This is a genomic window from Thermostichus sp. MS-CIW-40 (assembly GCF_054058315.1).
Genome location: NZ_JBSSAC010000005.1, coordinates 1 through 54,180 on the forward strand (window position 1 = coordinate 1; position 54,180 = coordinate 54,180).

Consider the following 54,180-nt stretch of genomic DNA (forward strand, 5'->3'; position numbering starts at 1 on the left):
CTTGGCTCATAAGTTCATTGTACTTCATCAAAGCGCATTCCTCCCGGCACTGACCCTACGGGTACAGTGCGGGGCTCCTGCGATTTCTAGCTGACAGTCAGCTCCAGATCCGTTCCCTTACCGACAAAGACTGCCAAGACCTGGACTTTGTGGTGCGGCATGCCGACTTGGTGGGCTATTCCTTCGTCCAGCAGCCCGCGGACTTGCAGTTGCTGGTTTCTGAGCTGGAGCGGCGGCAGGCTCGCCCCGATTTGGGCTTGATCCTCAAGATGGAAACGCAGCGGGCGGTAAAAAATCTGCCGGCCTTGATCGCGACCGTTGCCGGCTGCCGGCCCCTGGGGGTGATGATTGCCCGTGGCGACCTGGCTGTGGAAATGGGTTGGCTGCGCTTAGGCGAGATCCAAGAGGAACTCCTGTGGATTTGTGAGGCAGCCCGCGTGCCGGTGGTTTGGGCTACCCAGGTGCTGGATCAACTGACCAAGGAGGGTTTGCCCTCACGAGCCGAGCTTTCTGATGCAGTGATGTCCGCCTGCGCCGAATGCGTGATGCTCAACAAGGGCCAGTATTTGCTGGAGGCGGTCGCCCTCCTCGATGAGCTGCTGGCCCGTATGCAGACCCACCAACACAAGAAAAGCCAACGTCTGCGGGCTCTGTACTCTTGGCGCTAGAGGCGGAACTTCTCTCCTAGGTAATACTTGCGCACCAAGGGATCCGCTGCCAGCTCCGCCGCCGTGCCCTTGGCCAAAATGGCCCCGTCGTTGAGGATATAGGCCCGGTCGGTGATCTCCAGCGTCTCCCGCACGTTGTGGTCAGTAATCAAAACACCGATGCCCCGTTGCTTGAGCTTGGCCACCACCTCCTGAATATCCGCCACCGCGATGGGATCCACCCCCGCAAAGGGCTCATCCAGCAGCAGAAATTTCGGCCCGTGGATCCCAGCGGCCAAGGCACGGGCGATCTCCGCTCGGCGACGCTCCCCCCCCGATACCTGCAGGCCCAGGCTGTGGGCCACGTGGGCGATGCGAAACTCCTCCAGCAGTTGGTTGAGCCGCTGCTGCCAGAGGCGGCGAGGCACCCCCGTTTGCTCCATGATCAGCAGCAGGTTGTCTTGGATGCTGAGGCGACGAAAAATACTCGGCTCCTGGGCCAGGTAGCCGATCCCCAATTGGGCCCGGCGATGCATGGGCAGGTGGGTGATGTCTTGGTCATCCAACCAGACATGGCCGCGGTTGGGCTGGATCAGGCCAGTCATGATGTAGAACGTGGTGGTTTTCCCCGCCCCATTGGGGCCCAGGAGCCCCACGATTTCCCCCTGCTGAATGTTCAGGCTAACGTCGCTCACCACCTCACGGCGGCCATAGCGCTTACAGATGTTTTCTAAGTAGATCTGCATAGGGCCGGCACAGGGCTGCTGATCAATGCTTACTGATTCTGTAGGGCTGATTCTCTCCAACCGACAGGGATCCCGGCTGCCGCAGCGCACAGGCTACTTCCTCAAAGATGCCCCAAACCCCGCCCACAATCCAGGGGAGTGTAGGCAAAGTGGATCCCTCTCAAGCCAACTGGAGGGATCCTTAATGGGGTTCTCATAATAGCTCACGGCAACTGCTCGCCCCCCTCAAAATGGGATCATTTCACTAGGGGATCCCTGGCCTTCCCATGCTTCGCTGCCCAGCTTGCTACTGGCTCAACTCCAACTCCGATTATCGCTGTCGTCGCTGTGGGCACTTTTTGCGCCATCGCCCGCTTCCTGTTGCCGAGAAACTCAACCCAAGAAGGCCAACAACCAGCCCTGCCGGCTGGCGGGAAATCCGCTGGGATCGCGTCCTGACTTCCTCGGCAATACTCGGGGTTTTGGTGGGGTTGGGGCAACTGTCTTGGCATTGGGTGCAGCCGCTGCTCAAAGATCCACCCCTTCCCAGTGTTGGCAAAGGCCCGGCAGCTTCGGGACGATAGGACTCCAAACGTCATCCCGCCCTGAGAGAGCTTGCTATCAGGTGGGCCAGACAGACCTGCGGAGTGGCCGAAGCCAGAAGATGCCACTATCATGTGACCAGCGCAGAACCATCCCCCTCTGCTGTGTCCCTTCACGTAAACCTTCAAAATTGTGAGGCTTGGTAACCATGAACCTCAATCTCAAAGTTCCCGCCATTTGGGCACTACTGGCCACGGCAGCCTTGGCTTCCTCTGCCGCAGCCACAACCTACAACTCTTGTTTTATGCGCTACCTCATGGCTTCCCGCACCTGTCCCAACTGCCGCCTGGGATCCATTGAGCTGAGCAACTTGGATCTGGCGGAAGCCAATTTCAGCGGCTCCGATCTGATTGAGGCCAATTTGGAGCGCACCATCTTGACGGGCGCCGATCTCAGCCAGTCTTACCTGGTGGGGGCCAATTTGCGACGGGCTCAATTGAGCGGAGCCAACCTGAGTGGCGCTTACCTGGAGGGAGCAGACTTGCGGGGTGCCAACCTGCGGGGGGCCGATCTCTCTTCTGCATCCCTGTACGGCGCCGACTTGCGGGGGGCCGATCTACGCGACGCCAACCTGGTTGGGGCTGACCTGCGCTTTGCTCGCACCTGGGGCGCACGCCTGCAGGGTGCCGTTCGGGAATAGTGGCAAAGGCCGAAGCCAGCTTCCCCTCTCCCTCTCTGGGAGAGGGACTAATGAATAACGCGTACTAATTGCGTAATGCGGATGGCGAGACTCGAACTCGCAAGGCAAAGCCACACGCCCCTCAAACGTGCGCGTATACCAATTCCGCCACATCCGCTTCCGAGCCTAACCATCATAGCGACAGAGGGGTGGAGTTGTTAAGGGCATTGGCCATTTTGCAGCTATGGCTTGTCCTGCCTCGGCAAAGTTAAGGCAACTCCACCGACGTGGGCTTGGAAGCGTGGGGCAGTCCCCACCCCAACTTCTCTCGCATAACCCGGAAAAATTCCGGTCGGCGCAGGCGCATCAAATCTGTCCAATAGGGGGCACGTACCACCCGAATCTGGTCTTCCGGCATGATGTAGCAGCCGGCATTTCCATCTACCACCAAAACCAGTGGCTGAGGGGTAACGGGGCTAATCCATACCTCCTCCGAATCGGGGAAGACCAAGGCCCGCGACGCCATGGAATGGGGGCAGATGGGAATCAGCTGCAAAACCGGCACCCCCGGTGTGATCACCGGCCCACCCGCCGAGAGGGCATAGGCCGTCGAGCCGGTGGGAGTAGCCAAGATGACTCCGTCGGCAGCCACATCCAGAGGTGAGTGATCCCCGATGGTGATCTCGAAGTGGCACATGCTGGTCAAAGGCTCGCGGTGCAACACCATCTCGTTTAAGCTCAAGACCTCCCAGCGCAATTCTTGCCCTCGGTAGGCTTGCACCAGCAACATGCTGCGGCGATCCAGGGTGTATTCCCCGGCAATGGCGGCACTGGCTGCCTCTTCTAGGTGAGGAAGGTAGGTCTCCGTCAGAAAGCCCAGATGGCCCGTGTTCACCGCCAACAAGGGGATCCCTTTGGGGGCCAGTTGCCGCGCTGCTGCCAAGACGGTGCCATCTCCCCCCAACACCACTGCAAACTTCATGGTTTGATCAAATCCAGCCGGGGCCAGGCTATCTACTCTGGTCAGGCAGATGGGGCTGTCGGGCTTGGCATAACCGAGGATACCGCCCCAGTTGGGGGCCACACAGACTTCCCAGCCCTGCTCCTGAAACCAGCGGGCTAGGGTTTCGCTGCTGCGTTTGGCGGCGGGTTTGGCGTCGTTGTAGAGGATCCCGGCTTTGGGCTTGGTCATGGGCAATGGGAAGGCAGAGGTGCCAAAACTCTATCAGTTCTGCAGGCCCCTCTGCTGGCCAGGTGATCCATTCCACAATTTCTGCCAGCAGACTTCGCTGATACATTGACGCTGAACAAGACGGGTAGCTTGCATGGCGAAGCCATACACTGCTGCCCGAGGCTGCAGCGATTGCATCCTGCTCGTTGCCAATCGGCAGCTCAACCCTGGCAGGGCAAGAAGCTACGAGAAGCTACGAGGAAAAACGAGTGACGGCAGGTTGGAACGAGTACCTCAATCGACAGGGCGACCCCGGTACATCAGTCGGTACTTCACCTGCGGGGTCAAGTCTTTTTGCCCTGGATCCCCTTCCGCGGTGATGGGTTGTGGAGGGGCGGTGGGAGAGTGGGCGCTCGGCTGCGGGGGAGGGGTGGAAGAAGATGTACGGCTGACCTCCGCCGGCCATAAGCCCGCTTGCTTCAGAGCCCTGTGGAGCGCCTCCGTGTCAATAGGCAAAAACCACCTGGCAGCCTCGTAAATCCGTTCGAGGGAGTGGAGAAGGTCGCCGGCCTCTGCCAAGCCGGGGATCACATCTGCTGCCCCCTGATAAATTGCCCAGCGCCGCTCTGCAGGCTCGATGTGGCGACGGGGGTGATGAGTCAGGATAACAGGGATGTTGGGCAGCTTGCTTTGACACTCTCGACAAAAGGCATAGGGGTTAAACAGCCCCGTCGTCATGTCCACCACCATCAGATCCAAATCCAGAGGCTGACTTGCTGCCACCTCCAGCAGATCTTCACGCGGGGAAACCAGCACCACAGAGTGCCCCTGAGACTCCAGCCCCAACTGCCAGAGATGAGATTGCAAGGGCTGGCCCTGAGCTAGCAGTATGGTTTTTCTCACAGTGGATGGAGATATACGAGTAGAAGGAAAGGCAAAGGCTTGCACCACTTAATAATCCGTCGTACGCCAGAATCTTGCGCGGGGCGTAATGTAGCATTCTTAGGGGAAGCAAATGGTAACCGGATATACAGATATACAAGTGTTGCGGTTTAAGCCCGGCGCTCCATACCCTTAAACCTGGATCCCCAGCAGCCGACAGCCCATTTCTGGGTGCGGCCTGTCCAATGGCCTCAATGTTTCTCCTGCTCAACCCAATCCGGGATCCCTTCTTTCTCACTTTCCAATTCAGCTTGCAGGGCCTGCAACTCTTCCGGAGACAGCGAGTGGAGTTTCTCTTGAAGTTGCTGGGTCTCAAAGCTGGCCCACTGAGCCTTCAGGGTCATTTCCCCCCGCAGCACCCGCTTCAGGTAGCCAAAAGTCCACCCCAAGCAGGCCAATAGAAGCACCACGCTCGATATCTGCTGCGCGGCCCCCGTATCCAAGCCCGCCCAAAGCAGCAGGCCGTAGAGGATCCCTCCCCCCAACAGCAGGGCTAAGCCTATAGCAAGAACATCCAATCTGCGCATGGCTCAGTGAACCGACAAACGGCTGACCTTACAGCGACCGAGGCTTGGGCCGAAACGTCATGAAGGGAGCCAAGAGCACCATGCCGGGAAAGAAAAACAAGACCAAGAAAAACATCAACACCTTTTCCCAAGCACTGCCTGAAGTCCAGCGTTTGTCCACATACAGCAGAGACAACAGAGGCAGCACCAGCAAATAGAGAACAGCCAAACCGGCATAAGTTAACCCGATCAACGATGGAGTAGAAGCCATGTCGAGTGCGTCCTGCAGCTATTTGACCTGTGTCCAACAAGTCTAACAGCATTGTTAACGGCATTGTGAAGAGATTTGTCGGCTGAAGGAAGTCGGTAACTCGGCCAACTGACTACAAACTGGTGCTGATCGCCCCAACGGGGCAGGTGAGTACGCACTGTTCGCACATGACGCAGCGGTTGCGGGAGAACTCCAGCTTCCAGCTGGGAGCAGAAATCTTCAGGGCCTCGGTTGGGCAAACTCCCGTACACAATCCGCAATCCACACACAAGTCTGGGTCAATCTGAATTTCCTTGGCCCGTTCAGTCACCTCAATGCCCAAAGACTGTACCCATTCCAATCCTGCTTCCACCTGGTCGATATCCCCCGACAGCTCCACCACCAAAGTACCCACTTCGTTGGGGGCTACCCTGGCGCGCACGATATTGGCAGCCACATCGAAGTCTTTGGCCAACCGATAGGTGAGAGGCACATTCACCAAATGGCGGGGGAAAATGAGGGTGACTCGTTTGCGCACGGATCTTGAGTGTTTTGAGTGCAGCAACTTCCTTCAGTATGGCAGGCTTGTGAGGTTCAGTTTGGCCGTGAATGCAGCTCACTTCCACCCTCCACAGGACACCCAAGGCGAACCGGGCAGCGGTAGGGCGGGGCTTTGAACCCAGTTTTTCTGGTAAAGATCACCAGAGCCAGCGCGTGAGGCAACGGCACCGTCATCGGCACGCCCCTCCCACCAAAAGCCATCTGTGGAAGCCGACCCAGAGCCTGCCACAATAAGATATAGAGAGCATCCCCGATCCCTATGAACCCATCTTTTGCTCAGCCCCGTCTCAACTCAGAGCAGTACCGCCAGATGCTGGTGCGGGATGGCGAGCGTCGCTTCCGCGAGTGGCACACGGCCTTCCTCAAGTATCAACAGCAGTTTTTGCAAGAGATGAAGCAACTGCGTCTCCAGGCTTCCTTGCATCACTGAATGGTTAATGCCCACCGTCCCCACCTTGCACCCGCTGCCAGTCTTCTCCAAGCCCGATCCCTCCCCAAGGCCTACGGCCTGCCAAGGCGAACGGCAAGAAACCTTGGAATTGCTGGAGTGGCCCCGCCTTTGTCAGCACTTGGCCACCTTTGCGGCCACACCCTTGGGCCGCCGCGCCTGCTTGGAGCTGGATCCCTGGCAGAGCCGCGCCGACAGCGAAGCCTACCTTGAGCAGACGGAAGAGGCGATCCGCCTCGATCGCACACAGGCCGGGGGACTTTCTATGGCAGGGATCCACAACCTGCTGCCGGCTTTGGAACGGGCTGAACGGGGGGGGATCCTGAGCGGGGAAGAGCTGGTGCAGATCGCTACAACTCTGGGGGCAGCCCGCCGCATTCGTCGTCTGATCGATGATCATGACCATCTGCCCCACCTGCAGGCCTGGGTGAGCAACCTGCGCACCTACCCGGAGCTGGAGCAGGAGATCTTCCGCTGCCTGGAGGAGCATGGCGAGGTGCGGGACAGCGCCAGCCCTACCCTTGCCAATCTGCGCCAGCAGCAACGGCAACAGCGCAGCCAGATCCAGGAGCAGCTGCAACAATTGATGAGCCAGTACCCCCAGGCGCTGCAGGACAACCTGATCGGCCAGCGGCAGGGACGGTTTGTCCTGATGGTGAAGGCCACCCATCGGGATCTCATCCGCGGCCTTGTGCACGACAACTCTGCCAGTGGAGCCACCCTCTATGTGGAGCCCTACGCTGTGGTGGAACTGGGCAACCGCTGGCGAGAAACCCAAGCTCAGATTCAGGCGGAGGAAGAGCGGATCTTGGCCGCGCTCTCGGCTCAGGTGGCAGCTGTGGCCACCGATCTGGAGCATCTGCAGGGGGTGATGGTGGGGTTGGATGTGGCTCTGGCTCGGGGTCGCTACAGCCTCTGGCTGGAGGGCAATCGTCCCCAGTTTGTCTCGGCAGGATTGCGCCTGCGTCAGGCCAAGCACCCTCTGCTGCTCTGGCAGTCCCGCGCCGCCGCCCCTTCGGAGGGTCAAGGTTCTGCCGTTGTCCCCATCGACTTCACCCTCGCGGACTCCATTCGTGTCGTGGTTATCACCGGCCCCAACACCGGCGGCAAAACCGTTGCCCTGAAAACCCTGGGCCTGCTGGTGCTCATGGCCAAGGCGGGGATCTTCCTGCCGGCTCAAGATCCGCCCCAACTGCCTTGGTTCGACGGGGTTTACGCCGACATTGGGGACGAACAATCGCTGCAACAAAATCTCTCCACCTTTTCAGGGCACATCCGCCGCATCAGCCGCATGGTACAGGCCCTGCAGTCTGCTCCGGAGCCGGCCCTTGTCCTGTTGGATGAGGTGGGGGCGGGCACGGATCCCACCGAAGGAGCTGCCCTGGCGGCTGGGCTATTGGAGTACCTCTCGGAAAGGGCACTGCTCACCCTGGCCACCACCCACTACGGCGAGCTAAAGGCCCTGAAATACCAACATCCCGGCTTTGAAAATGCCTCAGTGGAGTTCGACGAGGTCACCCTGGCCCCCACCTATCGCCTTTTGTGGGGGATCCCAGGCCGCTCCAACGCCTTGGCCATTGCCCAACGGCTGCAGTTGGATCCAGAGATTCTGCGGCGGGCCCAGCGGCACCTGCAAGGGGAAAGCCAGGTGGATAGGGTCATTGCCGGCCTGGAAGCGCAGCGGGCTCAATTGGAAGAGCGGGCGGCCCAGGTGGGATCCCTGCATCGAGAGCTGGAGAGCCTACATCAACAAATGCAGCAGCGCAGCCGCCAAATTGCCGAGCGAGAAGCTCAACTGGAGCACAAGCAAAACCAAGAACTGCAAGCCCTGTTGGCTGCTGCCCGTCAGGAAGTGGCTGCCGCCATCCGCAGATTGCAGCAGGGAGAGGATCCCCAACGCATTACTGCCGAGCTGGCGCAAATCCAGCAGCGCTACTCTCCCCCACCGCCGCCCGTGGATATGGAGTTTGTGCCAGAGGTGGGAGATCGGGTGCGGCTGAGAGGCTTGGGGCAGACGGGGGAAGTGATCGCCATCGAAGGAGATGTATATGTAGTGCGCAGCGGCATCCTCAAATTCACAGTGCCACGGGGGCAGTTGGATCCCATTGATGAACACCAGGCTAAGCAACGCCAACGCCCCAAAGCCCCACCTCCCTCCCCTGCAGCCACCGCTCCCCTGAACCTGCGCACCAGCCAGAACACCCTCGATCTGAGGGGGAAAACCGTTGCTGATGCTGAGGCCATTCTGGAACAGCACTTTGCCCAAGCTCCTCCCGGCCCGGTTTGGATCATCCACGGCCACGGCACAGGGCGCCTGAAAGCCGGCGTCCAGGCTTATCTCCAAAATCACCCGCGCGTTCAGCGTTTTTCAGCCGCTGATCCCGAAGACGGCGGTACTGGAGTGACCGTGGCTCATTTACAGTAAGGCTTGTACAGTGAGGCTTGCCAGTGCCAGAAGGGAGTAGGGGTGGTCGCGTTGGCATTCTCGAGTCGGAGACCGGACAAGTGCCGGGCAATGTCTCAAGCTTGACTGTGGAGCACTGCCGCTGCTGAGCTGACGGGCTGGGATCCCTTCTGTTGCCGCTGGCTTTGCCAGAGCCAGTAGCCCCGCACCAGTTGGCTATCCCCAATGAGCTTCAACATCACCGCCACCGTTGCACCTGTCCAACTGAGAGGCCCAAAGGCGGCGCCTGCTGCTGCCAACAGCGCCAACCCAGAAAGATTTAGCCCCAAGCCTTGCACCCACATCCACAAGACAGTCTCGCGCTCTGACATCTGTCAGCTCCTAGAGGAGAAATAGGATAGCCCTACTGTCCTGAATCTGAGCAGAGACGGGGATGGGGTTGAGCCTTGACACCGCTGCCCAAAGCTGCACACTTGAGGGGGGCATATTCCCCCTACGGATGGGCTGCTTCACCCAGCCACTCCTGCAATCGGGCCAGAGCCAGCCGCTTCTGGGCAGCAGAGCGTACCGTACCCTCCGTGAGCCGATTGAAGCCATGCACCAACCCCTTGCCCCCCAAAGCCACCAGCGTCACCCGATGGGTTTGGCCTGGCTCAAAACGCACCGCATTGCCGGAAGGAATGTTGAGGCGCATGCCAAAGCTGGCGGCGCGATCGAAAACCAGGGCTCGGTTCACCTCAAAAAAGTGAAAATGGGATCCCACCTGAATGGGCCGATCCCCTCGGTTGGTAACCTCCAGGGTCACGGTGGCCCGTCCGACGTTGGCTTGGATGGGATCCTCTGCCAGCAACAGTTCCCCTGGGATCAGGGTCGGCTCTGCGTTGGCAGCAGGGTTGGTTCTGGATTGGCGAGCCATGGGGACGACCTCCTGAAGTCTCTGGGTCTTTGGAGCATCTGGGGGATCCCTAGCGAATGGGGTGGTGTAGGGTAACCAGCTTGGTTCCGTCGGGGAAAGTAGCCTCCACTTGAATTTCCGGGATCATCTCTGGGATCCCGGGCATTACGTCCTCGCGGGTCAGCCACGTCAGCCCCTCGCTCATCAATTGGGCGACTGTTTTCCCCTCCCGCGCCCCTTCCAAGACTGCTGCGCTCAAGTAGGCCACCGCCTCAGGGTAATTGAGTTTGAGGCCCCGCTGCCGCCGATCCCGAGCCAACTGGGCAGCCAGGTAGATCAACAACTTGTCTTTCTCCTGGGGGGATAAGTACATGGGGCAACCTCAAAGATAAAAAAGGATACAAAGAGGACAGCAGCAGGCCCAGTTGGCCTAGAGTTGACCGAACTCATGCGCAGAAATCCCCAGTCTTGGCGCAGCGGACTGTTGCTACGCAACAAGGTGGCTAGCCGTAGTTCATCTTCTACCACCTCTGGGCAAAAAAGGGGAGCCCAGGCTACAAGAGATTTCACTCTCTCCTGCACAAGCAGCAGTCTCAACCTCTTCCGACATTGGGTTTTGCAACTTCCTTCCTAGGCAACCCGCTATATAAAGAGTAACAATAGATGCATATAGATTAGAAGATGTAAAAGTCTGTCTGGATTCCTATCTCAGCTCTGAGTTGGTTTATCCTGGAGCAATTTACCGGCTCTGTATTAACAGTTTCCTTTGATAGGCGTTGACTGGGTTCTTTTGATCGGCTATGAAACTCGAACTGACTCCCCGCCAGCGGAAGATTCTCTGGGCGACGGTGCGCAGCTACATTGCGACGGCTGAACCTGTCGGTTCCAAAACCTTGGCCCAGTCCTATAACTTTGGGGTGAGCACGGCCACCATTCGTAACGACCTGGCCACCCTTGAGCAAGTGGGATTGCTGTTTCAACCCCACACCTCTGCGGGTCGGGTTCCCTCCGACTTTGGCTATCGGGTTTATGTCAACGATTTGTTGACCTCTGCCAACAGCGGTGGGATCCCTCACGATGCTCCTCAGCCGGATCCCCATCCCGCTCTGCAACAGTTGATGGATCAGCTTGGCCGTGAGCTGGGAGACGACCTAGACAGCCTCCTGCAAAGGGTAGCTCAGCTTTTGGCCCATCTGAGCGGTTGCATTGCTCTCATCACTCCTCCTCAGGGGCCGGTGGTAGCCATTCATCATGTGCAGTTGGTGTCGGTAGCGCCAGGGCGGGTGATGGTGTTGGTGGTAACCGACTCTTATCAAACCCATTCGGCTCTGGTCAGCCCCCCCGACTGGCCCAGCGACTCCCGCGAGGATTTGGAAGATGAACTGCAATTGCTCAGCAACTTTCTCACCCTGAAGCTGCGGGGCAAAACCTTTGCCGAGTTGCAGGATCTGAGCTGGCTGAAACTGGATGAAGAATTTCGTACCTACGGCCATTGGCTCCAGCAACTGCTGCGCTCGGTGGTGCAACGCTGTCTACAGCCCTCTCTGGGGCAGGTGTTCAGTGCCGGTATGGCCGAGTTGATGCGTCAGCCGGAGTTTTCCCAGGCCCGGCAGGTGCAGGCAGTGATGCAGTTGATCGAGGAGGGAGCCAAGCAACTTCAGGGGATGATTGGGCTCCATTTTGCCGATGGGGGTGATCCGCAGTTGGCGTATCTGCCTCCTCTGCCGAGCTCAACGGAGATGGATCAAGAGTCAGGACAGTCTGCCCGCAAGACCCCGGTGATCATCTACATTGGCAGCGAGAATCCACTGGAGTCTCTGCACCACTGCACGGTTATCGCCTCCACTTACCACCGTCGCTCGGCTCCTCTGGGTACGGTCACCTTGCTGGGGCCGACCCGAATGGCCTACGAGCGCAGCATTGCTGCTGTGCAGGCGGTGGCCTCTCATCTGACCCGAGCTCTTGCCTAAGGGATCCCATGAAGGCAGGCAGGGTCTGGGTTGCACCTGAGCAATAGCAAGCTGTGGCCAGGCTCTCTCCTCTCCACCTGCGGGTACAGTGCGCCATTCGGCAGCAGCAACTTCTTCACCCTGGCCAGCGGCTGCTGGTGGCTTTTTCGGGCGGGCAAGATTCTTTTTGCCTGCTCCAGATCTTGCGGGATTTGCAGCCTCGCTGGGGCTGGCAGCTCTTCGTTTTGCATTGCGATCACCGCTGGTCGGCAGATGAAACGGAGTGTGCTCGCTTTTTGCAGGGGTGGCTGCAGCAGCAGGGACTACCTCATGCTGTTGAGACTGCGGATCCCATCCGCCGAGACGAAGCAGGGGCCAGGGCTTGGCGCTACCAACAACTGGAGAAATGGGCCCGCATCTGGGATTGCAGCGCCGTGGTGATGGGGCATACGGCCAGCGACCGGGCCGAGACATTTTTATGGAACTTGCTGCGAGGGACAGGAGCCGCCGGGCTGAGCAGCCTAGATTGGCAGCGTCGCCTGGACGACCGGGATCCCACCTCTGCCCAGGTGGTGCGACCCCTGCTGGGTCTATACCGTTGGGAAACCGAACAATTTTGCCAGCAGCACCAATTGCCGGTCTGGCCGGATCGCAGCAACCAAGATCTGGCCCATGGCCGCAACCGTCTCCGCCTGGAGGTGATGCCCTACTTGAAGCAGCACTTTAATCCGCAACTGGAAGCGGCCCTGAATCGGGCTGCCACGCTGCTCCAAGCAGAACATGAGCTGGTGGTAGCCCAAGCAGCTCAGCTATGGCAGCAGGTGTATGAGCCCGCTTTGCCAGGGCTGCGACGGGATCCCTTGCGGGCTGCCCCCTTGGCTCTGCAGCGGCAGGTAATGTTCCAGTTTTTGTCCCTGGTGTTGTCCCACCACCCCACCTTTGACCAGGTAGAAGCCGGGATCCAGCTCTTAAAAGCAGACCGAGGCAGCCGTAGCCCCGATTATCCAGGTGGGCACTGGCTGGAAGTGAAAGGGGATCACTTGGTTTGTTTCCATTAATTTTTCCATTAATTCCACTTCCCCGAAGGGAAGCAACGCGACGCTGCCCAACGCCGATCTGTCAGCCTGTCTGTTTCAATTAATTCCACTTCCCCGAAGGGAAGCGACCACCCGAAAAGCCGTATTCGTAGCTTTGGATTCTCAGGTTTCCATTAATTCCACTTCCCCGAAGGGAAGCGACTGATTCATTAATAGTAAGTATCACCACCGATTGTGGCAATACTTGGATACGATTAGCATCTTATGGTAATAATACAGGCCCGAGTCCATTGGCTACAGCACCTGATATGACCACTGCATTTGTACCTACCCCATCACAATGGGCAACCAAGACAATAGGATTTAAGCCCGTATGCTTCTCAAACCGCCGCCAGAATCAGATTCCAATTGCGAAGTGGATGGGGAAATGTTACTTATCTGGATTTATTTAATTTATTTAATACCTCCAACTGTTAGCGATGGCTACCAACGATAACATGATGGGTACTTCTATGAGTACACCAACCACCGTGGCTAACGACGCACCTGAATTAAGACCAAAAAGTGATATGGCCACGGCAACTGCGAGTTCAAAAAAATTACTGGCACCAATCATCGCAGCCGGTGCACAAACCGGATGTGATAAACGGAGCAATTTTCCACCCAGCCAGGTTATAAAAAATATGAAGTAGGTTTGAACGGTCAGTGGTATGGCTATCAACAAAATGGTGTATGGATGATCCAGTATGTGTTCGCCCTGAAAGGCAAAGAGTAAAACCAGGGTTGAAAGCAATGCTAGTATGGAAACAGGACGAAGTGCCGGAAGAAATTTTTGTTCAAACCAATCCTTTCCTTTTCGTTGAAGCAATATCCGATTGGTCAGATAGCCCGTAGTTAGCGGTATAACAACAAAAACAACCACCGAAGTAATCAGTACTTCATACGGTATCTGTATGTTGGTTACTCCCAGCAGCCATTTTACAATGGGTACAAATGCAACCGGCAGAATAAGATCGTTGACTGAAACTTGTATTAACGTATAATTGGCATCGCCTTTTACCAAATAACTCCACACAAACACCATGGCTGTGCAGGGTGCGGCACCCAGCAGAATGGCGCCTGCCAGGTACTGGTCTGCATCTTCCGGAGTGATCCAGGTAGCATACAGATTTTTAAAGAAAATCCATCCAAACAATGCCATGGTGAAAGGTTTGATCAGCCAGTTTACAGTAACTGTCAGCGCCAGCCCTTTCCAATTTTTTGAAACACCGCCTATCGATGAAAAATCAATCTGTACCATCATCGGGTAGATCATCATCCAAACCAACACCGCTACCGGAATGTTGATGGTATATATCTGCCAGCTTTCAAGCACCGAAACAGAATTCCCCAGTATTTTCCCAAGACCAATGCCTGCAGCAATGCATAGCGAGACCCAAACGGTAAGGTATTTTTCAAAAAACTTCATGGGTTGAAATTTAATTACAGCGTTTCCATTAATTCCACTTCCCCGAAGGGAAGCGACCCCCCCCCATTATAACCCTTGCCCAGAGGTCTTGTTTTCGGCTGCAATTTCCCCTTGTTTTTCTCCGCCGAGGGGCCTGAAACCCTTGCCCAGAGCGGGATCGACCGGGTCAACGGAAGAATCAGGGTTTGAGGTTTGTCGCCGACCCTGTCGCTAACCATGTTGGTGTAGAAATTAACATGGATCCTGGGGTCGCTGCCTGGATAGGTTGGGGGCTTGGGCCAGCCCTGGGCAATGGGGCTTGCTGGTGGCGTCCGTAGAACAGAGTCTATGAGAGAATCTCTCGGCCCAACCGTGGGAAAAGTGTCGAGCATGTTAAAAGTAGACGAAAATGAGATCTCGATAGGATGCCAGTTTGCCTATCGACTGTTGTCGCTATAGTGGCTGAACACCATGCTGGATCCCCTTTTGGAAGAGAAAATCCGTGAGCAAATCCGCACCCACAAGGTGCTCATCTACATGAAGGGCACCCCGGAAATGCCCCAATGTGGGTTTTCCTATGCCGCCGTTCGTGTGCTGGATAGTTTGGGCTTCCCCTACACGGCGATTAACGTACTCGAGGATCCTGAGATCCGCCAGGGGATTAAAGAGTTTTCCAACTGGCCTACTATCCCGCAGATTTATATTGATGGGGAGTTTGTGGGCGGTTGCGACATCATCCAAGAGATGCACGCCCGCAACGAGCTGCGTCCGCTGGTCGAGGCAGCCTTTGCTAAGGCCACGGCTCAATCTTAAGGGATCCCATCTCATCCAGAGGGGTTGCCATGCTTACCCCCGACTACCTTCGGCAGCACCTGATGGAGAAGCTGCAGGCTCTTCATGTGCAGGTGGAGGATGAGTCCCACCTTCACATCGGCCACGGGGGCGGGACAGGAGGGCACTACCGAGTTCAAGTAGTGTCGCCTTCGTTTGTCGGCAAAACGACCCTACAGCGACATCGCCTGGTGTATGCCGCTCTGGCGGAACACATGGGGCGGAGCATTCATGCTTTGGCCCTGCAAACTTACAGCCCTGAAGAGGTTTCTGCGCAAGGGATCCCTGAGGAGATCAGCTAGCATAGAGGGCAAAATCGCGGCCCCATCAGGGCAGAGGAGGGAGCATGGCAACTCTTTTGGCCACCTGGCTGATGTCAGCCTTGAGTGTAATGATCCTGGCTTGGCTTTTGCCCGGGATCCACGTCTCCGGGTTTGGCGGGGCTTTGGTGGCGGCTCTGGCCATTGGTCTGGTCAATGGTTTGGTTAGGCCGATTCTCCGGCTGATCACCCTGCCGATTACGGTTCTTACCCTGGGTTTGTTTTGGCTGATTTTGAACGGCATTTGTCTAGCCATTGCCGATAAGCTGGCCGGGAATGCTTTCAACATCGATAACTTCGGTTGGGCGTTCGTCGGCGCGATTGTACTTTCCATCGTCAGTGGCTTGGTTCAGCAGGTTTTTGAGCAAGGTGCGCCGAACTGACTTCGTCCCCAGCCGTGAGAGGGCAGGGTTTGGTTCAAGATTGCAGGGGGTACGCTAGGGGAACGTCAACACTCAGCCCGACGATAACCAAAACCAACTTTAAGGGATCCCGATAAGCTTTACTCCATTGGCCCTGCCCGCTAAGTTTTTGCCGCAGAACCATAGGATTCTCCACAGATAGCCTGCACAAGATCTGCCAATGGCTAACATCAGCAGGATATTGCGAGCAGGCGTTTGATCTGTGGCTGCTTTATCTAAGCCTAGCAAATCGATAGGAAACCAGTAGGGGATCAAGTTGGTCGATCTGCAACTCAGGAGCTGGTTGGTATGAAGGCGTTGCTGCTCTATCCGCGTTTTCCTCAATCATTCTGGTCTTACAATCGCACCATTGAGATGATGGGGCTAAAAGCGCTAATGCCACCTCTTGGCTTGATCACCGTTGCTGCTTTGCTGCCCCAACACTGGGAGATTCGCTTTGTGGATCGCAATGTAGCTGATGAAACAGAAGCCGATTGGCAGTGGTGCGATCTGGTGATCTTGTCGGCCATGCTGGTGCAAAAACAAGATTTCCACGCTCTGATTCGCAAGGCTGTACAACTGGGCAAAAAAGTAGCTGTGGGCGGGCCCTATCCAACTTCTGTGCCGCAAGACGCCCTGGAATCCGGGGCTCACTATTTGGTTTTGGACGAAGGGGAAGTGACCATACCGGCTTTCGTCAAGGCCCTAGAAGCAGGTCAAGAGTCGGGCATTTTTCGGGCCGCCGAAAAGCCGGACGTAACCCAAAGTCCTTTGCCGAGGTTTGATCTGCTGCGTATGGATCAATACTTCATGATGTCAGTCCAATTTTCGCGAGGTTGCCCCTTTAATTGTGAGTTTTGCGACATCATCTCTCTTTACGGACGCAAGCCGAGAACCAAAGAGCCAAGTCAAATGCTAGCTGAGCTGCAAGCTCTCTATGACTTGGGTTGGCGGGGTTCGGTATTTGTGGTAGACGACAACTTTATCGGCAACCAGCGCAACGTCAAGCGATTTTTGCGAGAGCTGATCCCCTGGAGCCAGAAGCGCAACTATCCATTTACCTTTATGACAGAGGCTTCGGTTAACCTGGCCGAAGATGAAGAACTGATGAGGTTAATGGTAGAGGCGGGTTTCTATGCTGTCTTTTTGGGCATTGAGACCCCAGACCAAGACAGCTTACAGATGACCCAAAAGCTCCAGAATACCCGCCACCCTTTGGTGGAGGCCTGTCGCAAGATCAACGATGCTGGACTGCTGATCTATGCTGGGTTTATTCTGGGCTTTGATGGAGAGCGGCCAGGAGCAGGGGAGCGCATTCAGGCTTTTGTCGAGCAAACCGGTATTCCTCAGCCAATGCTGGGCATTTTACAGGCTTTGCCAAACACACAGCTCTGGAATCGCTTGAAGAAAGAGGAACGGTTGCTGGAAGGGATCGGCGTGACTGAGTTTGGCGATCAAAATACACTGATGAACTTTATTCCCACCCGTTCTCTATCGGAGATTGCCCGAGAGTATCTGGAAAGTTTTTGGAAACTGTATGATCCTGCACGATATTTGTCTCGCTGCCTGCAACAGTGCCTGAATATCGGCATCAAAGATGGCCGACGGCAAATGATGAAGCTGCCCCTCCGCAAAGGGATCCACCTGCTTCTACAACTCATCTGGCGGCAAGGGATCCTTCATCCCGAAATCCGCGCCCAATTTTGGCGGCAGCTATGGACGATTTGGCGACAGAAACCGAGCCTGCTGAACCTATATTTGGGCCTCTGCGCTGCAGGAGAACACTTTTGGGAATATCGGGAATTGGCCCGCGCCCGGCTTACCCAGCAACTGGGATACGATCCTTTGCTGGCCAGCTCATCTTGACAGTATTTCTGGGGGAATGGTCTATCGATAGAGGATGCCCGGATGGGGCCTATGCGGCGACGACAGTTGGGGGCGATGGTGCTGGGATCCCTGTGGGCTGTTTGGGGAGGCTCTCGGCAGGCCCAAACGTCCGGGCGCGGAGATTGGCTGGCCGTGGAGCTGTTCAGCCGCTGGAGTGCGGATCCCTTGGCCGAGTTGGAGCTGGTTGGCCCTTTTGTTTTGAATCAGCAGCCTTTTCCAACAGGTGCCTGGAAGTTACAGGTGCGCCGCCAAGAGCTCCTTCTGACCGGGCCGGGACAGCCTCGTCGCTACCAGGGATCCCTTTGGCTACAGGGGGGAGCCCTGCGCCCCTTCGCAGGGGAGGAGCGTCGCTATCGGGGTTGGGTACAGATTTGCCCGGAGGGTTCAGGTCGCCTGCATCTGGTGAACTGGGTCAAGTTGGAAGACTATCTGCTGGCTTTGGTGCCCAGCGAAATGCCTGCCGATTGGCCAGCCGCCGCCTTGCAGGCGCAAGCCATCTTGGCCCGCACTTTGGCCATTCCCCATCTGCACCCCGGCCCCAGAAGAGAATGGCCCTCTACCTCGATAAGGCTATTGCAGGATTCCACCGCCCACCAGTTTTATGGTGGCCTGGCCTATGAAACGGCGGCGACCACTGCTGCGGTGCGGGCAACCCGAGGGCAGATCCTAACCCATGCCGGCCAGCCGATAGAGGTTCTGTTTCACTCCACCTGTGGGGGCCACACCAGCGCCAATCAGGATATTTTTGCCCCACCCGCCCGCCCCTACCTACAAGGGGTGATCTGTGACGGGTGTCGTGCCTCTCCTTTCTATGGCCCTCACAGCGTCCGACTCAGCCGACGGGAGTTGGAGCAAGCCTTGGGCAACGGCGATCTGGAGATTGTGCAGTCGGATCCCTGGGGTCGCCCTGTGCGCATTCGCGTTGGATCCCAACTGTTGACCGGCCAAGAGTTTGTGCTGCGCCTTGGCCAAACCCTGGGTTGGGGGATCCTCCCCAGCAACCGCTTCACATGGGAACGTCTCCAGCCAAAGCCCGGCCAGCAGGAAGTGTACCTTTTCACCTATCGTGGGGCCGGCCATGGGGTGGGACTGTGTCAGTGGGGATCCCGTGGCTTGGCCGAGAAGGGCTACACAGCGCCGCAAATCCTCAATCACTACTTCCCCGGCACCCAGGTGATAACGTTGAGCTGAAGGTTGTTGATCCCGACTTCAATACTCCTGTGTCTCTTGCGCATTCCCATCGTCGCCATCCTGCCTACTGCTACTGCAGCGAGCTGGAACATGCCCAGATTCTCAAGCGCCAGCAGCAGGATCCCTTGCCGTTTGCAGAAGCGATGCGGGTGCATTGCCAATCGGGAAGCCGCTGTGGCCGCTGCTTGTGGCCCTTGGAGCAGTTGTTTCGTCAGCAAAGCTGCTACATAGCCGATCCCTGAGCCACCTTGAGCAGGCGACCTTGGGCCATCGCACCCCAAGAAGCTGACCTCAGGCGGGGGCTTTGGGGGTGATCTTCACAATGGTGGGACGGGATCCCACCTGGGCTGACCCATTCGCTTGAGCTTGCGGCTCTTTGGCCATCCCGCTGCCAGTGGAAGTGGTTTGCGCTTTACGCCGCTTCTGCGGCACAGCATTTCCGGCCTGCTGGGCTGTAGGGCTGCTGGAGGCAGTTTTGGCTTGGGTTTTACTGACCGAGGAGCCCGCTTTGCCGGTCGAGCGGCTTTTCCCCTTGACCTCTGCAGAAGAGCCTTCCTTTTCGGCCAGCACCTGCAGGGCCATTTCCAGGGTAACCGCTTCGGCAGGGATCCCTTTGGGCAAAGAGGCATTGACCTTGCCATGTTTGACATACAGCCCGTAGGGGCCGTCGTGCAGATTGACCGGCTCACCATCCTCAGGATGGGATCCCAGCTCCCGCAAGGGCTTGGCAGAGCCGCGCCCACGGCTTTTCTTGGGCTGGGCCAGCAGCTCCAGCGCCCGCTCCAGGCTGATGGTCAGCACATCCTCATCGGCGGGCAGAGAGCGGAAATCGCCATCACAGACTACGTAGGGGCCGAAGCGGCCAATACCGGCCTGCACCTTTTTCCCCGATTCCGGGTGTTCCCCCAAGGTGCGAGGCAAGCTCAGCAACCCCAAGGCAATCTCTGGCGTGACCTGATCCGGTTTCAACCCTTTGGGCAGGGAGGTGCGCTTGGGTTTTTTGTTGTCCTCAGAAACTTCTCCCAATTGCACATAGGGGCCGTAGGGGCCCTGCGGGATCACATAGATTGGCTCCTGGGTTTCCGGGTGAAAGGCAATGGGCTTGGGGCCTTCCTGCTTCCGCTGGATCAGCTCCGCAATGTGTTCTGGGCTCAGATCGGCGGGGGGAATATCCTCCGGCAAGTTGGCGCGCACCTCTCCAGACTCAGTTTCAACTGCTACATAGGGGCCATAGGGGCCAATGCCGATCTTGACAGGCAGGTTCTCCAGATGGATGGAGCGGGCCAGGCCGGAATCAATTTCCAGCTCGCGCGCCTTCACCTGTCCCTCGAGACCCTGCTCGCCCAAGAAGAAATGGCGCAGATAGGGCAGCCACTCCGCCTGTCCAGAAGCAATGTCGTCCAGCGTTTGCTCCATCTCGGCAGTGAAGCGGGTATTCACCAGGTTGGGAAAGTATTTTTCCAGCAGCTCGGTGACTGCAAAAGCTGTGTAGGTGGGCACGAGGGCATTCCCCATCGACCTGACGTAGCCACGGCTCATGATCGTATTCAAGATGGTGGCGTAGGTGCTGGGGCGGCCAATGCCCTCACTTTCCAACACCTTGACCAAGGACGCTTCCGTATATCGGGCTGGAGGCTGGGTTTCGTGGGCAACGGGTTCCAGCTTCTGGCAGCGGAGGGGATCCCCCTGCCGCAACAGAGGCAGATGCACCTCCCGATCTTCCAAAGCCGCCTCTGGGTCGTCGGATCCCTCCACATAGGCGCGGAAAAAGCCGGGAAAATCGATGCGCTTGCCGCTGGCCCGGAACACCGCATCGTCTACGGCGATGAGTACGATGGTGTGGGTCTGCCGCGCCTCAGCCATTTGGCTGGCGACGGTGCGCTTCCAGATCAGGTCGTAGAGGGCCAGCTCCTGGCCGGAGAGGGGGGTTTGGCTGGGCAGGCGAAACTCTGATCCGGCAGGACGAATGGCCTCGTGGGCTTCTTGCGCCCCTTTGGTTTTGGTGGTGTACTGACGGGGCTCGGGGCTGAGATATTCTCTGCCGTACATCGACTCCACGCAGGCGCGGGCAGCGCGGATGGCCTGCTCCGACAGGTGTACCGAATCGGTACGCATATAGGTGATGTAGCCCTCTTCGTAGAGCTTTTGGGCAATGCGCATCGTCTGCTGGGCCGACAGGTGCAGCTTGCGGTTGGCCTCCTGCTGCAGGGTGGAAGTGGTGAAGGGAGGGGCAGGTTTGCGGGTGGAGGGGCGCTCTTCCACAGAGCTGACGATCCAGGCTTTTCCCAGCAAGCGATCCCGCAGGGCCTCGGCCTGGGCCTGATCCAACAACACCACATCCCGCCCGGCAATGAGCTGGCCGGTGCTGGGATCGAAGTCTTGCCCATTGGCCAGGCGTTTGCCACCCAAGCTCACCAGCTCTGCTGGAAAGACAGCCTGCTGGCCGGCGACGGTCGTTTTGGGCTGCAGCTCCGCTTTGAGATCCCAGTAGGAGGCTTTTCTGAAGGCGCGCCGCTCCCGCTCTCGATCCACCAAAAGCTTGACCGCCACCGACTGCACCCGCCCTGCCGAGAGTTTGGGGGCAATTTTTTTCCACAGCAGCGGCGACAGGGTATAGCCCACCAGGCGATCCAAGATGCGGCGGGTCTCCTGGGCACGCACCAGTTGTTCATCCACCTCACGGCAGTTTTGCAGCGCCTCCTGAATGGCCTCGCGGGTAATCTCGTGGAACACCATGCGGCGGGTGGGCACTTTGGGTTGCAGCACCTGCTGCAAGTGCCAGCTAATGCTTTCCCCTTCGCGGTCTTCGTCGGTGGCCAGGATCAGCTCGTCCGCCTTCTTGAGCGCTTCCTTCAGCTCCTTGACCACCTTTCTTTTGTCCTTGGGGATGACGTAGAGGGGCTCGAAGTCGGCGTGGACATTGACCCCCAGGCGGCTCCACTCTTCTCCTTTCAATTCTTCTGGAATTTCAGATGCCGAATCGGGAAGATCCCGCACATGTCCCATCGAGGCCTGAACCTCATACCCCGCAGGCAAGAACCCACGGATGGTACGGGCTTTGGTGGGAGATTCGACAATGACCAGCTTAGGCATAATTGAGGTTGGCAGCAATCGGCTTAGGTTGTCGCATTTCCCGCCCCAAGGATTGGGCGGGCCAGCATACACTGCAAGAGGTGCTTAAGATAGACAGCGTACTTTTCTGGAGCGTAGCAAGTCTACCTGCGCTTGACCAGCCGTCATCGGCGATGATCCGAGCGGTCTGGCCCCATCTGGCTGCTTTGCAGGACGATGAAACCACACCATTTTTCCATTCGCACCGCCGATATCTTCCGCTCCATCGCTTTTTACGAGGGGCTGGGCTTTGCGGTGGAAGAACGCTTTACTGCCGGGATCACGCTGGCCTGCTGGATGCGCGGCCCCTGGGGGCGTTTGGAGCTGATGCAAGTGCCGCAGCCCCATCCTGCCCCGGATCCCTTTGGGGATCCCCACTATGTGGGCTACTATCACCCCGCTTTTGAGGTGGGCCCCGAATGGGGATCCCTGGCCAACTACCTAGAACATTTGCGAGCGCAAGTGCCCCTTACCCTGCTGCTGCCGCCCCAGCTCCAGCAAATTGGGGGCCAGGTCTATGAAGTGGCGTTCATCGCCGATCCCGATGGCCTGCCGATCGAGCTCATTCGTCCCCAGGGATCCTCAGGAGAGAGTCTGCCCCAACGCCCAGAGGACATTAATAAATAGTTGGATAACTAGTTGATGGGTTAGAGGATCTAATTTGGGTGGGAGCGGTCGTTCCCCCTTGTCCAGATCCTGGAGAGCCAACCCTAAAGCTAAGCTAGTAGAGCTTCTGGGGAACTTGAGAGAAGGGTTTGTTGGCCGCTTGTCAGTTCAGCCTCACCTGATATGAAAGCTCAGCTTCCGGTGACGATTTTGACAGGTTTTTTGGGCAGTGGCAAAACCACGCTGCTCAAGCGCATCTTGGAAGAGGAGCATGGGTTGCGCATTGGGGTTATCCTCAACGAGTTTGGCGAGATTTCCATCGATGGCGAGTTGGTCAACATGCCCGAGGGGGGGCTGATGCAGCTCAACAATGGTTGCCTCTGCTGCACGGTGCGAGAGGATTTTGAACGGGCGGCCCGCCAGCTGCTCCAGCATGCCCAGGCGTTGGACTATCTGGTGGTGGAAACCAGCGGCGTGGCGGATCCCAGGCAGGTGACCGAGCTATTTGTGCAGAGGGTCTTTCATGAGGAGTTGCGCCTGGATGGCGTGGTGACCTTGGTTGACGGTGCCGAATACTGGCGCAATTTCCAGCGCTCGCAAACCGCCGCCCACCAGATCGGCAGCGCTGACATTTTGTTGCTCAATAAGGTGGATTTGATCGACGAAGCCGAACGAGAGCGGATCCTTCTCGATCTGCGCCGCTACAACCCCGCTGCCCCTTGCCTGCTCACCACCCATGCCCAGGTGCCTCTGGCCCGCATCTTGGATGTGCATGCCTTCCGCCCAGAATTGTGGGATCCCAGGCTCCCCGATTCGGGGACTGAGGCCCACCCCAGCCATCACCTGGAGGAGGACGGGATCCAATCGGTGAGCTTTCAACTGCAGCAGCCGCTGGATTTGGGGGCCTTTCGCGATTGGCTACAAGACTTGTCCGAGACCGTTTTTCGCGCCAAGGGGGTGCTGTCGGTTCTGGATGAGCCGCAGCGGGTTATCTTCCATCAAGTGGGCCAGCGGCAAACCCTTTTTCTGGAACGGGACTGGGATCCCGATGAGCCCCGCCTGTCCAAAATTGTGTTGATCGGCAAGGGGCTGGAGCGGGAGCAGCTAGCTGCCGGCCTCAGCCGGGTGTGTGGGGCAACCGCCGCTGGCTAGAGATCCTCTTCACCACTGCCTATTTCTTTCAATTTCTAGATTGGGTGACCTGGGATGGCTCGCAGCAAACTTTCAGAGCAAGAACAACAGCAAATTGTTAGCGCCTACCGCGGCTCAGCAGCGACCGCCGTCGAATTGGCGGAGCAATTTCAGGTGAGCATCACCACCATCACCCGCGTGTTGAAGGAAAATATCGCTGCCGATGAGTATCAGCGGTTGATCTATCTCAAACGCTCGGCTGCCCGCCGCAAAGACATGGGGGAAAAAGCTGTTGTTGGCGGGATCCCAGCCTTGGAGCAGCAGATCTTGCCGCTGGAACCGGAGTTGCCTTCTCCATCTCCCTTGCCGGAGCCCCCCGCAGAGCCGAACGCAAACGAGGAAGGCGAGGATAACACTGCTGGGACGGAGTCTCTGCCAGAACTGCCCCCAGAAGAACTGCCGTTGGCGGCTGGGCTTCGGGAAGATCTGGAGGATGTGGAGGAAGAGACCGAAGAAGACCGTGACCTCGAAGACGAGGATGAGGACGACCCTGACTATCCCTTAGAAGATGAAGATGGGCCAGAAGAGGATCCCCTCACCGATCCCAGCTATCAAATTCAGGTATTACCCCTGGAAGAGCTCACCCTACCGGAAACCTGCTATGTCGTTGTTGACCGCTACCAAGAACTGACCACCCGCCCCCTTAAGGAATTCTTTGGCTCGGGATCCCTGCCCATCGAAGGGATCGACAACGCCAATACGCTGCCCATTTTCGACAACCACAAGGTGGCCCGTCGCTTTTCCGAAATGAGCCGTCGGGGCAGCAACACCTACCCGCCCTACCGGGTGATCCAGTTTCCCGGCTACATCCTGGAGATTGTGCGCACCCAACTGCAAAAGAAAGGCATCACCCATCTGCTCATGGATGGGCAGATCTACAGTCTTTGACCAGCTCCTCAAGCTCAGGAGCGGGGGATTCCCGTTACTTGCGCAGGTTTGCAGCCCTGCGTGAGCGCCGTCGGCCTACTTCGCCACAGCAGCAGTACCCGTCTCCCTAGGAGCCTGGGCTGCCCCGCTCCCACGAGCCACCCACGCCAACGGAGCTGAAGGCTCCTAACCTCAGTCTCATCGCAGGCAGAGATGGCGCCAAGCTTGCCCTCATTCCACAGCCGTCGCCGCGTATTCCAGCTCCTCTTCCACCACTTCCGGTGGGGCCTCTGCCGCTTGTCCTTGCTTAGCGGCCAGCAGTTGCTCACGGTACTTGGCTGCCATTTCCTCAGACTTCTCGTAAACCAGCTTGGGATCCCGAATCATGTCGCCGGGATTGGGCTCCAGTTGCTTGGTGGACAGCGAGATCCGCCCCCGCTCCGCATCTAGATCGATGATCATCACCTTCACTTCGTCGTTGACGTTGAAGACGCTGTGGGGCGTGTCAACATGATCGTGGGAGATCTCGGAAATGTGCAGCAGGCCGGAGACGCCGCCAATATCGATGAAGGCACCATAGGGCTTGATGCCCCGCACCGTGCCAACCACCACCTCGCCCACTTCCAGCTTGTTCATCTTCCGCTCCACCAAGGCGCGGCGATGGCTCAACACCAAGCGGTTGCGGTCTTCGTCCACCTCCAGAAACTTCAGGGGCAGCTCTTCGCCCACCAGCTCTTCTTTTGGCTTGCGGCTGCTGATGTGGGATCCGGGGATAAAGCCCCGCAGCCCCTCAATCCGCACCAGGGCTCCACCTCGGTTGGTGGCAAAAATGGTTGAGCGAACGGTGGCATCTTCTTTCTGGAGCTGCCGTACCCGTTCCCAGGCCCGCATGTACTCGATGCGACGGATGGAGAGGGTCAGCTGTCCCTCTTCGTTTTCTTCGGTGAGGATAAAAAACTCGCGGGTTTCTCCCGGCTGCAGCATCTCGTGCGGGTCTTCCAGGCGGCTAATCGACATCTCCTGGAGCGGCAGAAAGGCAGCCGTTTTGGCCCCGATATCGATCAAAGCACCGCGTGGCTCCACCGAGAATACTGTACCCGCCACAATTTCGCCAGGGCTGAAGTGATAGTCGTACTTATCCAGAAGGGCGGCAAAGTCTTCAGTGGTAAAACCTAAATCGGCAGCAGTGAATCGACTCATAGGGGTGCAGTAACAGATCAGTTGCGCGGGATAAAGGGTAGAAGGCCAGTTGAGTTTAGCAGAATTCCAGATGAGAGTGCATTCACTCTCCCACTTTCCCACCTGTGGGGGATGTGGCTGGGAAATACTATCGTAGCTTAGAGGAGCGTCTTTTGTGGCAAGTTTTCCGGGGATCTTGCCAAGCTGGAAGATAGAAGATTTGGAGGAAGAGCAATTGCACTTTATCGACCAAGCCGAAATTGAAGTGCAAGGGGGGAATGGCGGAGATGGCATCGTTGCCTTCCGCCGTGAAAAGTATGTGCCGGCTGGGGGGCCATCCGGCGGCAATGGAGGGCGGGGCGGCTCAGTGATCCTGGTGGCAGATCCTGGCCTGCAAACTCTGTTGGATTTTCGCTTTCAACCGGTGATCAAGGCGGAACACGGGGCCAAAGGGGGGCCCAACCATCGCAGCGGGGCCAGTGGTGCGGATCGGCTGGTGCGGGTGCCCTGCGGTACTGTGGTGTTCAATGCGGAGACGGGGGAATTGTTGGGCGATCTGGTGGGCAAGGGGGATCAATTGCTGGTAGCCCGTGGGGGCAAAGGCGGCTTAGGCAATGCCCATTTTTTGAGCAACCACAATCGCGCCCCCCGCCAATTCACCAAGGGCGAAGCGGGAGAACGGGTGCGCCTACGCCTGGAGCTGAAGTTGATTGCCGAGGTGGGTATTGTCGGCCTGCCCAATGCGGGCAAGTCCACTCTGATTTCGGTGGTCTCCTCTGCCCGGCCCAAGATTGCCGACTACCCCTTCACCACGTTGCAGCCCAATTTGGGGGTGGTGCCCCATCCATCGGGAGATGGGGTGGTGTTTGCCGATATTCCGGGGCTGATCGAGGGGGCGCACTTGGGGGTGGGGCTGGGCCATGAGTTTTTGCGCCATGTGGAGCGTACCAGGGTACTGATTCATTTGGTGGATGGCACGGCGGCGGATCCCGTCAAGGATTACCAGGTTATTCAGCAGGAGCTGCGCGCCTACGGCCACGGGTTAATCGATAAGCCACAAATCCTGGTTTTGAACAAGATCGATGTTCTGGATCCCCAGCAGGTTGCCGAGCGCGCCCAGAGGCTGTCTGCTGCTGCCGGCACTTCGGTGGTGACCATTTCTGCGATTGCCAAGCAGGGGCTGGATGCCCTCTTGCAGCGGGTGTGGCAGTGCCTGGGTCGGGGATCCCAACAGTCTGCGCAGTTGGATCTTGTGGGGGCAAAATCCATCCAGTCCTAGGGCAGAAGAATCTTAGAATGGGAAAGCCCCTGCCTTCCCAGAACCCAGAGACGAGTGGCCATGTATATCTCGGCGGAGGATCTGCCACCGGATTTGCGTCAGATTATGTTGGCCGTTGAACAGGCGGCTCAGGCGAGGGCGGGAGCGTGTGTGGAGCTGCTGATGCTCCTGCGGCTGCTGGAGGAGTTGCACCGCGCGATCCTGGAAGGTGCCTTTCGGGAGTCTTTGCCCAACACCCGTCAAGCTCTGTATCGGGTGCTTCAGGATTTGGAAGAAGCCGGCGACTGGCCCTATCTGCCCCGTCTGCACATCCAAGCCCTGATGCAACAACTGAAGGACTGGCCCGAATCTCAGGGATCCCTGCCCGCGTCGGTGCCACCGACCCCCCGCCCTCTTGTGGAAAACCCCCTGGGGGGTAGCTGCTCCCAGTCTTGACCTCTTCCCATCTGCCCGATGGCCGAGTACTTTAAGCTGCATCCGCAACAGCCCCAGGCCCGTTCCATCCGGCGGATTGCGGCGGCTTTGCGGGAGGGGGCGGTGATGCTTTACCCCACCGATACAGTCTATGCCATTGGCTGCGATGTGACCCACAAACAAGCAGTGGAGCGGGTACGCCGTATCAAGCAGCTCTCCAACGACAAGCCTCTTACCTTTTTGTGCCCTTCTCTCTCACGCATTGCCCACTATGCCCAGGTAACCGATTCGGCCTATCGGCTGATGCGGCGGCTGATCCCGGGCCCGTTTACGTTTCTGTTGCCGGCCACCAAGCTGGTGCCCAAGTTGGTGATGGAGCCCAAACGGAAAACCACCGGCATCCGCGTGCCCGACTCGGCCATTTGTCAGGCTTTGCTGGAAGAGTTGGGCAATCCAATTGTCTCCACCTCTGCCAAGCTGGGGGGGGATCCCGTCGGATCCCTGGGCTTAAGTTTTGGGCAAGCCTGGGAGTGGGAGAGCGACCCCTGGGATGAGGGTGGGATCTTTGCGGCTGAGGAAATGCGGCAGTTGGAAAAACAGGTGGATCTGGTGCTGGATGACGATGCCCCCCGCCGGGCCAAGGTCTCTACGGTAATCGATTTGACCGGATCCGAGCCGCTGGTGGTGCGGGCCGGGCTAGGGTATGAGCAGGTGGCAGATCTGAACCTGAAACTGGTGGGAGAAGACGGTTAAGGGCAGAGGGATCCCGCGTTCTCTAAAATAGGGTCAGTGCCTTCGGAGTGTGCCCATGTCTGAGGCCCTGGCTCAGCAAAAATCGGCTCTGCTGCACCTACTGGAGGCGACCGACCGGGGCCGGAAAGTTTCCCCTGACCAAAAAGCCCAGATTTTGTCTCAAATTGCCGTCCTAGAAGCGCTCAACCCCACCCCCAAGCCAACATCGGCTCCTGAAGGGTTGGAGGGGAACTGGCTCACCCTATTTACCACGAGCACAGCTCTGCTGCGGCTGGCACAGTTGCCTTTTTTGACCACCGGCGAGATCTACCAGTGTATTCGGGCCAAAGCTGGACGGGTCTTCAACGTGGCGGAGATCCAGGGATCCGGCTGGCTGGGGGCTTGGGTGCCACGGGGAATCTTGGCGGTATCGGCACGCTTTTACCCCGAATCGGAGCGCCGGGTGAGGGTGATTTTCGAGCGATTGGTGTTCGGATCCCAAGCTTTGATGAGCTACGAGATCGAGAGTTTTCTCGATTTGCTCGAGCAGGCTCCAGAGCGAATCCCGGCTATTCAAATCGATATCCGCCGCCGCGAGCCAACGGGTTGGCTGGATATCACCTATTTGGATGAAGATTTGCGGATGGGTCGGGGCAGCGAGGGGAGTGTATTTGTTCTAAAGCGGGTCGGCTAGTCGGAGGATCCAGAGGACTCCGTTTCCGCCCTTTCGTGAGATGGGTTTCGGGTTAGGGTGGAGCTTATTTCCTGTAGAACTTGCAAGGCGCGGTAGGACTCCCGCAAAGCTTGCAGCTCTTGCTGAGTTTGCTCCAGTTGCCGGGCTTTTTGCTCCTGTAAGAAGCGCAGCCTTTGATTTTCGGACGCCGTGCGACGCAGAACGTGCTTGAGTTTCTGCTTCTGCTGCTGAAGCCGAGTCCGCCTCACCTCCAACTGCTGCAGTTGGATTTCTTGGAGTTCCAGTTCTATTTTCAGAGTGGCGACCTGCATCTGGAGTTGGCGAAGTTTTTGGTTGAGCTCTGGCTCTGGTGTGGGTTTTGCCGACTCAGGGCTTGGGGAAGAAGGTGATGACAATTCTTGTAGGGGCTGCAACTGTTGGGCCTTGGCCTGCGAGGCTTGATCCTGGTGCTGCTCGCCCTGCAGTCTTACTTGAGTGTGTTCGCTTACTTCGGTTTCAGTTTCCGTCTGCTGCTCAGCTTGATCAAGAATTTGTCGATCGCGGATCTGGGTTTGAGGATCCTCGTCAACCGACTGCAAAGGGAGAGAATCCTCCTCGGGTTGCCGAGGGTTGCCGCCATGATCGGCGGGATCAAAGGGAGACAGAGCCGCTACCAGCGAGGCCCGAAAATCAGTCCAGGAAGCCGATTGCAGACCCATCTGAACCACCCGCCAGGCCCCATAGGAGGCCCCAGCGGCAGCCAGGATCCCAGGGATCCCGGCCAGGGAGAGGGAAACCTTGGGCAGGGTGGGCAGGATCTGATCCAGCAGCCCCACCACCAGGGCGAAAACAAAGATCCCGCTCCCCGCGGCAGCGGCACCTGAAACCCAAGAGGAGCGGGAGAGCATCATCGTTTTTTCGTCATCACAACCGCTGGAGCGGGAAAACCAGGTTCAAAAATTGCCTGTCTGCACTCAGTTTATCCCGCCAGCAGCCTCTGTTTCCCTCTCAGGGCACCTGCCAAGCCCGTTGGTGGTAGCCCTCTAATTGGGCCCAGGGATCCCCAGCCGCTGCGTGGGTGTGGCCGTGCTGAGGGTGATGGTGAGAATGAGGATGGTGATGGGATCCGTGCCCGTGATGGTGGTGATGATGCTCGTGAGGATGGTGATGGGTATGCCCAGCTCTGACCTCTGCGCTCACGGCCAGGCGAAACTTGCACAGGTGGCAGTTCATTTGGGTTTGGCCCTGTAGGGCTTCCTGCTCCAGTTGCTGCAGGCTGTGCAGCACCGTGTCCACAAGGCCCAATTCCGGCAGCATGAGCCAGTCGATTTCCGACTGTCGTTGTCGTTGTTGTTCCACTGCCGCCTCGATTTTTTTCACCAACACCCCCGTAAACAGAAAGTAGGGCAGCACGATCACCCGGCGCGGCTGCCAGGACGAGGCCCGCTCCAACCCCACAGGCAGGCGGGGATGGGTAATGCCGATAAAGCAGGTCTCCACAGCGGCAAACCCGGATCCTTCCCAAAGCAGCCGAGCCAGTTTACAGGCTTCGGCATTGGCCTCAGGATCGCTGGAGCCGCGACCCACAAATAGGAGCACGGTTTCTGCCTCTGGGATCCGCCGCGGTTGGGCGGCCATCAAAGCGGCCAATCGGTCTCGCAGCAGTTGCAGGATCTCGATGCGGATCCCCAGCGGCCCACCGTAACGAATGCGCAACTGGGGATAGAGGGCCTGCAGGCGATCCAATTCCATCGTCACATCGAACTTGTTGTGGCGGGCCCCAAACAACAGCAGCGGCAGGACCACAATCTCTTGCCACCCTTGGGCCAAGCACTGCTCTACCCCCTGGGCAATGGTTGGCTGGGTCAGCTCCAGAAAACAAGGGATCACCGGTCGATGGGGAGTGAGGGATTGGTAGACTTGGGCCAACTCCAGAAAGGCTTGCCGCCCTTCAGGGTCGCGGGATCCGTGGCCGATAAGCAATAGGGGCAATGAAGGAGAAGCAAGCTGCCCAACCGAAAGGGGAGGGGAAACACTGAGGGTATTCAACACAAAAAACTCCGTTCCTTGTGAATCGCAAGGGGTACAGGACAACGGCAGGTGGGTGTTCTGGCTGAGGGAGGGATCCCATCACAGTTGCGTCACAGTGGCGGACTTGCACCGCGCTTTCCCCAGTCTGCCTGAGCCTTTTAGGTTAGCTTGCCTCTTGCCATTCACCAAGCTCCCGGGGGGGATGTTCTTGTCTGCCAGAAGATAGCCCTGAGGCATGAGCGGTACGGCAGACTCATGCTCAAAGGGCAGCAAAACTGTTGCCGCGCTAATCCCCCTTGCCCCTGGGAGAGGGCCTAACGCCGGCCCGCTGGTCTGGGGGGCTGAAAGTGTCGCAGGCGCAGGGCATTGGCGACCACCGAAATGGAACTCAGGGCCATGGCTGCCCCCGCCAGCATAGGGTTGAGCAACCAGCCTGTAAAGGGATAGAGCGCCCCAGCGGCAATCGGGATCCCCAGCGTATTGTAGATAAAGGCGAAGAAGAGGTTCTGGCGGATGTTGTTGAGGGTGGCCCGGCTGAGTTGAATGGCAGTGGCGACTCCCCGCAGATCCCCCGACATGAGGGTAATATCGCTGGCGGCCATCGCCACATCCGTACCTGTACCAATGGCGATCCCCACATCGGCTTCTGCCAGAGCCGGAGCATCGTTAATGCCATCTCCCACCATCGCCACCCGCCGTCGCGGTTGTCTTAGGCTGCGTATGTAAGCTGCCTTCTGATCCGGACGGACTTGGGCAATTACCCGCTGAATGCCTGCTTGCCGAGCAACCGCTTGGGCCGTGGTGGGGTTATCCCCGGTCAGCAGGATCACCTCTAGGCCCATCTGTTGCAGGTGTTGCACTGCCTCAGGAGAGGTGGGTTTGAGCGGATCGGCAATGGCCAACAGCCCCACCAGACTCTGGGATTGCGCTACGCCAATCACCGTTTTGCCCTGGCTTTCCCAATTCTGAACCCGCTCTGACCAAGAGGGATCCCAAGGGATCCCCATCTCCTGTAGCCAGCTCAGCCGACCGATGCGGATCCACTGGTCTTCCACCCAGGCTTCTGCCCCACTGCCTATCCTTGCCTGAAAATGCTGGGCAGGAGGGATGGCAATTTTTTCCGCTTCGGCTTTCTGCACCACCGCCTGGGCCAAAGGATGTTCCGAGTGCCGCTCCACCGCCGCTGCCAGGCGCAACACCGCCAGGGGAGAGGAGCCGTGGGCCCAAATATCGGTGACAGTGGGACGACCTTCAGTCAGGGTGCCGGTTTTGTCCAAGACCACCGTGCGCAAGTGGTGGGCCAATTCCAGGCTGTCGGCACTTTTCACCAGGATCCCCAATTCTGCCCCTCGTCCCGTGGCCACCAGGATCGAGGTGGGGGTTGCCAACCCCAGCGCACAAGGGCAGGCGATGATCAGCACCCCAATCGTGTTCACCAAGGCCAGCGTCAGGTTGTCCGCCAACACCCACCAGAGCACGAAAGTTAGAACTGCCACCCCGATCACTGCCGGCACAAACCAGGCAGTCACCCGATCCGCCACCTGTTGAATTGGGGCTTTGGATCCCTGGGCTTCCTGCACCAGGCGCACGATCTGGGCCAGAACCGTGTCTTTGCCCACCCGCCGCGCCTCCATCACAAAGCTGCCCGTCTGATTCAGCGTTGCCCCAATCACCTCATCCCCCGCCGACTTGAGTACAGGCAGGCTCTCGCCGGTCACCATGGACTCGTCGAGGCTGGAGGATCCCTCTAGAATGACCCCATCCACCGGCACCTTCTCTCCGGGGCGCACCCGGATCCAATCCCCCACCTGCACCTCCCGAATGGGGACATCCTGCTCCACCCCATGGCGAATTACCCTTGCCGTTTTCGGTTGCAGCCCGATCAGCTTGCGAATGGCTTCGGAGGTTTGCCCCTTAGCCCGTTGCTCCATCCACTTACCCACCAGGATCAAGGTGGTGACCACCGCCGACACTTCGTAATACACATCGGGATGCAGTCCCTGCCGATGGAAAGAGTCGGGGAAAACCGTTGGGAAAATGGAATAGAAGAAAGCCGCGCTCGTCCCTAAGGCCACCAGCGTGTTCATATCCGCCGAGCGCCGTTGCCAAGCGGCCCAAGCGCCTCGATAAAAATGCTTGCCCACCCAAAACTGCACCGGAGCCGTCAGCAGCAACTGCAACCCAGGATTGTGCAGCCACATGGGAAAGCCCGGGATGTCCATCCCCAGCATCATCGGCAGGGATCCGATCACCAGCACCGTGCTGATGCCCACCCCCATCGCCACCTTCAGCTTCAATTCCCGTTCTGCGGCCCGTTGGGCGATCCGCTCTGGGTCTGTCGGATCGTCCAGTTGCCAATCCTCTTGGATGAGGCGCGCCCGATACCCCACCCGCTCCACCGCCCGAATCAACGCCTGCGGATCCACCAGCCTGGGATCCCCTTTAACGGTGGCCTGCTCGCTGGCAAAATTCACGGATCCGGAGGATACTCCCTGCACCTGAGCGAGGGCCTGTTCGATGCTGCGGGCGCAGGAAGCACAGCTCATCCCTTGCAGGGCCAACTGCCAAGTGCCCTCAGGAGAAGGCGCAGAGGCCGATAGTGCAGCCGATGACCCTTTATGGGCAGACATGGCAACACCTTGTTGATGAAACGACAGCTACTCTCCACCCTGGGCAGGGCGAAGGCAGCCATCTGTACAGGAATTCAAAACAGACGCCCGACCGTTCCCGGCCCAAAATTGACTAGGCCGGGGGATATCCCACCTGGGTGAGGGCCTGCCGCAAATCGCTCACAGACCGCCCAGAAGTAATCCGCACCTGTTTGGTTTTGGGATCCCCTTCCACCTGCGCCTGGGGATCCAGTTGCCGCACCGCTTGCGCAATGGTGTCTATACAGGCCCCACAGGCCAGCTTGGGCACCGTCAAAACAACCTGCATCTTGGAAAACCCCCCCAATGCCACTGAAAGGATGCTAAACCTTACAGTGGGCTGGAAGGTCAAGAGGGAGGCTGAGGCTCGTCCATATTCCAGCGGTAGTCCACCTGATAGCCCCGCTGTCGCCACTCTTCCTCCAGTTGCACCTGTTGGGTGAGGGCTTTGCGCAGGGAGTTGATCAGCTCTTGCGTGCGGCCTCGGTTGCCAAAATCCTGTTCCTCTACTGCCGGAAAGGTTTGCCGCTCCAACACCCGCAGCAGAAATTCGTAGTGGATATGAGCCGGCACAGGAATACGTTTCATCGATCCAAGCAATCCTTAGAGATCAATTGTTCTCGCAGAGATCCATTGATAAATGGTTTTCATTCACTGAGATGACAACAGGTGGCGCACAGCTTGGCCGGGATCCGGCTGGGTCACCAGCGCTTCCCCCACCAGCACAGAGCGCACCCCCCAGGCCCGCAACTGCTGCAGATCGGCGGGGGTATGGATGCCGGACTCGCTGACCACAGGCAGATCGCCGAGGAGATCCGAGTGGGCGGCCAACAGGTCGCGCGTTGTGTTTAAGTCCACCGTAAAGGTTCTCAGATCGCGATTGTTGATGCCAATGAGCACCTGCCCCCTGGAGTCTTGCAGTTGGGGCAAACGCAGCACCCGCTGCAACTCTTGGGAAGTGTGCACCTCCAGCAGAGCTGCCATGCCCAATTGCCGAACCAGCTTGAGAAAATAGCCCAAATCCGCATCCGAGAGAATGGCGGCAATCAGCAGCACCGCATCCGCCCCCAAGGCGCGGGCCCAGAGGATTTGGTAGGGGTAGAGGATGAACTCCTTGCAGAGGATGGGGATCCCTACTGCCTGACGGATCCGGCGCAGATACTCGCCGCTGCCCTGAAAGAACCGCTCATCTGTGAGCACCGAGAGGCAACTGGCCCCACCGGCTTCATAGCTCTGGGCAATGGCTACCGGGTCAAAGGGATCCCGGAGAACGCCGCGGCTGGGGGAGGCTTTTTTGACCTCGGCAATCACAGAGATAGGGTGAGGAGACTGGGTAAGAGCCGCCACAAAATCCCGCACCGGCGGGGCTTGATCCAGTTGCCGTTGCAATTGCTTCAGGGGAAGCTGCTCCCGTTGGCGCTCCACCTCCTGTTCTTTGTGCCAGACGATCTCTTCCAAAATGTGGCGCGGCTTGGCTTCCGGCGCTGTTGTCTGGTACACCTGAGAGGCTACGACCACCGGCGAGGCAGGAGAACGCCGACGAATAGAAAGCGGCTCACCTTGCAGCTCCATACAAACCCTGAGCAGAACCCTACACCACACCCTAGACTACCTTAGTGCTCCGCCACCGGTTTGAATAGCTACCCCAGGCATCCCCAAAACTCATCTGGCGAAGGCGTTTTTTTTACCCTATGGTTGAGTCTAGAAAGGTGGTGTAGTCTTTGTGCGCCTCGGCGAGCCATGTTCTGGCGGCCGTCCATTTTTCCCCGGCCAGGGGCAGTGGCTCGGTGGGGTTAAGGCTGGTGCTGTCCATGCTGTTTTAGAGGAGTTCAGGCGTGCTGTACCTAGCAGAGCTATCCAAGCCGATTGGGTTTGCTAAGTCGTCTCTGCAATTGCTGGCCAAGCAGCAGCAGGACAATACCTGGGTGGCCGTGAACGAAGAATCCATTACCTTGGAAGGCCGCATCGCCCAGGAGGCTGGGCGCTTCAAGGATGGGTCATTGGTGCTGGCGGAAATCTCCGGCAACCGTCAGGTCGCCCGCATCAGCGAAGCCGCTCGCCAACTGGTGACCTATCTGCAAAACTTCAGCCAACTTCAGCTCAGAGCCCGCAGCCAGGAAGAGGAGATCGAGGTTTGGAAACAGTCCCTCACCTTTCAGGCGCATGAGCTTACCCGCCGCGAGATGGAGCTAGCAGCCCAGGAAGAAGAGGTGCAGCGGCTGTATGAGCAATACAAGAGTGTGGAGGAAGATCGCAAACTTCTGGACAGCCTCAAAGAGGAACTGGCAGCCCAGCAAGCTTACTTGGCTGAACAACAGCGCCTGATCGGAGAACAACGGGAAGCTCTGAATCGGCAGCGGCAAGAGTTGGAAGCCCAGTTGCAAGAAGCTCGCTCCAGCCGCTTGGGGGAGGCAGAAGCAGCGCAGCTACAGGCTTTGATGCAACAGCTCCAGGAGAGTCTGCATCCGGCTGGAGATCCCTTGGCGCTTCTGCAAAGCTTGAAAAGCCACATTCAGCAGCAGCAGGAGCACTTGAATCAACAGATTGCCCAACTGGAAGCAGAACGTCAGCAGGCCCAGGCCCGGCAAGACGAGCTGGATCGAGACTACCGCGCTTGGCAAGAACGCCACACCGCTTGGTGGGGATCCCGACAATCCCTGGAGCAAAGCCAAGCAGAGTGGCAAACTCGACAGGGATCCCTGCGAGCCCATCAAGAGCACCTGCAGAGGATTCTCCAGCAGCTGCAATCTCAAGAGAGCCTATACCAGAAAGCCTCTCGTCTGGTGCAGGAGTACGACTTTATCGTCGATGGCAGCAGCAACGGCAGGGCTGGGGAGCCGGCGATCTCGGTCGAGGAGCTGGCGGCTTTGGTCAGCCAACTGCGCCGGGATTACGAGCAGCGGGCGGCCCAGGTCAGCCAGCAGCGGGCCGAGCTGGAGCAAAACCGGCAAACCCTGCGGGAGCTGCAAGAGCGGCTGGCCAGCGCCTCTCCAGAGGAGCGGTTTGACATCGAGATGGATATCGACTATGCCCAGTCTGCCTGCAGTGCTTTGGAAGAAGCCCTGCTGCCTCAGGAAAAAAACCTGCAGCGAGAGTATGAAGAGTTGACCCGCCAGGAAGCCCGCCTTAGACAGCTGCAAAATCAAGCTGCTGCCCCGGTTCAGGTCGATATTGGGCCGCTTCTGGAACAGATCGGCAGCCAGAAGCAGGATCTTCTCCAAGAAAAAGGTCGTCTGCAAACCCTCATTCAACAACTGGAATCGTCCTTGCCTTCTCAGCAGGAGCAGCTCGCCCGCCAACGGCAGGAATTGGAGCAGCAGTGGCAACACCTGGAGCAAGAGGAGGGATCCCTGCGGGCGCGCGCCCAGGCCATGGCAGAAACCTGGGGTCGCCTCAATCACCTGCAGGCCACCCTCTACCCAGAGCGGGATCGGTGGGCAGCGTTGGCGGGAGAATTGGCGCAGTTGGAGACGGAGCTGAGCCAACACCAAGCCAGAAACTCCACCGCACGCGACCACGTCCAACAGGTACACTTTCTCCTGGCTACCCTCGCGCAGGCGTGAGGGAGTTCAAGTTTCCTGTGGGGGGTGGGGAGAACCGGCGCAAGCGGAACTGCGGCCTTAATTGAGGAAAACAAATCTGGTAAAATTCGCTAGCACCCTGCAGCCACTGGGGCTCCCAATTCTCGGGCGAGGGGACTGCAGAGGTTAGTGCGTTTTGCCCCGCTTCTTGCTTGCAGTTGCCAAGGATATTCCAGTGTGAGGTCAGCTTGTGCGAATTGCGGTCGATGCGATGGGGGGTGACTACGCTCCCGAAGAGATCATCAAGGGCGCCCTGCTGGCCCATCGGCAGCTCCGGGTCGGGATTGCACTAGTCGGTCGTCCAGATTCCCTCAAGCCCTTTCTGCCCCAACCCTTGCCTGCTGGGATCACCATTGTGCCTGCCGAAGAGGATGTGGGCATGGCGGAAGAGCCGCTGATGGTGCGCAAAAAGCCCAAAGCCTCCATCAACATCTCGATGCAACAGGTGCGCTCCAACCAAGCGGATGCCGTGGTGGCCGCCGGGAATACCGGAGCAGCGATGGCTGCGGCCTACCTGAATTTGGGCCGGCTGGCAGGGATCGATCGCCCGGCCATTGGCGCTCTTTTGCCCACTTTGAAAGGCAAGCCGGTGCTGCTGCTGGATGTGGGGGCCAATGTGGATTGCCGGCCCCGCTTTTTGGAGCAGTTTGCCCGCATGGGATCCCTCTACTGCCAGTGTGTACTGGGGGTCGGGCGTCCGCGGGTGGGCCTGCTCAACATCGGCGAGGAGCCCAACAAGGGCAATGATTTGGCTCTGGCCACCCACCAGCGTCTGGCCCAGTTGCCAGGGATCCATTTCGCCGGCAATGCCGAGGGGCGGGATGTGCTGACCGGGGAGTTTGATGTGGTGGTGTGCGACGGCTTTGTGGGCAATGCCCTCCTCAAGTTTGCCGAGAGCGTCGGACAGGTGATCACCCAGGTGCTGCGGGAGGAGCTGCCCCGCGGCTGGCGCGGCAAGTTGGGCTGCTGGCTGCTCCGGCCCAACCTCAAGCAGGTAAAGCGGCGCATGGACTACGTGGAGTATGGCGGTGCTTTGCTGCTCGGCGTCAACGGCATCTGCGTGATTACCCACGGCAGCTCCAAGGCGCCGATGGTCTACCACGCCATTCGCCTGGCCAAAGAGGCGGCAGAACAGAAAATCCTACAGCGGCTGCAGGCGGAAATGGTTGACCCTCGCGAACCTGAATCCAACCCCAGGCGGCGCACCCGGCCCCTTCAGGTCTACTCTGGCTCTGGCCCGGAAGTGTTGCCGTTGGGATCCCTGGAAAGGACTTCCTCCCGCTGTCCCGAACCCGTGGAAGATGCCCAGCCATAGCCTCCCGACCGTGCGGCTGGTGGGGGCAGGGGCTGCCCTGCCGGATCCCTGCCTGAGCAACGACGATCTCGGCCAGATCGTCGAAACTTCCGACGAATGGATCTGGCCCCGCACCGGCATTCGTCAGCGGCGCATTCTGCCCCCTGAGCTGAGCTTGGTGGATTTGGCGGTCCAGGCAGCCAAGGCCGCTTTGGCTCAGGCCGGGATCTTGCCTCAAGACCTGGATTTGATCCTGCTGGCCACTTCCACCGGTGTCGATCGGTTTGGCTCGGCCCCTCAGGTGCAGGCAGCTCTGGGAGCAACGCGGGCGGTGGCTTTTGATCTGACGGCAGCCTGCACAGGCTTTGTCTTTGCGGTGGCCACGGCAGCACAGTTTTTGCAAACCGGGCTGTATCGGCGGGCCTTGGTGGTGGCGGCGGATGTGCTCTCCCGCACGGTGGACTGGGCGGATCGCACCACCTGTGTCTTGTTTGGAGATGGGGCCGGGGCGGTGGTTCTGGAGGCGGGGGAAACCGGCGGGATCCTCAGCATTGAGCTGCGCAGCGATGGCAGTGGCAGCCAGCTGCTCAGCTTGTCCATGGCTACAGAGGCCAAGCCCCTGGTGGGATCCCTGCAGGTGGGGCAGTATCGCTGCTGCCCCATCACCATGAATGGCCGCGAGGTGTACAAGTTTGCCGTCCAGGCGGTGCCGGAGATCATCGAGAAGGCTCTCTTCCGGGCCGGGATCCCGGCGGAAGCAGTACAGGGATATTTTATTCATCAGGCCAACCAGCGCATTCTCGATGCGGTAGCCAAGCGCCTGCAGCTGGATCCGCAGCGGGTGGCCAGCGTCCTAGAGTATTACGGCAACACCTCGGGCGCTTCGGTGCCAATTGCCTTGGCCACTTGGATTGAGCAGGGACGCTTTGGCGCCGGCGATCTGGGGGTAATGGCAGGCTTTGGTGCCGGCCTCACCTGGGGGGCGATTGTGTTTCGTTGGGGGAAATGAATTGATGACTGTTGCCTGGATCTATCCCGGCCAGGGATCCCAAGCGGTAGGCATGGGAAGGGACTTGCGGAACTGGCAGGGAGCAGGCCAGAAGTTGGCTTTGGCCCGCCAGATGCTGGGATGGGATCCCTTAGCTCTGTCGGAAGACCAGATCCACCAGACCGGCTACACGCAACCGGCTTTGTTCACCGTATCGGCCCTGTTGACGGACTATCTCTACGCCCAGGGACAGGCTCCTGCCTGCACTGCTGGCCACAGTCTGGGCGAATACAGCGCCCTCTACGCTGCCGGCGTGTTTGATTTCGAAACCGGCCTACGGCTGGTGGCGCTGCGGGGCCAACTGATGGAAGCCGCAGGGGATCCCCCGGGCAGCATGGCGGCAGTGATGGGGTTTGACCGCGACAAGCTGGAGCACCTGTGCCAGATGATCCCCGATGTCACCCTTGCCAACGACAACAGCCCGGATCAGGTGGTGATCAGCGGCTCAGTGGAGGGGGTGCAAGCCGTCTGTGAGCAGTTGCAGGCCAAGCGCACCGTTCCCCTCAAGGTAAGTGGTGCCTTTCACTCGCCCTTTATGCAGGCTGCTGCCGAGGAGTTTGCCCACACCTTGCGCGCTGTTGACTTTCAGCCGCCGCGAGTGCCCGTCTACAGCAACTGCACTGCCACCGCCAGCCGGGATCCGCAAGCCCTTAAGCAGGCGCTGCTGGCCCAGATGACTGCCCCTGTCCGCTGGCGAGAAACCGTGTTGCAGATGGCCGCCGACGGCATCCAAGAGGTGTGGGAAATCGGCCCCGGAAATGTTCTGACGGGCTTGGTGAGGCGAACGGTGCCGACCCTGACGCGGTGCAATTTCAGCAACCTCAGCAGCTAGGGGATCTGCTATGGAGCATGACTCTAGTCAATAATAAGCTCAACTATACTGAAAATAATGTATAATATGTTCAGTACGGATTACTACCAGTTGATCTTTCTGTTTACTTTCGAGTCTGCCAACATGGTAGCCAAAGCAAAGCAGAAAATTGGTAGTAAGACGACACGGAAACTGCGCTTTGGGTATTCTACTCAAAGCTTTGCGGGATACCGCCATTCTGTTTGGACTCCGTCCCGCTAACGCGAATGGAAACAAACAGAATGCTATCGCTGCATAGTTGAACAGTGATGTTCAGCAGTGTTCAGCGTAAATGTATCAGCTCCGCTAACGCGACCAGGATCCCTCCAAGTGGGATCCAACCGGCAAGCGACCCTGGGCCGGGATCTGTCCCAACAACACCTGCAGCAACGCCTGTAGAGAGACGGGGGTAGTGCCGTAGCAGGCCAAATAGACCGGGATCTGGGGCAGGGCAAAGGCGTCGTAGGGGGATCCCAAGGCCAACCCAATCACCTTTTCCGGCGGAAGGGATCCCAGTAAGTCCGCCAGCAACTCCTTCTGAAGCGGGTAACGAAACAGATCAAGGGATCCCACCAGCACTTGGTCAGCTCTTGACGCCCCTTGCAGGGTTGTTTGCAAATCCTCAGGGGTAGGCTCTGGGCTGATCTTGAGAACCTGAGCACCGGGCCAGACATTTTGGAAAAGATCCCCCAGAAGAGGCACAGGGGTGATAAGCAGCGGGTCAGGGGCCAAGGGAGGCAGGGATCCCCGTACTAGGGTGATGCTGTCTTGGGCGATTTGGCGGGCCAGTGCCCGGTGGTTTTCCAAGCCGGCAGGGGGGAAAGGGGAGCAGGGGGATCCCAATCCGTAGCGCCGCTTCAAGGTCAAAATTCGCTCCACTGACCGATCCAACTGCTCAACCGACAAACGACCGGCACGGAACTCCCGCAGCAGATGGGCATAGGCTTCTTTTTGGATGGCCGGGCTAAAGCCGGGATCTGCCCCAAACACCAGCACATCGGCTCCTGCCCTAAAGGCCAGTTCTGCCGCTTCGGGAATGCCGTAGGTGCGGGCAATGGCCCCCATGGTCAGGGAATCCGTCAGGACAAGACCCTTGAAACCCAGCTTCTGCCGCAGCCAGCCGGACACCACCTCAGGGGCCAGCGTTGCCGGTTGCAAGGACTTCGTCCCGCTGTCGCCGACGGATCCCAGAGCCGGCATCACCACATGCGCCGTCATCACCGCCTCTGCCCCTGCCTGGATCAAAGCCTGAAACGGGCGCAATTCCGTGGTTTGTAGCGCCTCCAGGGGACGATCCACCCGCGGCAACCCCAGGTGGGAATCCATATCGGTGTCCCCATGACCGGGAAAATGTTTGGGCGTGCAGAGGATCCCGGCTTGCCGATAGCCGCGCCACAGGGCGAGGCCGTAATCTGTCACCTGTTTCGGGTCTGACCCAAAGGCTCGGATGCCGATGATGGGGTTGTGGGGGTTGCTGTTCACGTCCACAACAGGGGCGAAGTTGAGGTTAAACCCCAAACTTTTCAGCTCCGTTCCCACCGCACGGGCCATAGCTTCCGCCTTTGCCAGGGATCCCGCTGCTGCCACTGCCATGGCGCTGGGGAACACCGTCACCCCCTCGGTAAGGCGCACCACCGGCCCCCCCTCTTGATCAATGGCTATCCACAGGGGGACAAGGGCTTGTGCCTGAGCCGCGGCAATGAGCTGGGCCACCTGAGGCAACGTTTGAATGTTGCCGGCAATCGAATAGAAGATCAGCCCGCCCACGTGGTAGTCCCGGATCATCTCCTCGAGAGCGGAGGAAAACTCAGCTCCCTCAAAATAAACCAGAAACAGTTGCCCCACTTTCTCCTCAAGGCTCCAAGCCCTGGGATCCACTGCGGCAGCGGGACGGGGTCCTTTCGCGTCAGCGGGACGGAGTCCTATCGAGCATGTCAAAGCAGATGTCCTTGGGCGTCGCTGCCAAGAAAGCCGGTCAGGATGAGCGTAAACTACCCGACATCAACCGCTAGGCGGTACGGAGCGGGCTTTTAGTAGCCCTGCAGTTAGCAAGCCAACCACGAGCCTCTGGGGTGGTTTACAGCACCCCCAATCGACCGTTACCAGTGCCTTAAACAACCGTTTCTGGTGCCCGCAGTATTATTATAGCATTCCTCCCGACACCGACCCTACGGGTACAGTGCGGGGCTCCTGCGATTTCTAGCTGAAGTGGCTCTTGCAGGTTTAGAGTGGCGATTGACTTGTAGTTGTGGCCATACTGGAGGGATGGCGTAAAGAACTGTAACCTCAGCAGTACACCAGAGTCATCTTGAAGTGCAGTGATGAAGTGCAGTGAAATAGTGCAGTAAAATTGTCTCTAAGGCGTTCTTTGTTCTTTGTGTTGGTTCTAGCTCCCCTTTCTCCTTAAAAAAAGAGGAGTTGTGAGTGAGAGAAAACCTACCCAAACATTACCTATGGTCAAAACAATCTTCAAGACAATCTCCTCTTCCACCCTGGGGTCGATGATGTTGCCTTTCTCCTGCCGCCAGCTTTGGATAACTGCCTTTCCCGCGTTGGCCGGAGTTACGGTGGCTATTGGTGGCCTTGGGGCGGGAGGATCCCTGTGGCAGGCGGGAGCAGCAGGTTTGGCCACGGGGATGACGGGCTATGTGGCTTCTGCTCTATCTGGAAGCGAGGCCAAAGCCAAAATCCAGCTTCTAGAGCACCTCGAAAATCGACAGAAGCAAAACGAAATCACTCCTTCAGACCTACAGCAACTGCAAAGCGAACTGGCCAACCTGCGTGCTGCCCTTGAAGATTGGGCAAAAGTCCAGCAGAAGGGGGTGGCTGCTGCCCAACCTTATGATGAGGCTCGTTCGCAAGCTCAAACTCCTCAGCTTCATTTTGAAACAGAGATCCAGATCCAATCTCAAGAAGAACGACTTCCTCAGTTACGCGCAGAAGAGCAAAGCCTGAAAGCCTCGATTGGAGATTTACAAGCCAAGAAACAGAAACTCATTCAGTCCCATAAGGAGGGCATAGCCAAGGTAGAACAACTCCAATCAAAACAGAATCTCCTGAAGCAGGATACTGCCCGCTTAACCCAGGCTTGTCGGTCAACAGGCTCTAGTAACTCCATTAAACGGTCACCTATGCCCGCGAAAGGATCTTCAGACGTATCTCTTGGCTCGGCCCGCATGACCAAAACTGCCGCCGGCGTCGCATGGGCCGACAAATATGACGAAGTCTTTGCAACCCTCGAGGAGCGAATCGACAACCTGGAAGATAGCGCCAGAGCAATGGCAGAACTGGCATCGATGGAAGGCAACGGTAGCCGGTAGGGGCAGACATCCCATCCCAATAGCACCGAAACGGTTCACAGCTCTGGCTCGCCAAAGCCCCGCAGAGGGTGAGCGTGTTCTGAGGGGATCAAGCCCTTGGCCTGCACCAATACCCCAAAGCCCCCCAACCCCATGGGATCCAGCAGCGCATGAAGAGCGGATCGCCGCCGCAAAACTTGGCCCACATCCACAGCTTCGCCATCAACCGGGTTCCCCATTTGGCTGAGGGCGGCCAGCCGCTCGGTCAATCCCAGGTTCACCAAAAAGCTGCTTTGCCGGGTGAACCCCAGACATTTTAGCCCCAGAGATTCTCCCACTTGCTCTAGGGTCGTAAAGTCCACATGAGCGGTGAGATCCTGGGATCCCACCCGAACATAGGGATCCGTGTAGCTGCCGTGCTGTCGATAGGCCAGGAGCGTACCTTGGGCGCGGTGGGGGCTGTAGTAGCGCTGGGCAGTGTGGCCATAATCGATGGTGAGCACGTAGCCTCGCCGGAGCTTGCGGGCCAGGAGCTGCAGCCACTCCAAGGCTTTTAGGTTCACCTCGGTTTGGTAGCCCGACGGATAGGTTTCTACAGGGATCCCCAGACGGGCGAAGTACTCTCTTAGCTCAGGGGTGGACAGATCCCCCAGCACTTCGCGGAAGTCGGCTTCTGCAGCCTCGCTGCAATCGACATAGATTTCCCGCAAAGCCCCATCCTGTACCTGCACCCGATGCACCGGAAAAGCATCCACCAGCTCATTGGAGAAGAAACAGCCTGTGACCGACTCATCCGGGATCCCGTCCCAATCCAACCAGCGCACCTTCTCCCCAAAAGGAGCCAATCGCTCCTGTTGGAGCCGCCGCAGGTGGGCAGAACGCTCCAGGATCCCATATTCCAGTGCCTGCCAAAAAGGGGGGTTAGCGGAGCGCACGTAGGTCAGCCAATCCTGGGCCAAGCGACCGCTGCCTGCCCCCATCTCGATGACCGTGAAGGCAGAGGGGGATCCCAAAATGTGCCAGAACTGAAGGATCTGCTCTGCCAACAGTTGGGCAAAGTCCGCCGCCAGGTGGGGAGAGGTGAGGTAGTCGGGGCCAATCGGGGATCCCTGCTCGTAATAGCCCAACCCTGGCTCGTAGAGAGCCCACTCCATAAACTGGGCAAAGGTCACCGGCCCTTGAGCGCAAATGCGGCTGACAATCAACTCCCGCAACTTCTGCGTGGCCTGAGGTGTCGATAGAGAAAGACTCGGGTCGCGTAGGTGTTGCTCAGGAGCGATCACAGGTGAGGATTCCAGGGATCCAGACTTACTCAACTCAAACTTACTTGTTCAGGGGACGACGCCAATTTTGGCGAAACTGACGGTTTGAGAGCAGCAGCACCGGCCAGAGGGCCGATACCACCCACTTCCCGGAGCCCGAATAGATGCGATCCGCCTTGCGGGCCGAGTACCAAACTCCTCCTGCGTAGATTGCCAAGAGCAAAAAAGGCCACATCTCAACCCATCCCATTCAACGCTGCTCACCGAGTCAGGGATCCCCAATCAGTAGGCATCCTGCAGCTCATAGAAGTCAGGCGTGATGTAGTCCTTGCGCAGGGGCCAACCTATCCAGTCTTCCGGCATTAAAATCCGCTTCAGGTTCGGGTGTCCCTCGAAAACAATGCCGTACATGTCGTAGGTTTCCCGTTCCTGCCAATCCGCCGACTTCCAAATCCAGTATACGGAAGGCAGCCGTGGATCCTGGCGAGGCAACTTTACCTGGAGCCGCACCTCCTGAGGGCGATCCGCCCCGTCTGACAGCTTGATCAGGTGGTAAAGGCTGACCAGTGGCTGCCCTGCCCCCAGGTCATATCCGCACTGACACTCCAGGTAGTTAAAGCCGTAGGCATAGAGGGCGGTACACAGGGGCAGAAGAAAGTCCCGCTCCACCTCCAACAGCTCTACCCCCGCTGCGTCTCTCCCCAAATACTGGTGCTCGAAGCCGTTGTCGGCCAGAAACTGGGAAACCGGGCCCCGCTCCAACGTCACCAAGGGTTCCGACTGCTCGCCCACCGCCGGCGGCGCTTGTTTTTCCTGGGCATTCTCCTCTGCCATCTCACACTCCTCCCTGCAAGGCTTTGAGCTGCTGTTCCGCCCGCTTAAAGTCGGCGGTTTGCAAGGCCGGGGGCACTGGCAAGCCAATGGCCGCAGCCAGCTCTGGCGGGGGAGCTTGGCGGGTCTCGCTCTCCAGATACTTGCCGGTGATGATCTCCGGCACAGGCTTAAGGTTATGCTTGACCGTGTAGTAGCGGTGGGTTTGCTGCAGACGGCCCCGTTCCCGCATGTCCTCGGCGGCGATCTTCTTGCGCAGCTTGACAATGGCATCCATGATCGCCTCTGGACGAGGGGGGCAGCCAGGAATGTACACATCCACCGGGATCAGCTTGTCCACCCCCCGCACTGCCGTGTAGGAATCGGAGCTGAACATGCCACCGCTGATGGTGCAGGCCCCCATGGCGATCACGTACTTCGGCTCAGCCATTTGCTGGTAGAGCTTGACCAACGCCGGCGCCATTTTCATGGTGACCGTACCTGCCGTGATGATCAAATCAGCGGTGCGCGGCGAAGAACGAGGCAGCAGGCCAAAGCGGTCGAAGTCGAAGCGGGATCCCAGCATGGCGGCAAACTCGATGAAGCAACAGGCGGTGCCGTAGAGCAGCGGCCAGAGGCTGGACATCTTGGCCCAGTTGTACAGGTCGTTCACCGTCGTCAGAACGACGTTGTTGGAGAGGTCGGTAGTCACCTGGGGGGCAGCCCCCGGAAACAAGACTTGCGATTTCTCAGACGTCATGACCATTCCAATGCTCCTTTTCTCCAGGCGTACACAAGACCCACCACAAGGATGGCGATGAAAATCAGGGCCTCCACAAAGGCCAACAGCCCCAAGCGGTGAAACGCCACTGCCCAGGGATAGAGGAACACAGTCTCTACATCGAAAATGACGAAGACCAGTGCGAACATGTAGTAGCGAATGTTGAACTGGATCCAGGCTTGCCCAAACGGCTCCATGCCCGACTCGTAAGTGCTGCGCCGCAGGGATCCCCGCCGCTTTGGCGCCAAGAGTGCAGAAGCCCCCAGAGCCAAAACCGGCAGCAGAGAGCAGAGGATCAGGAAAACCAGCAAATACTCGTAGCCGGACAGAACAAACACGACGCCAGACTGCCTCAGGTGCTCAACATTTAGATACGTTTCCAGTATAGAGCCAGTCTGGGGCTCCCCTGCGCCACCGGATCTTCAGTTCTGGTGATGATCACGATTATTGGGAGCGGCGTTTTTCCAGCCAGCCCCACACTCCGCTCACCACCGCCCCGGCCATCAGGATCCCCAAAGCCGGCTGAAACAAAGGCAGCCAGAGCCGCATCCAAAGTTTGTAGCCCAGTGGGATCCCAAGAAAAGCCCCGGTTACGGAAAAGACAAACCAGACAAACCCGGCGAACACCAGAAAGACAACGGCAATCAGGAAGTTATCCAGCCAGCGCTTGAGGTCAGAGGAAACCATAGGGATTGAGGCAGAACAGCTTGAAGTAGACCCAGAGGCAATCTGGGAACCGAACCTTTTGGGCCGCTAATGCCGATATCTCAGCATCTTTCACCCAGACAGACTGCCGGAATAAGTTCAACAGACAGGGTAGCTTACCCCAGCACTTGGTGAAGATCCCACGTGCACCTTTTTGGGTAGAGTAAGCTGTGCCGGCCCGCTGCTGACCTGCTGTGAACACAACCCAAAACCACGGTAGCGCCAGTAGGATTCCCCAGCCAGCCTGCTAACAATAAGTGAGATTTCCCTTCTGCCGCTTGGTCAGCTCAGGTTGAAGATTCTCCCCAAATGGCTGCACCGGTTGTTGACTTGTCAAGATATAGTGGTAAAAATCTGCTTATACACAATATGTAGCGTTAAGCCGATGTCCATCTCCTCTGGCTCTTCTTTTGCAGACCGCTTGCGACAGGTGATCGGCGATGAAGCCGTCTATGCGTTTGGGCGACGGGCCGGAATTAGCGATACGGCCTTGCGCAGCTACCTGAAGGGATCCGTGCCCGGCATTGATAAGGCCGTGAAAATTGCCCAAGTGGGCCAGGTCAACCTCAATTGGCTGATTACAGGGGAGGGATCCCCGCAGTTGCATCCCGACTCGAAAGCAGAGTATGTGTATGTGCCTTTTGTCGATGTAGCCGCCTCTGCCGGAGCGGGGGCGTTGGTGCGGGAAGAATCGATCGAATCGGTGGTTGCTTTTGAGCGAAACTGGCTGCGGACATACTTGAAGGGAAATCCTGCCGAGCTGAGCCTGATTCGGGTGCAGGGGGATAGCATGTCTCCCACGTTGGAGGATGGCGACTGGATCTTTGTGGAGCGGCAAGAGGGTGGAGACCTGGGTTGTGAAGGCATTTACGTCTTTCAGATGGATGGGGATCTGTTGGTCAAACGACTGCAGCGCCTGCCCGGATCCCAGGTGAAGGTGATCAGCGACAACCCCCGCTTTCCTCCCTTTGTGGCGGATTTGGCGGATCCCATCAACGGCCTAACCCTCATAGGGCGTTATCGAGGTCGCATCAGTTTTGATTAGCCTCTGGCAGCAGATGGCGGAAAGTGGCAGCTTGACCGACCGAGAATCCCCTTGGCGAGATCGGGTCGCCGGTTAGGATGGGTCTTGAGGGTTGAGTTGAGAGGAGTTCCTGCTCCTTGCCTGCGCCCATCCAGCCGGAGCATGACTCTAGTCAATAATAAGCTCAACTATACTGAAAATAATGTATAATATGTTCAGTACGGATTACTACCAGTTGATCTTTCTGTTTACTTTCGAGTCTGCCAACATGGTAGCCAAAGCAAAGCAGAAAATTGGTAGTAAGACGACACGGAAACTGCGCTTTGGGTATTCTACTCAAAGCTTTGCGGGATACCGCCATTCTGTTTGGACTCCGTCCCGCTAACGCGAATGGAAACAAACAGAATGCTATCGCTGCATAGTTGAACAGTGATGTTCAGCAGTGTTCAGTGTAAATGTATCAGGTTTGCCTGCAATGGCTCGTTCGTCCCAGCTCCTAACAGTCGCTCTCCATTCCCTAAGCGGGATCCTCTTGGTCAGCAGCGGAATCTGGGTCGGGATGGTGCTTCCCCAGCAGGCCCAACCTCAGCCCCAGCCGGAGACCAACATCTCTCCCACTCAACCCGCTTCTCCCACACCACCGATCCTGCCCACCTTGGCCCCGCCCCAGGCCAATCCTCCGGTGGCCAGCCCAACAGCAGATGCAGATCCAGAGGAAAATCATGAGAGCCCCACGGATCTGGAGGCAGAGATTCGGGAGATCCGCCAGCAGGTGATCCAGCTCTTGATCAGAATTGAGGAATTGGAGTCGCGGCTGCAACGGCTGCGTTCTCAAACAGCCCCTGAGCCTGTCAGGGAATCTTCCACTGCTGCTGAGATCGCTCCAGGGGCAGAAAGCGCCTCTGCGCCCACCCCGGCTCCGACCACAACGCCAACCTCCTTTCAGGTGGGAACCCAAACCATCAGCCTGCCGGGCGATTTGCTGTTCGATTTTGACAAAGCCGAGATTCGACCTGAAGCAGCCTCGCTGTTGGCCCAGGTGGCAAAATCCTTGGAGGCCATGCCCGGCGCTCGCGTTCAAGTGAATGGCCACACCGATAACATCGGGCCCTTAAACTACAACTTGGCCCTTTCTCTACGCCGCGCCAATGCGGTTAAGGACTATTTGACGAAGCTGCTGCCGGAAGGCCATCCCATCAGTTGGACAACCTCTGGCTTTGGTCCCACCTTGCCCGTTGCCGATAACGACACAGAAGCCGGACGGCAGCGGAACCGCCGTGTGGATTTGGTCATCGCTCCCTAGCTGCACCCCCCAAAGTGGGGGATGACACGTTCTAGCAGGGCTCTGGTCTAGAATCTGGTAGGGTCAATCCGGCCAGGATTGATGGGCTTGAGTTCAATCCTCATCGTTGGGGTTCGGTTTTGAACGCAGCAGGGATCCCTCTGGACAAGAGGCAAACGTTTGCGCTGAGGGTTGACACAACCCTGGACGCGCTTGACCAGGTTTTGACCTGGTTTGAGTCTTTCCGAAATGCGGGCATCCCGGATCCCATTTGGGCGGAATGTCAGTTGGCCTTGGCAGAGGGGTTTACCAACGCCGTTCGCCACGCCCACCGCGCTCTGCCGGAAAGTACGCCCATCGACATTGAGCTGCTGCTGATGCCGCAAGGGCTGGAGTTGCGCATCTGGGATCGGGGTCAGGAGTTTGATCTGGAGGGATTTGCTCGGAACTTGTCGGATCCCACATCGCCCAACGCCAATCTTGAATCCGAGGGGGGACGGGGTATTTTGCTGATGAAAGCTCTCTCTACTCACCTCAGCTACAGCCGCCAAGCGGATGGTCGCAACTGCCTGTTGATCGGCAAGCGCTTCGACGATCCTGGATCTCGCCCGCGTCTGTCGGTGCCGGGCTTAGGCGAGCAGACCACCGCTTAACTTGCGAATAGCTGAGCTGGCCACATCGCTGTAGCGCAGTTCACCGGCCAAGATCTGGCCCATGCGCCGAGTGGCTCCCGGTCGTTTGACGCCCACCCTGTAGCCCACGCCCGGAAAGCGATAGAACAACGCCGCAATCCGCTTAGCCCAGCGCATTTCTGAGCCCCATTCCTGCTGCACGCGGGCAGAGTAGTTCGCCAGAGCTTCTGTATCCCCGCCTAGAGCTTGATCGATGGCCTGGGCCGCCAACATGCCGGTGAGAAGGGAAGGGCGGATCCCTTCAGCGGTAAACGGATCGATAACGCAGGCGGCATCTCCCACCAAGAGGGCATTTTGGGTGTGTAGCGGTTGATCTTCGTCCCAGAGGCAGATGGGATGGCCAAACGGCTTGACCGACTTCAAGTCTACGCCAAAGCTTTGGGCATATTGGGCGGCAATTTCCCGCAGGTTTTGTTTTTCTCCACCCCGAAAGGTGCCCGCTCCAATTGAGTAGCCATCGGCCTTGGGGAAGTTCCAGATGTAGCCATTGCTCACGGCACCGAAGTCAAAATGGGCGGCTGCAGTTTGCGGCTGCGAGAGGGGCACTTCTGCTTCCAAGGCGGCAGCCAGGCGACGACGGCGTTCCTGAAAGCCCAGCCACTTGGCCATCGAGCCTTTTGCCCCATCGGCCCCAATCACGTACCGACCCCAGACTGGGCCGGCGGTTGTCATCACTTGCCAGCGGTCGCTTTGCCACTCGAGGCCAGAGACAGGGCATTCTGCCTGGAGCGCTGCCCCTTGCTTTTGCGCTTGCTGAATCAGGTAGTGGTCGAAAACATCCCGCCGCACCATCCAAACGGGCTCTTTCAAATCCAAATCGACCACCACCGGATCGCCGCCGCGCCAGGTGTAGCGGATTTGCCGGATCTTGAGGGAAATGGCGGGGCCAAAGTCGAAGTCAAACCAAGCCGCCACCATAGGAGAAACGCCGCCCCCACAGGGTTTGTAGCGGGGCAAGGGATCCTTTTCCAGAACCAGCACCGAGCGTCCCCGCTTGGCCAGATGGTAGGCGGCAGATCCTCCAGCAGGGCCGGCGCCGACGATGACACAGTCGTAAAGTTGCGGCATGGTTTTCGATACTCCAGGCCCCCCCATCCTGGGTTTTGCTCACCAGCTTCTAGCCTATTATGGCTACAGCGAATTGCCTGCACGTTGCTTGCCTTTTTGTCGGGAAGACCATGCGAATTCGCTGGCAGCGCCTTGCCAACCAGCCCTCAGCTTGCTACTGTGCCGCCTGCGGAAAGCGTTTTGCGGGCGGGAAGCGAGTTCGTTGCCTTTTCAACGATAGGGGTCTGAATCTCGGCCCCCTTTGCCCAGCGTGCTTTGCCCTTCCCCCAGTTCAGTTGCGAGAACAGATCCACCGCTATGCCTATTTGATGCGCCTGAATCGTCTGCGGGATCCCGGCATCCAAGACCACGCCCATCATCTGGAACAAGCGGCCCGGGAGCGCTCCATTCGGTATCCGGGCCTGTGGGGCTGGCTGCGGCAGTGGTGGTAGCCTTGGCAAGGGGATTGGGCATTCTGGAAAAGATGCAGGAAAATCAGGAGAGGTTGCCTTCGGGATCCCAGATCCATCTCGATTTTCCAGACCCGTTGGCTTGTTTGATCTTGTTGGTTGAGGAACCCCCATGCACGACCTGGACAGTTTGCCAGAACCAGTAGCCGATGCTCTGATCAAAAGCCTGCTTACGGACGTGGAACGGCTGATCAACCAGCACGGCCTGTCAGAGGTTCTGGTGGGGTTGGCCATGTATTGCAACGTGCAGTTCAAGGCCAAGTTCAACAAGCCCAACCGCACGGAGAAGGATGAGGAGTTGGGGTTTTATTTCCGCGACGCCGCCAAAGCTCTGGAGGTGGCTGCCAGCCTCACCTATCGCACCATCGACCGCTCCCAACCTGCCCGGCCCAGCACCTAGCCACTGGGATCCCTTTTTGGCCTCCACCCCCAAGCCCCTCTCTCAGGGGGAGAGGGGGGCAGGCATTTAACCAGCAAACCGTTTCACCGCAATGGGAAGGGAAGGAACGCGGCATCTTGGGGTGGCAAGGGATCCCCCTGGGTTTTTATGCTGGTGGGCAACAAGTTGCATTGAGGCTGAGCGTGAGAATCGTCTGGGAACGCAGCATTTACGGGGGCAATGGCCGAGTGCCCTGCATTATCTGTGGGGGATGGGCCAACCCCATCCAGAAAAAAGGGCACCAAGTGTTGCTGGCGGTGGTCTATAACGACCGCGGGCAAATCTACGGGGAAGTCTGCCGCAGTTGTCTCAGTTTGGGGGCCAAAGGCATCAAAGAGTGCCTGCAAGAGCGGATCGCCCGCCTGCGCAAGCAACTGGAAGATTTGGAAGAGCTGGAGCAGGGAGAGGTGCAACTGCCTACATTGGAGCAGGAGTTGAGCGCCTATTTGGATTGAGGACTACACCCCTGTAAACTACCCGACCCTGACTGCTTCGCAGTACAGGGCGGGCTTTCGGTAGCCCTGCAGTTGGCAAGCCAACCACGGGCCTCTAGGCTGGTTTACGACAGCCCCAAGCTTGGCAATCATGTTGGCCCCATTCCAGTCCGCATCCCCTTCCCATCCACAGTGCCCACACTTGAACTGCTTCCCACTGCGATAGGATTGCGCAGGATCGGGATGGATGTGCAAACACTTGTGACAGGTCTGCGACGTGTAGGCAGGCGGAACAAGAATCAGAGCAACCCCCGCACGCAGAGCCTTGTACTCCAGAAAATGACGGAGTTGATAAAACGCCCAACTATTTGCCCGCCTACGCTCTGTCTTGCTGCGTGGCTGTTGATTGACCCTTTCCCGAATCCCTGTCAGGTCTTCCAGAGCAATAGCGCTGTTGGTAGCCTTTGCCCTAGAGACAATAGCTTTGGAGATGCGATGATTGACCCACACTTGAAAGCGTCTCTCCTTGCCAGACAGCCGTTGCAACAGTTCTCTGCATCTGCGCCGCGAACTGCGGGTGCCCTTACTGGCTTTGCGTTGGAGTACCGCCCTCAACCGCGAGTGATGGTCTCGGACCTTGTTCAACTGCTGTCCATTCCAATTGTCCCCCTCTGACGTATGGGCAATATCTGTCCTTCCAAAGTCCACCCCGATCACCTTGTCGGTATCTTGTTGCTTGGGTGGTTTTTTCTCTACGCAAATCTGGATGTAGTAGGAGCCGTCTCTGCGCTTGACCAGAGTGGCCGATTTGGGATTGGAACCAGCCAGCATCCCACGCTGGTAGTTGCCGATGGACAGCTCAAAGCGCTCCCGACCCTCCACCGTGGTCAGCGACACCGTCCAGTCTTTCTCGCGGAACGAAAAGATACGAGCGTCATAGGTCGCGAAGCCCCCCTTGAACGCTTTGACGGGGCGGTTTTTCTGTCGGGCAACCTTGCGGGCACCGGCCAGCCGTCTGCAGACCTGCTGAGCCAAGTTACTGGACAAGCCGAACCGGGCACGGATTTCGCGGTAGCACAGAGACTGGAGCTTAACGGCGTTGGTGACTTTCTCGGGCGTGTTTTGGTTGACCCAGTTCAACGCCTGCACAAAGGCATCCAAGGTCGCGTCCAACTTTGCGGCCTGCGACTGGGACGCCTTGAGCTTGCAGGAGACGGTCAGGACTTGGGTCATGGTTCTATCATAACTTCCGCATTCCTCCCGACACTGACCCTGCAGGTACAGTGCGGGGCTCCTGCGATTTCTAGCTGATTTCTTCCTGCTTCCACGACCCATGACTGGTAGCGGAGTTGGCCTCTATGGTCGTTTCAGGTTAGTCTGAGACGCCCGAGCTACTGAGAAAAGCCCCGCCCTACCGCTATGGGGAAGTAAGCTAACGGCGCGCAGAGGACGTCAACAACCTTGGTCAGCAAATATGGACGGAGAGGGAGGGATTCGAACCCTCGACGGAGCTTTTGGGCCCCGTAACTTCTTAGCAGGAAGCCGCTTTCGACCACTCAGCCACCTCTCCAGGGCCAGGAAGGGCAATGGCAAGCTG

At 58.2% G+C, this 54,180-nt stretch carries 59 protein-coding genes, 2 tRNA genes and 1 riboswitch; of the genes, 32 read left to right on the plus strand and 29 right to left on the minus strand.

The window, feature by feature from the left end:
• Nucleotides 1-77: 77 nt before the first annotated feature.
• Nucleotides 78-668: a pyruvate kinase gene (locus ACVWXF_RS02725; RefSeq protein WP_457473616.1), complete on the plus strand. Its 591-nt coding sequence runs from the start codon at nt 78-80 to the stop codon at nt 666-668.
• Here the strand turns inward: ACVWXF_RS02725 and lptB are convergent.
• On the minus strand, nt 665-1,393 hold the full coding sequence (gene lptB, locus ACVWXF_RS02730; protein ID WP_011433949.1) for an LPS export ABC transporter ATP-binding protein: 729 nt from the start codon (nt 1,391-1,393) through the stop codon (nt 665-667). The genes ACVWXF_RS02725 and lptB overlap by 4 nt on opposite strands.
• Before the next feature lie 25 nt (nt 1,394-1,418).
• Here lptB and ACVWXF_RS02735 point away from each other — a divergent pair, with 25 nt between their 5' ends.
• From ACVWXF_RS02735 to ACVWXF_RS02745, 3 genes are all read left to right on the plus strand, one after another.
• Entirely contained in the window at nt 1,419-1,592 is a 174-nt protein-coding gene (locus tag ACVWXF_RS02735) for a hypothetical protein (protein WP_011433948.1), read from the plus strand.
• Between the two features lie 67 nt (nt 1,593-1,659).
• A complete protein-coding gene (locus ACVWXF_RS02740; RefSeq protein ID WP_457473560.1) occupies nt 1,660-1,956 on the plus strand; it encodes a hypothetical protein in 297 nt (98 codons plus the stop codon).
• Between the two features lie 167 nt (nt 1,957-2,123).
• Nucleotides 2,124-2,615, plus strand: coding sequence for a pentapeptide repeat-containing protein (locus ACVWXF_RS02745; protein WP_414332111.1), 492 nt, complete (start codon nt 2,124-2,126; stop codon nt 2,613-2,615).
• A gap of 76 nt (nt 2,616-2,691) precedes the next feature.
• On the opposite strand, the gene ACVWXF_RS02750 is transcribed toward ACVWXF_RS02745, so the two are convergent.
• From ACVWXF_RS02750 to ACVWXF_RS02775, 6 genes are all read right to left on the minus strand, one after another.
• Nucleotides 2,692-2,772 (minus strand) — tRNA-Leu (locus ACVWXF_RS02750).
• Between the two features lie 90 nt (nt 2,773-2,862).
• A complete protein-coding gene (locus ACVWXF_RS02755; protein WP_414398515.1) occupies nt 2,863-3,786 on the minus strand; it encodes an NAD(+) kinase in 924 nt (307 codons plus the stop codon).
• 273 nt (nt 3,787-4,059) lie between these two features.
• Nucleotides 4,060-4,632 (minus strand): response regulator, encoded by a 573-nt coding sequence (locus ACVWXF_RS02760; RefSeq protein ID WP_457473561.1) that lies wholly within the window; start codon nt 4,630-4,632, stop codon nt 4,060-4,062.
• Between the two features lie 266 nt (nt 4,633-4,898).
• Nucleotides 4,899-5,234, minus strand: a complete 336-nt coding sequence (locus ACVWXF_RS02765) for a DUF3007 family protein (protein ID WP_414419240.1) — start codon at nt 5,232-5,234, stop codon at nt 4,899-4,901.
• Between the two features lie 28 nt (nt 5,235-5,262).
• Complete coding sequence (gene ndhL, locus ACVWXF_RS02770; protein ID WP_011433942.1) at nt 5,263-5,484, minus strand: NAD(P)H-quinone oxidoreductase subunit L; 222 nt, start codon at nt 5,482-5,484, stop codon at nt 5,263-5,265.
• A gap of 112 nt (nt 5,485-5,596) precedes the next feature.
• Entirely contained in the window at nt 5,597-6,001 is a 405-nt protein-coding gene (locus ACVWXF_RS02775) for an NIL domain-containing protein (protein ID WP_457473562.1), read from the minus strand.
• 282 nt (nt 6,002-6,283) lie between these two features.
• On the opposite strand from ACVWXF_RS02775, the gene ACVWXF_RS02780 reads away from it, so the two are divergent.
• Both ACVWXF_RS02780 and ACVWXF_RS02785 read left to right on the plus strand, forming a co-directional pair.
• On the plus strand, nt 6,284-6,454 hold the full coding sequence (locus ACVWXF_RS02780) for a hypothetical protein (RefSeq protein ID WP_457473563.1): 171 nt from the start codon (nt 6,284-6,286) through the stop codon (nt 6,452-6,454).
• A 7-nt stretch (nt 6,455-6,461) separates the two neighbouring features.
• Nucleotides 6,462-8,897: an endonuclease MutS2 gene (locus tag ACVWXF_RS02785; RefSeq protein WP_457473564.1), complete on the plus strand. Its 2,436-nt coding sequence runs from the start codon at nt 6,462-6,464 to the stop codon at nt 8,895-8,897.
• Nucleotides 8,898-8,992: 95 nt separating this feature from the next.
• Here the strand turns inward: ACVWXF_RS02785 and ACVWXF_RS02790 are convergent, their stop codons facing one another.
• From ACVWXF_RS02790 to ACVWXF_RS02800, 3 genes are all read right to left on the minus strand, one after another.
• Nucleotides 8,993-9,247 carry a hypothetical protein gene (locus ACVWXF_RS02790; RefSeq protein WP_011433939.1) on the minus strand — a complete coding sequence of 85 codons (255 nt, stop codon included), beginning with the start codon at nt 9,245-9,247 and terminating at the stop codon, nt 8,993-8,995.
• A 122-nt stretch (nt 9,248-9,369) separates the two neighbouring features.
• Nucleotides 9,370-9,792, minus strand: a complete 423-nt coding sequence (locus ACVWXF_RS02795) for an urease subunit beta (protein ID WP_457473565.1) — start codon at nt 9,790-9,792, stop codon at nt 9,370-9,372.
• Between the two features lie 49 nt (nt 9,793-9,841).
• A complete protein-coding gene (locus ACVWXF_RS02800) occupies nt 9,842-10,144 on the minus strand; it encodes an urease subunit gamma (RefSeq protein ID WP_011433938.1) in 303 nt (100 codons plus the stop codon).
• Between the two features lie 427 nt (nt 10,145-10,571).
• Here ACVWXF_RS02800 and ACVWXF_RS02805 point away from each other — a divergent pair, with 427 nt between their 5' ends.
• Nucleotides 10,572-11,741 (plus strand): HrcA family transcriptional regulator, encoded by a 1,170-nt coding sequence (locus ACVWXF_RS02805; RefSeq protein WP_011433937.1) that lies wholly within the window; start codon nt 10,572-10,574, stop codon nt 11,739-11,741.
• A gap of 53 nt (nt 11,742-11,794) precedes the next feature.
• Nucleotides 11,795-12,778, plus strand: a complete 984-nt coding sequence (gene tilS, locus ACVWXF_RS02810; RefSeq protein ID WP_457473566.1) for a tRNA lysidine(34) synthetase TilS — start codon at nt 11,795-11,797, stop codon at nt 12,776-12,778.
• Between the two features lie 436 nt (nt 12,779-13,214).
• On the opposite strand, the gene arsB is transcribed toward tilS, so the two are convergent.
• Nucleotides 13,215-14,225, minus strand: coding sequence for an ACR3 family arsenite efflux transporter (arsB, locus tag ACVWXF_RS02815; protein ID WP_457473567.1), 1,011 nt, complete (start codon nt 14,223-14,225; stop codon nt 13,215-13,217).
• A 450-nt stretch (nt 14,226-14,675) separates the two neighbouring features.
• On the opposite strand from arsB, the gene grxD reads away from it, so the two are divergent.
• The 6 genes from grxD (at nt 14,676) to ACVWXF_RS02845 (ending at nt 19,076) form a co-directional block, all read left to right on the plus strand.
• Entirely contained in the window at nt 14,676-15,017 is a 342-nt protein-coding gene (gene grxD, locus ACVWXF_RS02820; protein ID WP_011433932.1) for a Grx4 family monothiol glutaredoxin, read from the plus strand.
• A gap of 29 nt (nt 15,018-15,046) precedes the next feature.
• Nucleotides 15,047-15,337 carry a BolA family protein gene (locus ACVWXF_RS02825; protein ID WP_414329320.1) on the plus strand — a complete coding sequence of 97 codons (291 nt, stop codon included), beginning with the start codon at nt 15,047-15,049 and terminating at the stop codon, nt 15,335-15,337.
• Between the two features lie 44 nt (nt 15,338-15,381).
• Nucleotides 15,382-15,738, plus strand: a complete 357-nt coding sequence (locus ACVWXF_RS02830; protein ID WP_414389567.1) for a phage holin family protein — start codon at nt 15,382-15,384, stop codon at nt 15,736-15,738.
• A 327-nt stretch (nt 15,739-16,065) separates the two neighbouring features.
• Complete coding sequence (locus ACVWXF_RS02835; protein ID WP_457473568.1) at nt 16,066-17,622, plus strand: B12-binding domain-containing radical SAM protein; 1,557 nt, start codon at nt 16,066-16,068, stop codon at nt 17,620-17,622.
• A gap of 51 nt (nt 17,623-17,673) precedes the next feature.
• Complete coding sequence (locus tag ACVWXF_RS02840) at nt 17,674-18,834, plus strand: SpoIID/LytB domain-containing protein (protein WP_457473569.1); 1,161 nt, start codon at nt 17,674-17,676, stop codon at nt 18,832-18,834.
• 29 nt (nt 18,835-18,863) lie between these two features.
• Entirely contained in the window at nt 18,864-19,076 is a 213-nt protein-coding gene (locus tag ACVWXF_RS02845) for a hypothetical protein (RefSeq protein WP_414399313.1), read from the plus strand.
• 49 nt (nt 19,077-19,125) lie between these two features.
• On the opposite strand, the gene topA is transcribed toward ACVWXF_RS02845, so the two are convergent.
• Nucleotides 19,126-21,927, minus strand: a complete 2,802-nt coding sequence (topA, locus tag ACVWXF_RS02850) for a type I DNA topoisomerase (protein ID WP_457473570.1) — start codon at nt 21,925-21,927, stop codon at nt 19,126-19,128.
• 195 nt (nt 21,928-22,122) lie between these two features.
• On the opposite strand from topA, the gene ACVWXF_RS02855 reads away from it, so the two are divergent.
• The 3 genes from ACVWXF_RS02855 (at nt 22,123) to ACVWXF_RS02865 (ending at nt 24,630) form a co-directional block, all read left to right on the plus strand.
• The gene (locus ACVWXF_RS02855; protein ID WP_457473571.1) at nt 22,123-22,572 is read left to right on the plus strand and encodes a VOC family protein; all 450 of its coding nucleotides are present in this window, start codon (nt 22,123-22,125) and stop codon (nt 22,570-22,572) included.
• 162 nt (nt 22,573-22,734) lie between these two features.
• On the plus strand, nt 22,735-23,703 hold the full coding sequence (locus tag ACVWXF_RS02860) for a CobW family GTP-binding protein (protein ID WP_457473572.1): 969 nt from the start codon (nt 22,735-22,737) through the stop codon (nt 23,701-23,703).
• Nucleotides 23,704-23,757: 54 nt separating this feature from the next.
• Nucleotides 23,758-24,630 carry a hypothetical protein gene (locus tag ACVWXF_RS02865; RefSeq protein ID WP_457384230.1) on the plus strand — a complete coding sequence of 291 codons (873 nt, stop codon included), beginning with the start codon at nt 23,758-23,760 and terminating at the stop codon, nt 24,628-24,630.
• Between the two features lie 210 nt (nt 24,631-24,840).
• Here ACVWXF_RS02865 and ACVWXF_RS02870 read toward each other — a convergent pair whose 3' ends face one another.
• Nucleotides 24,841-25,809 (minus strand): 30S ribosomal protein S1, encoded by a 969-nt coding sequence (locus tag ACVWXF_RS02870; protein WP_457473573.1) that lies wholly within the window; start codon nt 25,807-25,809, stop codon nt 24,841-24,843.
• A 214-nt stretch (nt 25,810-26,023) separates the two neighbouring features.
• Here ACVWXF_RS02870 and obgE point away from each other — a divergent pair, with 214 nt between their 5' ends.
• Genes obgE through ACVWXF_RS02890 form a run of 4 tightly spaced genes read left to right on the plus strand, consistent with a single transcriptional unit; the run spans nt 26,024 to nt 28,907 of the window.
• Nucleotides 26,024-27,067, plus strand: a complete 1,044-nt coding sequence (gene obgE, locus ACVWXF_RS02875) for a GTPase ObgE (RefSeq protein ID WP_457473617.1) — start codon at nt 26,024-26,026, stop codon at nt 27,065-27,067.
• Nucleotides 27,068-27,127: 60 nt separating this feature from the next.
• The gene (locus ACVWXF_RS02880; RefSeq protein ID WP_457406063.1) at nt 27,128-27,502 is read left to right on the plus strand and encodes a hypothetical protein; all 375 of its coding nucleotides are present in this window, start codon (nt 27,128-27,130) and stop codon (nt 27,500-27,502) included.
• A gap of 18 nt (nt 27,503-27,520) precedes the next feature.
• Nucleotides 27,521-28,234, plus strand: coding sequence for an L-threonylcarbamoyladenylate synthase (locus tag ACVWXF_RS02885; RefSeq protein WP_457473574.1), 714 nt, complete (start codon nt 27,521-27,523; stop codon nt 28,232-28,234).
• Between the two features lie 55 nt (nt 28,235-28,289).
• The gene (locus ACVWXF_RS02890; RefSeq protein ID WP_457473575.1) at nt 28,290-28,907 is read left to right on the plus strand and encodes a PAP/fibrillin family protein; all 618 of its coding nucleotides are present in this window, start codon (nt 28,290-28,292) and stop codon (nt 28,905-28,907) included.
• Here ACVWXF_RS02890 and ACVWXF_RS02895 read toward each other — a convergent pair.
• The 6 genes from ACVWXF_RS02895 to trpC form a co-directional block, all read right to left on the minus strand.
• Entirely contained in the window at nt 28,904-29,797 is an 894-nt protein-coding gene (locus ACVWXF_RS02895) for a hypothetical protein (RefSeq protein ID WP_457473576.1), read from the minus strand. The genes ACVWXF_RS02890 and ACVWXF_RS02895 overlap by 4 nt on opposite strands.
• A gap of 97 nt (nt 29,798-29,894) precedes the next feature.
• Complete coding sequence (locus ACVWXF_RS02900) at nt 29,895-30,938, minus strand: sirohydrochlorin chelatase (protein WP_457473577.1); 1,044 nt, start codon at nt 30,936-30,938, stop codon at nt 29,895-29,897.
• A 30-nt stretch (nt 30,939-30,968) separates the two neighbouring features.
• A riboswitch (cobalamin riboswitch) is annotated at nt 30,969-31,104 on the minus strand.
• A 127-nt stretch (nt 31,105-31,231) separates the two neighbouring features.
• Nucleotides 31,232-33,547, minus strand: coding sequence for a heavy metal translocating P-type ATPase (locus ACVWXF_RS02905; protein ID WP_457473578.1), 2,316 nt, complete (start codon nt 33,545-33,547; stop codon nt 31,232-31,234).
• A 112-nt stretch (nt 33,548-33,659) separates the two neighbouring features.
• On the minus strand, nt 33,660-33,854 hold the full coding sequence (locus ACVWXF_RS02910) for a cation transporter (RefSeq protein ID WP_414521922.1): 195 nt from the start codon (nt 33,852-33,854) through the stop codon (nt 33,660-33,662).
• Between the two features lie 59 nt (nt 33,855-33,913).
• A complete protein-coding gene (locus ACVWXF_RS02915; protein ID WP_041436722.1) occupies nt 33,914-34,153 on the minus strand; it encodes a DUF5340 domain-containing protein in 240 nt (79 codons plus the stop codon).
• A gap of 63 nt (nt 34,154-34,216) precedes the next feature.
• Nucleotides 34,217-35,137 carry an indole-3-glycerol phosphate synthase TrpC gene (gene trpC, locus ACVWXF_RS02920; protein ID WP_457473579.1) on the minus strand — a complete coding sequence of 307 codons (921 nt, stop codon included), beginning with the start codon at nt 35,135-35,137 and terminating at the stop codon, nt 34,217-34,219.
• A gap of 263 nt (nt 35,138-35,400) precedes the next feature.
• On the opposite strand from trpC, the gene hmpF reads away from it, so the two are divergent.
• From hmpF to fabD, 4 genes are all read left to right on the plus strand, one after another.
• Entirely contained in the window at nt 35,401-37,128 is a 1,728-nt protein-coding gene (gene hmpF / locus ACVWXF_RS02925; protein WP_457473580.1) for a pilus motility taxis protein HmpF, read from the plus strand.
• 208 nt (nt 37,129-37,336) lie between these two features.
• The gene (gene plsX / locus ACVWXF_RS02930; RefSeq protein ID WP_457473581.1) at nt 37,337-38,461 is read left to right on the plus strand and encodes a phosphate acyltransferase PlsX; all 1,125 of its coding nucleotides are present in this window, start codon (nt 37,337-37,339) and stop codon (nt 38,459-38,461) included.
• Nucleotides 38,448-39,449 carry a beta-ketoacyl-ACP synthase III gene (locus ACVWXF_RS02935; protein ID WP_457473582.1) on the plus strand — a complete coding sequence of 334 codons (1,002 nt, stop codon included), beginning with the start codon at nt 38,448-38,450 and terminating at the stop codon, nt 39,447-39,449. The genes plsX and ACVWXF_RS02935 overlap by 14 nt, the downstream gene beginning before the upstream one ends.
• Before the next feature lie 4 nt (nt 39,450-39,453).
• Entirely contained in the window at nt 39,454-40,320 is an 867-nt protein-coding gene (gene fabD, locus ACVWXF_RS02940) for an ACP S-malonyltransferase (protein ID WP_414342607.1), read from the plus strand.
• A 324-nt stretch (nt 40,321-40,644) separates the two neighbouring features.
• On the opposite strand, the gene ACVWXF_RS02945 is transcribed toward fabD, so the two are convergent.
• Nucleotides 40,645-42,183, minus strand: a complete 1,539-nt coding sequence (locus tag ACVWXF_RS02945) for a glycoside hydrolase family 3 protein (protein ID WP_457473583.1) — start codon at nt 42,181-42,183, stop codon at nt 40,645-40,647.
• A 608-nt stretch (nt 42,184-42,791) separates the two neighbouring features.
• Here ACVWXF_RS02945 and ACVWXF_RS02950 point away from each other — a divergent pair.
• A complete protein-coding gene (locus tag ACVWXF_RS02950; RefSeq protein WP_457473584.1) occupies nt 42,792-43,658 on the plus strand; it encodes a hypothetical protein in 867 nt (288 codons plus the stop codon).
• Nucleotides 43,659-43,693: 35 nt separating this feature from the next.
• On the opposite strand, the gene ACVWXF_RS02955 is transcribed toward ACVWXF_RS02950, so the two are convergent.
• The 6 genes from ACVWXF_RS02955 to ACVWXF_RS02980 all read right to left on the minus strand — a co-directional run bounded on the left by ACVWXF_RS02955 (nt 43,694) and on the right by ACVWXF_RS02980 (nt 47,177).
• Complete coding sequence (locus ACVWXF_RS02955; RefSeq protein WP_457473585.1) at nt 43,694-44,953, minus strand: class I SAM-dependent methyltransferase; 1,260 nt, start codon at nt 44,951-44,953, stop codon at nt 43,694-43,696.
• Between the two features lie 7 nt (nt 44,954-44,960).
• Nucleotides 44,961-45,149: a hypothetical protein gene (locus ACVWXF_RS02960; protein ID WP_457473586.1), complete on the minus strand. Its 189-nt coding sequence runs from the start codon at nt 45,147-45,149 to the stop codon at nt 44,961-44,963.
• Nucleotides 45,150-45,181: 32 nt separating this feature from the next.
• Nucleotides 45,182-45,733 (minus strand): NAD(P)H-quinone oxidoreductase subunit J, encoded by a 552-nt coding sequence (locus tag ACVWXF_RS02965; RefSeq protein ID WP_457473587.1) that lies wholly within the window; start codon nt 45,731-45,733, stop codon nt 45,182-45,184.
• Between the two features lies 1 nt (nt 45,734).
• Nucleotides 45,735-46,469 (minus strand): NADH dehydrogenase subunit K, encoded by a 735-nt coding sequence (locus ACVWXF_RS02970; protein WP_457384275.1) that lies wholly within the window; start codon nt 46,467-46,469, stop codon nt 45,735-45,737.
• The gene (gene ndhC / locus ACVWXF_RS02975) at nt 46,466-46,828 is read right to left on the minus strand and encodes a photosynthetic/respiratory NAD(P)H-quinone oxidoreductase subunit C (RefSeq protein WP_414331498.1); all 363 of its coding nucleotides are present in this window, start codon (nt 46,826-46,828) and stop codon (nt 46,466-46,468) included. Before ndhC ends, ACVWXF_RS02970 begins: the two co-directional genes overlap by 4 nt.
• A 106-nt stretch (nt 46,829-46,934) precedes the next feature.
• Nucleotides 46,935-47,177: a hypothetical protein gene (locus ACVWXF_RS02980; protein WP_414344867.1), complete on the minus strand. Its 243-nt coding sequence runs from the start codon at nt 47,175-47,177 to the stop codon at nt 46,935-46,937.
• A 403-nt stretch (nt 47,178-47,580) separates the two neighbouring features.
• On the opposite strand from ACVWXF_RS02980, the gene ACVWXF_RS02985 reads away from it, so the two are divergent.
• The 3 genes from ACVWXF_RS02985 (at nt 47,581) to ACVWXF_RS02995 (ending at nt 50,154) form a co-directional block, all read left to right on the plus strand.
• Nucleotides 47,581-48,240 (plus strand): LexA family transcriptional regulator, encoded by a 660-nt coding sequence (locus ACVWXF_RS02985; protein ID WP_457473588.1) that lies wholly within the window; start codon nt 47,581-47,583, stop codon nt 48,238-48,240.
• Between the two features lie 454 nt (nt 48,241-48,694).
• Nucleotides 48,695-49,522, plus strand: coding sequence for an OmpA family protein (locus ACVWXF_RS02990; RefSeq protein ID WP_414332690.1), 828 nt, complete (start codon nt 48,695-48,697; stop codon nt 49,520-49,522).
• A 119-nt stretch (nt 49,523-49,641) separates the two neighbouring features.
• A complete protein-coding gene (locus ACVWXF_RS02995; RefSeq protein ID WP_457473589.1) occupies nt 49,642-50,154 on the plus strand; it encodes an ATP-binding protein in 513 nt (170 codons plus the stop codon).
• Here the strand turns inward: ACVWXF_RS02995 and ACVWXF_RS03000 are convergent.
• Nucleotides 50,131-51,261 carry a geranylgeranyl reductase family protein gene (locus ACVWXF_RS03000; RefSeq protein WP_414342010.1) on the minus strand — a complete coding sequence of 377 codons (1,131 nt, stop codon included), beginning with the start codon at nt 51,259-51,261 and terminating at the stop codon, nt 50,131-50,133. The two genes, ACVWXF_RS02995 and ACVWXF_RS03000, sit on opposite strands and share 24 nt — an antisense overlap.
• 110 nt (nt 51,262-51,371) lie before the next feature.
• Between ACVWXF_RS03000 and ACVWXF_RS03005 the strand changes: the two genes are divergently transcribed.
• The 3 genes from ACVWXF_RS03005 to ACVWXF_RS03015 all read left to right on the plus strand — a co-directional run bounded on the left by ACVWXF_RS03005 (nt 51,372) and on the right by ACVWXF_RS03015 (nt 52,604).
• Entirely contained in the window at nt 51,372-51,692 is a 321-nt protein-coding gene (locus ACVWXF_RS03005) for a hypothetical protein (protein WP_457473590.1), read from the plus strand.
• A gap of 130 nt (nt 51,693-51,822) precedes the next feature.
• The gene (locus tag ACVWXF_RS03010; protein WP_414384205.1) at nt 51,823-52,110 is read left to right on the plus strand and encodes a hypothetical protein; all 288 of its coding nucleotides are present in this window, start codon (nt 51,823-51,825) and stop codon (nt 52,108-52,110) included.
• Nucleotides 52,111-52,292: 182 nt separating this feature from the next.
• Nucleotides 52,293-52,604 carry a hypothetical protein gene (locus ACVWXF_RS03015; RefSeq protein ID WP_414331199.1) on the plus strand — a complete coding sequence of 104 codons (312 nt, stop codon included), beginning with the start codon at nt 52,293-52,295 and terminating at the stop codon, nt 52,602-52,604.
• A gap of 18 nt (nt 52,605-52,622) precedes the next feature.
• On the opposite strand, the gene ACVWXF_RS03020 is transcribed toward ACVWXF_RS03015, so the two are convergent.
• Complete coding sequence (locus tag ACVWXF_RS03020; RefSeq protein WP_457473591.1) at nt 52,623-53,816, minus strand: RNA-guided endonuclease InsQ/TnpB family protein; 1,194 nt, start codon at nt 53,814-53,816, stop codon at nt 52,623-52,625.
• Nucleotides 53,817-54,062: 246 nt separating this feature from the next.
• A tRNA-Ser gene (locus ACVWXF_RS03025) sits at nt 54,063-54,153 on the minus strand.
• Between the last annotated feature and the right edge of the window lie 27 nt (nt 54,154-54,180).

What these genes read in the sequence shown, in the direction of transcription:
- lptB (WP_011433949.1), bottom strand. Translation starts at nt 1,393, where the DNA reads ATGCAGATCTACTTAGAAAACATCTGTAAGCGCTATGGCCGCCGTGAG.
- ACVWXF_RS02735 (WP_011433948.1), top strand. Translation starts at nt 1,419, where the DNA reads ATGCTTACTGATTCTGTAGGGCTGATTCTCTCCAACCGACAGGGATCC.
- ACVWXF_RS02740 (WP_457473560.1), top strand. Translation starts at nt 1,660, where the DNA reads ATGCTTCGCTGCCCAGCTTGCTACTGGCTCAACTCCAACTCCGATTAT.
- ACVWXF_RS02745 (WP_414332111.1), top strand. Translation starts at nt 2,124, where the DNA reads ATGAACCTCAATCTCAAAGTTCCCGCCATTTGGGCACTACTGGCCACG.
- ACVWXF_RS02755 (WP_414398515.1), bottom strand. Translation starts at nt 3,786, where the DNA reads ATGACCAAGCCCAAAGCCGGGATCCTCTACAACGACGCCAAACCCGCC.
- ACVWXF_RS02765 (WP_414419240.1), bottom strand. Translation starts at nt 5,234, where the DNA reads ATGCGCAGATTGGATGTTCTTGCTATAGGCTTAGCCCTGCTGTTGGGG.
- ndhL (WP_011433942.1), bottom strand. Translation starts at nt 5,484, where the DNA reads ATGGCTTCTACTCCATCGTTGATCGGGTTAACTTATGCCGGTTTGGCT.
- ACVWXF_RS02780 (WP_457473563.1), top strand. Translation starts at nt 6,284, where the DNA reads ATGAACCCATCTTTTGCTCAGCCCCGTCTCAACTCAGAGCAGTACCGC.
- ACVWXF_RS02785 (WP_457473564.1), top strand. Translation starts at nt 6,462, where the DNA reads ATGCCCACCGTCCCCACCTTGCACCCGCTGCCAGTCTTCTCCAAGCCC.
- ACVWXF_RS02790 (WP_011433939.1), bottom strand. Translation starts at nt 9,247, where the DNA reads ATGTCAGAGCGCGAGACTGTCTTGTGGATGTGGGTGCAAGGCTTGGGG.
- ACVWXF_RS02795 (WP_457473565.1), bottom strand. Translation starts at nt 9,792, where the DNA reads ATGGCTCGCCAATCCAGAACCAACCCTGCTGCCAACGCAGAGCCGACC.
- ACVWXF_RS02800 (WP_011433938.1), bottom strand. Translation starts at nt 10,144, where the DNA reads ATGTACTTATCCCCCCAGGAGAAAGACAAGTTGTTGATCTACCTGGCT.
- ACVWXF_RS02805 (WP_011433937.1), top strand. Translation starts at nt 10,572, where the DNA reads ATGAAACTCGAACTGACTCCCCGCCAGCGGAAGATTCTCTGGGCGACG.
- arsB (WP_457473567.1), bottom strand. Translation starts at nt 14,225, where the DNA reads ATGAAGTTTTTTGAAAAATACCTTACCGTTTGGGTCTCGCTATGCATT.
- grxD (WP_011433932.1), top strand. Translation starts at nt 14,676, where the DNA reads ATGCTGGATCCCCTTTTGGAAGAGAAAATCCGTGAGCAAATCCGCACC.
- ACVWXF_RS02825 (WP_414329320.1), top strand. Translation starts at nt 15,047, where the DNA reads ATGCTTACCCCCGACTACCTTCGGCAGCACCTGATGGAGAAGCTGCAG.
- ACVWXF_RS02830 (WP_414389567.1), top strand. Translation starts at nt 15,382, where the DNA reads ATGGCAACTCTTTTGGCCACCTGGCTGATGTCAGCCTTGAGTGTAATG.
- ACVWXF_RS02835 (WP_457473568.1), top strand. Translation starts at nt 16,066, where the DNA reads ATGAAGGCGTTGCTGCTCTATCCGCGTTTTCCTCAATCATTCTGGTCT.
- ACVWXF_RS02840 (WP_457473569.1), top strand. Translation starts at nt 17,674, where the DNA reads ATGCGGCGACGACAGTTGGGGGCGATGGTGCTGGGATCCCTGTGGGCT.
- topA (WP_457473570.1), bottom strand. Translation starts at nt 21,927, where the DNA reads ATGCCTAAGCTGGTCATTGTCGAATCTCCCACCAAAGCCCGTACCATC.
- ACVWXF_RS02855 (WP_457473571.1), top strand. Translation starts at nt 22,123, where the DNA reads ATGAAACCACACCATTTTTCCATTCGCACCGCCGATATCTTCCGCTCC.
- ACVWXF_RS02860 (WP_457473572.1), top strand. Translation starts at nt 22,735, where the DNA reads ATGAAAGCTCAGCTTCCGGTGACGATTTTGACAGGTTTTTTGGGCAGT.
- ACVWXF_RS02865 (WP_457384230.1), top strand. Translation starts at nt 23,758, where the DNA reads ATGGCTCGCAGCAAACTTTCAGAGCAAGAACAACAGCAAATTGTTAGC.
- ACVWXF_RS02870 (WP_457473573.1), bottom strand. Translation starts at nt 25,809, where the DNA reads ATGAGTCGATTCACTGCTGCCGATTTAGGTTTTACCACTGAAGACTTT.
- ACVWXF_RS02880 (WP_457406063.1), top strand. Translation starts at nt 27,128, where the DNA reads ATGTATATCTCGGCGGAGGATCTGCCACCGGATTTGCGTCAGATTATG.
- ACVWXF_RS02885 (WP_457473574.1), top strand. Translation starts at nt 27,521, where the DNA reads ATGGCCGAGTACTTTAAGCTGCATCCGCAACAGCCCCAGGCCCGTTCC.
- ACVWXF_RS02890 (WP_457473575.1), top strand. Translation starts at nt 28,290, where the DNA reads ATGTCTGAGGCCCTGGCTCAGCAAAAATCGGCTCTGCTGCACCTACTG.
- ACVWXF_RS02895 (WP_457473576.1), bottom strand. Translation starts at nt 29,797, where the DNA reads ATGATGCTCTCCCGCTCCTCTTGGGTTTCAGGTGCCGCTGCCGCGGGG.
- ACVWXF_RS02905 (WP_457473578.1), bottom strand. Translation starts at nt 33,547, where the DNA reads ATGTCTGCCCATAAAGGGTCATCGGCTGCACTATCGGCCTCTGCGCCT.
- ACVWXF_RS02910 (WP_414521922.1), bottom strand. Translation starts at nt 33,854, where the DNA reads ATGCAGGTTGTTTTGACGGTGCCCAAGCTGGCCTGTGGGGCCTGTATA.
- ACVWXF_RS02915 (WP_041436722.1), bottom strand. Translation starts at nt 34,153, where the DNA reads ATGAAACGTATTCCTGTGCCGGCTCATATCCACTACGAATTTCTGCTG.
- trpC (WP_457473579.1), bottom strand. Translation starts at nt 35,137, where the DNA reads ATGGAGCTGCAAGGTGAGCCGCTTTCTATTCGTCGGCGTTCTCCTGCC.
- ACVWXF_RS02935 (WP_457473582.1), top strand. Translation starts at nt 38,448, where the DNA reads ATGCCCAGCCATAGCCTCCCGACCGTGCGGCTGGTGGGGGCAGGGGCT.
- fabD (WP_414342607.1), top strand. Translation starts at nt 39,454, where the DNA reads ATGACTGTTGCCTGGATCTATCCCGGCCAGGGATCCCAAGCGGTAGGC.
- ACVWXF_RS02950 (WP_457473584.1), top strand. Translation starts at nt 42,792, where the DNA reads ATGGTCAAAACAATCTTCAAGACAATCTCCTCTTCCACCCTGGGGTCG.
- ACVWXF_RS02960 (WP_457473586.1), bottom strand. Translation starts at nt 45,149, where the DNA reads ATGGGATGGGTTGAGATGTGGCCTTTTTTGCTCTTGGCAATCTACGCA.
- ACVWXF_RS02965 (WP_457473587.1), bottom strand. Translation starts at nt 45,733, where the DNA reads ATGGCAGAGGAGAATGCCCAGGAAAAACAAGCGCCGCCGGCGGTGGGC.
- ACVWXF_RS02970 (WP_457384275.1), bottom strand. Translation starts at nt 46,469, where the DNA reads ATGACGTCTGAGAAATCGCAAGTCTTGTTTCCGGGGGCTGCCCCCCAG.
- ACVWXF_RS02980 (WP_414344867.1), bottom strand. Translation starts at nt 47,177, where the DNA reads ATGGTTTCCTCTGACCTCAAGCGCTGGCTGGATAACTTCCTGATTGCC.
- ACVWXF_RS02985 (WP_457473588.1), top strand. Translation starts at nt 47,581, where the DNA reads ATGTCCATCTCCTCTGGCTCTTCTTTTGCAGACCGCTTGCGACAGGTG.
- ACVWXF_RS02990 (WP_414332690.1), top strand. Translation starts at nt 48,695, where the DNA reads ATGGCTCGTTCGTCCCAGCTCCTAACAGTCGCTCTCCATTCCCTAAGC.
- ACVWXF_RS03000 (WP_414342010.1), bottom strand. Translation starts at nt 51,261, where the DNA reads ATGCCGCAACTTTACGACTGTGTCATCGTCGGCGCCGGCCCTGCTGGA.
- ACVWXF_RS03005 (WP_457473590.1), top strand. Translation starts at nt 51,372, where the DNA reads ATGCGAATTCGCTGGCAGCGCCTTGCCAACCAGCCCTCAGCTTGCTAC.
- ACVWXF_RS03010 (WP_414384205.1), top strand. Translation starts at nt 51,823, where the DNA reads ATGCACGACCTGGACAGTTTGCCAGAACCAGTAGCCGATGCTCTGATC.
- ACVWXF_RS03020 (WP_457473591.1), bottom strand. Translation starts at nt 53,816, where the DNA reads ATGACCCAAGTCCTGACCGTCTCCTGCAAGCTCAAGGCGTCCCAGTCG.